The organism is Rummeliibacillus sp. GQ308, assembly GCF_059759115.1.
The window spans coordinates 57,672-114,689 of the sequence record NZ_JCAXDQ010000001.1 but is presented as its reverse complement, the minus strand read 5'-3'; the positions used below and the strand labels follow the sequence as shown (position 1 = coordinate 114,689).

The window sequence follows — 57,018 nt, the reverse complement described above, 5'->3', positions numbered from 1 at the left end:
TTAATGCAATGAGATAAACCCAAGCGCCTACATTTGAAATGCCTATCCCGCCTAGTAGTATGAAAGGATACTTCCATTTGAACATCGTCACCACTCCTATTTTATTTTTATAAAACAAAATAAAAAAACTCACCCCCAAGATATTTATCTTGGGGGCGAGTCATATCGCGGTGCCACCCCAGTTCATCTCTACATTGCTGCAGAGGCCTTGTCGAGTACGGCTTTGTGAATAACTCACCTGCGATACTCTATCTCTGTAACGTGAGAATACGTTGCATTATCATTATTCCAGCGAACAATTCCAATGCACAGCTCCAAGCCTTGTTTCAACGCCTTTCTTATCCCTCTTTTTCAGCTACCAGAGGTCTCTGTCGATAGTACATGCGTTTACTCTTCTTTTCATAGCCTTTATATGTAATTCTGTAAATCATATACTATTTAAAACAAGAATTCAATCCAAACAAAAATCATCTTCATAAGGGTTTGCATATAAATCTATATCAAATTCAGCACCAATACTTGATGCAAAATTAATCACGTCCGTATCTAAGTAAAGACTAGGGGTATCTCCTTCTTCCATAATGATGACGATATAGAATTTACATTCAACAGAATAAGTTTGTTTGATCTCCCGAATTATGGATACCTTATTTTGAAGCGGCATTATAATTTGTTGTAATTGTTCTTCTACATCAAAAGATTCTTGGTAGCCCGTATCTAAATGCCACGAAGTTTCTTTTCTCAACAGTTTACTTGAACGATTGGGAATTCTATCCCCTTTTCTATATGTATTAGAAGGTTCAATCCCTAATTTTTCAGTAATATCTGCTAAGGGAAATGAATCGCCAAATATACTTAAATAGACCCTCACCTGTGTTTTTGTCTTCTCCAACAGTTATTCCTCCAAAAAAATTATAGTTTGTTCGATGTTTTTGTTAGCTTAAGTTAACACTTCCTTTTTCTCAAATCTTCATTAAATTTTCATGTAATTCTTTTGGCTTTTCAATGTAAAACCAATCTATTGAATGGGCAGTTGTGAGCATCTTTTTCTTGCGGCGGATTCTAATCTTTTTATGATTAGTATAGTAGGGATAAATCTCGTTTTCTCCTTCGGACATATAACCAATGGTCATCCACTATATAGAAAAACCCTAAAATGTAGTATATATATTTTAGGGTTCAAGATTTCCTCTTACAAAGATTTTTTTCAATTTTATTCGTTGTATAACTTTTTCTGCTTCATTTTTGCCCACTCAAATGGGCCATCATGCAGTGTTAATTGCTGATTTTCTAGCCAAGCTGTTTTGGTGAACAGCTTTTGTAAAAAGTATCGATCATGACTAATCGCTACTATTGTACCGTCAAATTTTTCAATCGCCTCTTCAAGTGCTTCACGCGATTCAATGTCAAGGTGATTTGTAGGTTCATCCAACACAAGCACATTACATTGTTGAACCATCAACTGAGCTAATCTCAGTCGCATCTTTTCTCCACCACTCAATTGTTCTACCTTTTTAAACACATCATGACCATAAAATAAAAATTGTGCGAGCATATGGCGTGCCTCGTATTCCGTCATTGAAACATCACGACGAAAGGCTTCAATTAATCGCTCTTCTTTATTAAATTGTCCGAACTGCTGAGCCAGATAGCCAATTTTCAAATTGCTTCCTTGCTTCACTTCCCCATCTATTGGTATTAATTCTCCAAGTAATATTTTGAGTAGCGTTGATTTGCCGGTCCCATTGTTGCCAACAATCGCTAAACGATCCCGATAAAAGATTGGTAAATGTACATTCATAAATAAGAAATCTTCTTCAAAGCCATGTGAAACGTGATTGAGTAAAAAAACTTCTTTTCCTGAACGCTCATCAGCTTTTAACTGTAAGTTCATCTGCCGCTCAACTCTCGGCTTCTTCACCAGATCCATACGTTCGAGCATTTTTTCCATAACTTTTGCTTTTCGATATAAATCTGGATTTGGTGGGGATGCCTCATTTGCCCATTGTCGCAATCGGCGTATTGCTTCTTTGATTTTTTGAATCTTTTTTTGTTGCTCCTGATATTCAGCGAACTGCTGAGCAATTTTTGCTTCTTTATTTCTCACATATTGATCGTAGTTCCCTTTACTAACCCAAATTTCTCCATCCTCAATTTCTAATATTTTATTAACGACATTATTTAAAAAAGCCCGATCGTGAGATACGATCAATACTGTTCCTTTAAAATAGTTTAAATAATCTTCTAGCCATTCAATAGCTGCTAAATCAAGATGGTTTGTTGGCTCATCTAAAAGTAATATATTTGGTTGCTTCAGCAAAATTTGCGCGAGCATTACCTTCGTTTTCTCACCACCACTCAATGCTTCAAAAGGTTGCTCCAAAAGCTGCGTGATCTTCAGCCCATATGAGATGGAAGCAATCTTTGCCTCAATTTCATAACCACCAGCTAATTGATATTGCTCTAATAAATCCCCATATTGAGTTAAAACCTTTTCGCTCATGTTTATAGCCATCATTTGCTCCAGTTCCGTTAAACGAGCCTTCATTTCATGTAGCTGCTCGAATGCTTGGGACAATACGTTGTACACAGTAATATCCTTAAACATCGGAATTTGATGCAAGTAACCAATTGTTTGACCTTTCGTCTTTACTATACGCCCTTCATCTGGTTGCTCGATTCCCGCTATCATTTTAAATAAAGTCGTTTTACCGCACCCATTACGTCCAACAATAGCCACTCGTTCACCTAAATTTACTTCAACTGATAAATTGGTAAAAATGGTGTTTCCACCTAATATTTTTGTTATATTTTCTACTTTTAATTGCATACTCTAAAGCTCCCCTTTGGCAATAAAAAAAGACTGCTATAACTAAGCAGTCTTCCCTTAAAAATTGTGAAAAGAATGTTGTTAGTTAGCTAAAACACTATTAATTTTTCTAAAAAAGGGCACACTTGTCCCGTTAGTAGCAAAATCAAAAGCAATAACAGATGCAAAATACATAGCTGTATTTACTTTTACACCTGTTTCCATAGCTAACTTTTCCATTCTTCTCACCTCCGTTCACTAAAGTTATTTCAATATTAACACATTTCAATAAAAAAAGCGCCAAATGGAATAAAATAGATAAAAATTTCGAATTTAGATTTTCGACTCTCCATACTATGCATTTTGATTAAAGAGGAATAGAAGGGTATACGCCAGTTGAATAGCCCCCTTCCTTATATAATTTATTTTTATAAGTCCCGTTATTTAATATAATCTAACATAATATTTACTACTTTAAATTTCTTTCACCATATATACTTGCTGAGCTGTTGTTTGGAAACCTATCCTTCTTAAGGCATTATAGGTTTTTTTACTTTTATTCATTGGTAAATTAGGAACTGTTCGATTGATATTATCTGTAAAATCTCCAAAAACACAGCCGAGTAATTGATAGATAATCACTTCAGCGTCTACTCGTTCTGGTTTTGCCTCACACTGATACATGATGGTACCAGTATGGACACCTTGATCATTATAATTCTTTTTGTAGTAAGCGTAGCCGAGTACATCACCATTTTCTTCTTTTACGAGGAGACCCTCACCACTTTTCGCGCTTTGCCATCGGGTCTGCCATGGATTCGTCGATTTATAAAATGGTAGTTGACCAATTTGTTGTAGCGTTACTCGTTCAACCGTAAATTTTCTTTTTACCTCACCAATTAGATTTTGTTTTTGCTTTCCATTAAGATTTAAGAATTCTACAGTATCTTCCACAAGATAACCCTTCTTCTTATAGACGGAAATGGCGATCGTATTTTCACTTATCGCCTCAAGTGTTGCTATATTTACATTCTCCTTTTTTAGAATGGAGAGCGTTGATTCTATTAGTAATTTCCCGATCCCTTTACCTCTATAATCCTTACTAACTCCGGTGCCGCCATTCCAAGCAACCTTTTTGCCCTCATCCATTCTTACACCGTTCATCACAATCCCTATTGGTCGATTGTTTTCAAAGGCGATGATAGATAAAGCAGGTGAAAGATCTTCCATAACCATTCTTGTTAAAAACTTTTCCGGAGTAGTGGTTGCATCCACAAAGTATCCTTCAAACCCATCGTTCCAGGCTGTTACCGCATCTGCAATTGTACAATCTACTAACCTCTTAATCGTTATCATTTTATTTCCCCCTTAACAGCGATACGTCCTTACTAGGTATGCTCACCTCTCAGGAAGAATTCCATTATCATGGGAATCATTCGGAGAAGTTTCTACCATTGCATCAAGCTTAGCAACTTTTGGAGTGTATATAAAAAGCATTCAATTAGAAGGAGATTCACCTTTTGACTTCGCCAGGTAATAGCATCCCGCCGTAGAAGATATATCTTCTGTTATAAACTGAACGTTTTGGATTCGCTGGCGAAGAATTTCAGTGAATTTTTCTTGTACAAAAGGAATATTAACGAGAATACTGCCCTTTATAGCAATAGCCACTTTTTCCTCTTCTTTGTAATGTAATTTTTTATATACATTCCATGTCAGCTCGGCAAGCTCTTCTCCTGCCTCACTTAAAATTTGCAGCGCTTTTTCACCGCCTATTTCAGCTTCTTTTACAATAACGGGTACGAGGCGTGCAATTTCTGCCTTAGGAGAGGAATAAACAAAATCTTTTATGTCCTGAACAGAGGTTTGCCCCAATTCTTTTAATACTGTCCTTGTTAAAGATGAATAGGCTACTCCCCGATCTTCCTCTTTAATCATGGCTTTCAATGCTTGAATGACGATCCAATAGCCGCTCCCCTCATCTCCAAGCAAATGGCCAAAGCCTCCTGTCATCTTTTGAATACCGTCGTGCACACCAAAACAAACAGACCCCGTCCCAGCAATCGTCAGGATACCATCTTGCCCTTTAAGAGAAGCTGCATGAGCGATGATGCTGTCTTGTACTATATCTACCTTTGTTTTGTAATAGTTCTTGAAGTGTTGGTGAATGAGCTCTTGATTTAATGAGCTTTCATATCCCGCAATGCCCATATATAAATGCACACACTCTGTTTTTGAAAGCGCAGATTGGCAGGCATCGACTGCCTCCATTATATGATGAAGTGCTCTTTCTTCATGTATGAGCACATTGCCAAACCCCGAAATACTTGTATGCAATAGATTCCCGTCTAAATCAAAAGCAGCTGCTTCCGTCTTTGTGCCCCCTGCGTCGACTCCTATTATGATTTTCATTTGCTAAACTCCTTTCGTGTTCCTAAAATAAAACCTCCATATAGGTAGCTTATACCCTATGGAGGTTTTCAAATTGCTTAAAAGCTTTCATCATTTCTTGGTGCATAATGTTTGGCTTTTGGACTGCAATCCACAATATATCAAATGACTCTACTGCCGATTTTCTTTTTTCTAAACGTTGTTGAATCTCATCTCGGTATTCTGGCTTAGTCACAATCGTTGTTACCTTACCAATCCCCGGATATTTCTTCAAAACGATGGACTCGATTTCATGCCAATACAATTCATGATTGCTGAAATCTATTGAAACTCTTCTTTTAGTCCAGGCGATTCCTCTTTTTTTAATACGAGCAATTAAAAAGTAAAAACCCGTAAAGGCAAAAGTGAAATAGACTACAATACCGACAACAACCATCACAATTTCTCGCCAGCTCCAGCTTCCTGCCTGCGTTTCATGTGATACTTGGGTAAGCACGCCGAGCACTGTTACAAATCCGCCAAGAAGCAAAAAAAGAATGCAAACGTTTTTCGGTAAATATTTCTCCATAAAATGCTCCTTTTAAAGCAAAGGCACTGCTGTTTTTGTTCTTCTATTATAACGAATCTTACAGAAAAGAGCTTCTTTGAGTGTTTGCAAAAGCATTTTGACAACCCGGCTAAACAGGAGTAAAATAATGATTTGCTCTAAACACGTGGTTCGAGACCATCCCACGTAAAAAAACTAGGGGGAATACAATAATGAAAACAAAGTCTCTCGCAATCAGCGGTATTATTGCGGCTCTTTATGTTGCCGTTACATTGCTGATCGCGCCTTTTGGATTTACTGCGATACAATTCCGTCTCTCGGAAATGTTCAACCATCTTGTTGTTTTTAACAAGAAATATATGATTGGAATTGTAGTAGGTGTAATAATTGCTAATTTCTTTTCACCACTTGGCGTATATGATTTAGCTTTTGGTGTTGGGCAATCTGTGTTAGCACTTACGATTACGATTATTTCCATCCGTTTTATTAAAGGACAGTTAGCGAAGATGATATTTAATACAATCGTCTTTACAGTAACAATGTTCTTAATCGCCATTGAACTACATCTTCTTTATGATCTTCCTTTCCTTTACACATGGTTTACATGTGCTGTAGGTGAACTTGCCGTAATGGCTGTGGGGATTCCTGTAATGATGGGGCTTAATAAACGCATTAACTTTAATAAATTGATAGAAGATTAATTAGAAAAAGGACATGTGGAATACTAACGTGTTCGGTTTTAAAGTACAAAATTCGAATTAGCCTGCAAAAAAGCTCAGAGAATAGCTCTGAGCTTTTTTATATAGTAGTTTGTTATACATTAGCACTCTTTAGTACAATAGATTAACATTTGCAAACCATTAAAATATTCCCATCAAGGTCCTTGAAATTAAACCAGTGGTTATGCTCAATTTCTGTGGTTAATTCAACATTCTTCCCCTTCATATACTCATAGGCTTGTTCTATATTGTTCGTATTCAAATGAAAAAGAGGAGTTTTGAAAATATTGTCTTCTGAATAAATCTTACTATCTAATACAATTCCTGTACCGTTCATAGGTAATACATACAAATGACCAAATAATATTTCACCATCTATTGGCAAGCCTAATATATCACAATACCAATTACGAGCTTCTTCAATGTTGCTCACAGGAATAAACACAGTACCAATTTGATTTAAAATAGGGTTCATAAATAACCTCCAAATTTTCGTTTTATAGATTTAATTCGTGGTCACATAATTATTTCCTTCTTGTTGTACCATTTTTCCCCATAGTTTAATAAGTCTTCCTTCAATTTAATATAAATCACCAGTAACTTCTTCCCATTTTTAACAAGTAACAATTCGTATATTAATTTGCAAATAAACTATCACATTGACCATAAATTCTATCATTCTGCTAAAAGGGTACAATTTTAACTGCTATGTATAGTTAACCTCAATATACCAACAAAAAATGCAATCCAATTCAATGCTAATTGGATTGCTAATTTGTATATAAAATAAAGTTTTTGTACCTGTTATTTTCTCAACTCATGGATATCATCCCTAAGCTTAGCCTTTAAAAACTTGCCAACGGAAGTTTTCGGAATTTCATTGAGAAACACTACATCATCCGGCACCCACCACTTTGCGAATTGGCCTTCCAAGTAACTTAGCAACTCTTCTTTTGTCGCGGTGCTCGCTTCTTTTAAGACGACACATGCAAGCGGTCTTTCCTGCCATTTTTCATCAGGCATTGCAATCACTGCCGCCTCGAATACTTGCGGATGTGTCATTAAGGCATTTTCAAGATCCACAGACGATATCCACTCGCCGCCACTTTTGATTAAATCTTTCACACGGTCGGTGATTTTAATATAGCCCTCCGGCGTCATCACAGCGATATCACCTGTATACAGCCAACCGTCCTTGAATGCTTCTTTTGTTCTTTCATCTTTATAATATTCATCCGCAATCCACGGCCCTCTAACTGTTAATTCCCCCATCGTCTTGCCGTCCCATCGTACTTCCCCTTGTTCATTTACGACGCGCGTTTCAAGTAGTGAAACCGTTAGACCTTGCGTGGCACGAATATTGAGCTTGTCTTCTTTAGACCAATGCTGCATATCAGACGTATAGGTGGATAAACTAACGATTGGCGTTGTTTCTGTCATGCCGTAACCGACAATGAACGGGACATTATATTTTTCTTCAAAAGTCTGGATTAGCCCTTTTGGAGAAGCAGCTCCACCACAGACAATCACGCGCAAGGATGAAATATCTCTCTTATTTTGTTCCAATTCTTTTAAAACACCGAGCCAAATAGTGGGAACACCTGCTGTGATGGTAACTTTCTCTTTTTCAATTAAATCAAGCAGCAGAGATGGCGTGAACATTGGACCTGGCAGCACCTGAGTTGTCCCAAAGTTGACCGCAGCAAACGGCATACCCCATGCATTGACATGGAACATTGGCACCACTGGCATCGAAACATCGTTTTCACGCAATCCCAGTGAATCTGCCAAGCCGAGCGCTAAACTATGGAGCACCAAGCTGCGATGTGTGTAAACTACACCCTTTGGGAAACCTGTCGTCGCACTTGTATAGCACATCCCAGCCGGCATATTTTCATCCAGGTCCTCAGGAAACTCATACGTATCGCTCGCATCTTCAAGCAATTGTTCATACGAATAGACATTTTCCAAATCTGTTGGCAATAGCTCATGGTTGTCTTGCATTACGACAATATGCTTTACAGATGTTAATAATGGTATTGCCTTCTCTATTAATGGAAATAAATCGCCATCAACTAATAGGATTTCGTCCTCCGCATGATTGATAATGTAGACAATATGCTCAGGTGACAAACGAATATTGATCATATGCAATACGGCGCCTGCACAAGGTACTGCAAAATAAGCTTCTAAATGCCGATGATGATTCCATGCAAAAGAACCTACCTTCATTCCTTTTTTCATACCTAGCTTCGTGAGCGCCTCCGCCAATCTCCTTGTCCGTCTCCCGAACTCTCGATAGTTGATTCTGTGAATCATATTTTCAGCTGTTCGTGAAATAATTAGTTTCTCTGGAAAATAGCGCTCTGCTCTTTTTACAAAATCAGTTAATACTAATGGCGTTCCCATCATTGTTCTACCAGCTCCCTTTTGTCTACCTTCTTTCAAATCTATTAACTCTTTCTATATTTATGCTGGTTAAGAGCTTTTAATGAATGCTGGTTGACTAGATTAGTAAATTTAAAGTGGGCAGGTTTAATCTTTCTTTTTCAGGGAATACCATAAATATAATCAACAGAGGAGGAATTTTAAATGGTTACAAAAATTACAGTAGAAAACGCAGTACAAGCGAAAGAAGAAATCGAAAAATTAGAAGCTCAAGGCTACAGCCGTGATGATGTCTATGTATTCGCACACTATCAAGAACGCGAAGATGATATCGCTGATGCATTAGATACAGCTGAGGTGGGTATGAAAGAACAAGGTTTCTTCAAATCCATGAAAAACTTAGTGGCTAAACGCGGTGATGAATTACGCACCGAAATGCAAGCTGTAGGTCTAAGCGAAGCAGAAGCAGATGCCGGAGAAAAAGAATTAGACCAAGGCAAACTTGTATTAGTAGTTAACAAAAAATAATTCCCTTCCCTTCATGAATTGAGCATCCTAAAAAAAAACACGGCTAGGTTAATCAACCAAGCCAAAAAAGTTCCAGTCATCCTTTCGATGATTGGAACTTTTTTATGGTAACCTTTTATTTCTCTAAACTAGGAAAATTAATGAAATTGGAACATATAGTTTATCAGCCGTAACCTACAAAGAGATCTTTCCGTTTGTTTATATACAAATTGATTAAGTTTCAGAAGAATTAGCTGATAAAACAATCATAAGCAACTTCAAGGGATTAAAATATGTAATAACGGATGATGGTAAGTATTTAACCTTTGGAGGACGAATGAAACTTTCATTAAAATAAAGTACCTTCTCTATATGAGGAGGTTACTCTTTTAGTAATTTATTTAATAAAGAGGTATAGCTGGAATTATAGCATTTGAGTTTGGTATATAGTTAGGTGTATTATATTTCCCCTTGCTATAAGAAGATTCTTGTATATATTTTAATGATTCTTTGTACTGCTTGCGCAATTGGTTTTCGAATTGTTTAGGAGTTATTTCTTTGATATTATTCAAAAGTTTTTCTTTATTTTTTTCAGGCACGTACATACTTATTCCGTACTCATCACTAAGTTTAGTCAATACCTTGTTGTAAGGAATGAGTAAAAAGTCAATATCTGCATTATTCGGTTTACCATTTGCCGTACCAGTTGAACATACGGTTACTAAAAGGCATAGCAAAGATATCACTAAGATTTTTTTCATTGCTCCCCTCCTTATAGTCTACATAATAAGTATTATAATAATTATATGAAAACTCTTTCTGTAATATTGATTTATCTTTTCTTCAATCAGTAAAAACAAAAGTATACTATAATGTTATATTTAATTTATTATACTTAATTTTGGTAAATAGGCAAGAGAGCAAAACATCTGAGTTTTATTTCACAAAATCCAGATATTTAAAAGAGAAATATTGGAACTATAGTAATTTTTATTTACCAAAAGAAAGATTAGAAGAAAGAAGGTGTGTTTTATGTTGGATGGGACTAATCAAGAGTTAAGAAGAATTCGTATTACATTAATAGTAATTGCCATTCTTATTTTATTTGGAGCTGGAGGCAGAACCGTTACAGACGATTACGATCCAAACGACTGGGATCCAAATCTAATTAATTCGAATATGGTTCAATTAGGCGATGGATACTTTGGGGTGCTTACAAGCGATAATAACGATGTGTATCAAACCATGAAAGTATATTATTTCGATAAAGTAAAGAAAAAAGTTATCTTTATCAGTGAAAGAGACTTAAACGATATGGAATAGATACGCATGGCCCATTGTGGAATAACAGCTTCAACTAAACTGCCACTTTACTTGAAGAAAGAATGAAAAAGTCTACCTTGAATGTGTGATGGAAAAAAGTTATTTAATTTTAAAAGCTCAAGCAAGCATAACCCCGTTCGAATTTAGGACGGGGTTAAAAATATAGTTATTTTTTTAATTTAAGTAACTTCACTCCACTATACTAAAAAATATAACTATTAAGCCGTTTGAAAATCTTAGTTTTATACCACAATCGCGCCCGCTAAGATAGTGATTACTGCACCCTCAGTTAAAGTCTGAATAAAGATATGTTAAGACAGAGAAAAATACCTTCGAATAATTATTGAAATTTAGGTGAAAATTAAAAGGATTAGTTTCGAAGGATGTGACATTGTGGACTTTTTTTATGGACAAGAATCTCTCTCTACAATTCAATGGGCACTAAGGGCAATTGTCGCCTTTTTCTTCTTATTTCTTATAGTCAAAATAATGGGGTTACGTTCTATTTCCCAACTACGACTACTTGATTTTGCAATGGCCATATTAATTGGGAATGTCATTGCTCACCCATTATCAGATGAAGGGTTAGGATTAAAAGGTTCATTAGTTTCAATGTCTATTCTAGTCAGCCTTTATTTAATTTGTTTATATTTAATGAGTAAGTTTATCCCATTTAGAGAATTTGTTGCACCTCCGCCAGTCTCTCTTGTTAAGAATGGTGAAATTAATTTGAAGAATTTAAAAAAAGCAAGAATTTCAGTTGATGATGTTTTATCTGAAATGAGAAAACAAAGTATTGTAGATTTAAAAATGGTTGCCTTAGCTTTATGGGAACCAGATGGAGAGATTTCATTTTTTTTATCTCCAGAGCATCAGCCTGTAACGAAATCAGATATCAGTATTACACCTCAACCATTTTCATATCCACATGCAATTATTAAAGAGGGGAAGATTAATTATAAGATGTTAAATCATTCACCCTACAATGAAGAAACCCTTAAAAACAATATAAAGACAACTTATAACGTTGAAATTAATGAAGTCTTACTCGCAACACTCGACCAAAATAATCAATTGCAAATTTTCCTTAAATAGAGAATCCTTAGTTGGATTCTTTTTTATGTAACCAGCCTATTATATGGCCCGTTAATGAAAACGAGAGCTGATCCTTATTACAGAATCGCGCCCGATGGCTAAGTGGGTTTGTACCACCAGGTTATTAGTAATAGAACAAGAATAGTAATCAGAAAAAAAGAGCTATCTTCCTTGTGGAAAGTCGCCCTTTATTTAAAACACGACAATTGGCGTATTTTATCAAGAACCTACAGTTGTTTTCAATATTTCAAATTTCCCTTGTTCATCCACGGTAAACATGACACTATTATTACGACTATCCGTTCTTCCTAAGCTTTTTTTATGAGGGCTAGAATATATGGTTTCAACAGCTATCTTATAAATGCCCTCTTTTAGCACGTGGCTCTTCTCGAAATCATCCACAATACTTTGAGCATTGGGAACAGTTTTACTATTTTTGTACGTATTGTAATAGTATCTAAAATTAATGACTCCTGTATAATTAGCATGTTCTCTAGGTTTACTATCTTTTAACATTTTCATTATGTTGTCAGTGTTTATTTTTTGTTCGCGTTTGAATTTTACAATTAATTCCTTTTCTTGTTGTTCATCTATATCTACACTCAAATAGTAATAGAATTTTGGAGTCTTTTTATTAAAGGAGAATTCACTTAATAAGTTATACTTTTTTGTTATCTTATCGGATTGTTTCAAAACATCACGATGTTGTTCAATATAAGCTCCTTTGAATATTTCTAGAAAAACATCACGACTTGTTTTTTCATCAATTTCAAGTGAGTTTTCGTTTACATTTAAACTAGTAAAAGTTTGGTATGGTTTTCTTATTTCTACTTTGGTCTGTATATCAGAAATTCCAAACCCTTGACTAGTAGAAAGAATTTTAAAATCCTCATTCTTTATCCCGTAGTTTTTGGATAAATAATCTCCTATAGGTTTTTCTACTAGTTTTGAATTTTTAACGCAACCACTTAATAGGACGAGTGGTATGCTCAGTAATAAGGTGAAAACAGTTACTTTTAGTTTCCTCATTCACATTTCCCCTTTCCTATTATATACTTCATACAATCATCGTTGGGTTTTTGCCCATCCCCAAAAAACTTATGTTATCTTAATTAATTCTTTAATGGAAGGAAAGTTCCTTCTTCAACTAAACTGTCTCGTTAATTTAAGTGTAACACTTCACATTGTATCGCCAAACCTTCTTGATGTTTTACTAAAGCTACACGTTAGTTGTATAAAGCTACTCTAGCGTAAAATAAACCTCCATGTTCTAATTTGAAACTATAAAAAATGACTAAACCCTTTATAATCAAGGTTTAGTCATTTTTTGGATAAAAATCGATAATGGCCTGTATTTATCTATCCTCTTTGAAACTTATTTTGTCTTCAATTCTTAGATGCTTATTCCCCTACCATACCATCATTATCTCGGTCATCCATATATGGGTATAACCAATGATTCCTTGTTATGGGCATACTATAACCTGCTGCTTTTGCTTCTTTAATCGTCACCTGTCCATCACCGTTTATATCAACCCTAGAAATATCGTTCTTTTTGTTTGAACGAGTTGTAGTTGAATTGGGCGTCTTATTGCCAGTTAGACCGAGCGATTTGTTTACTTTATCAGGGTTTACATTATTAAATTTATCAACGATTTTCTCACCCTTTATCGTATAGGTATACTGATAACTTGAGGGGATTTGTGTTTTCGTATTAGGATAGGTGATAATTGCTTCAAAGTTAGTAGCCCCGCCAGCTTTACGAATGGCATCTTCCATATATGCTTGATCACCATGTCGGTTGAGTGTACTTTCTTGTGGAGTAATATTGTAAGCATTTGATACCCCTCCGAGAGAATCCGCAATGATATGTCCTTCATCTAAATCTGCTCTTTCAACACCTGGAACTTTTGCTTCGTCAGGGTAGTATCTACCAGACGATGTTACTGGTTCGGTACGGTCATCTTGTAGAACAATTTTGTCGGCAATAACACGAACCAGTTGCCCATGCTCATTCGTAAATCCCCAATATTCACGATTTCCAAAACCAATGTCAACGACGACGTTTGATTTTCGATACCCGGAAAGATCACCACCATCAACTTTAATAAGTTTATATCCTGAGAACAGTTTTTTATTTGGTTTAGTTGGTGTTTTCTTTGCTACTGTTTCACCAATAACCGAAGTGATAGTTTCATCTTTTTCACTATTTTTATTTGTATCAACTGTGTTTACTTCTTGTGAATTTGTTTCTTTATCTTTAATGGATGCACCTTCAGTACAACCAACTATAAAGACGGTCGTTAAAAGTAATATTATGTAATTCATTTTCCTTTTCATGTTAGGACTCTCCTGTAATAGCTTTATAGTATTTGTTTCAAGATATACTTTATCATAAATATATCCATTTACCTTATTGGTTTTAATTTATTAATAAATATATTTCTTTAAGAATTAAAATCTGAATAAGTAAAAAGAGGCCTGAAAAGTGATTTGCCACTTTTTCGAGCCTCTTTTTCATATAGGATTAGCATTTTAAAATGCTGCTCCTTGCCTAGTCTATTTTAATTTTTCTTTTAATACATTTAACATATCGATTGTCATTGCGTCTAAATCAAATTTTGCTTTAAAGCCCCATTCTTCTTTTGCCGCTGTTGGATCAATCGAATTCGGCCAGCTGTCTGCAATTGCTTGGCGTACAGGGTCCACTTTATAATCCATTGTAAATTCTGGCATTACTTTGCGGATGGAAGCTGCAATTTCTTCTGGTTCAAAGCTCATCGCTGTTACATTGAATGCATTACGGTGAATGAGTTTTTCTGGATTTGCTTCCATTAAGTCAACGATTGCTTGCAATGCATCAGGCATATACATCATGTCCATATATGAACCTTGTGCGATATAAGAAGTATATTTTCCTTCTTGTACAGCTTTATAATAAATATCCACCGCATAGTCTGTTGTACCGCCGCCTGGAGGAGTCACATTGGAGATCAATCCAGGGAAACGAACGCCGCGCGTATCTAAGCCGAAACGTGTGAAATAATAATCGCAAAGAAGTTCACCCGCTACTTTATTTACGCCGTACATAGTAGTCGGACGTTGTAATGTGTCTTGAGGCGTATTATTTTTCGGTGTTGATGGGCCAAACGCGCCGATAGAACTTGGTGTAAAGAATTGCATATTTAATTCGCGTGCTACTTCAAGAGCATTCACAAGGCCGCCCATGTTTAAATTCCAAGCGAACAATGGTCTTTCTTCAGCTGTTGCTGACAACAACGCTGCCATATGCATGATTGTATCTGCTTCAAAATTCTTCGCTAATTCATGCATGCGCTTTGCATCAGTTACGTCTAATTTTTCAAATGGTCCTGCTTGGTTGGCACTCTCTTTTATATCTGTAGCTAGTACATTTTCGGTACCATATTCTTTTCTTAGCTTCGCCACTAATTCTGAACCGATTTGGCCAGACGCGCCTGTTATCATTATTTTTTTCATTGTATAATCCTCCCTCTATTACATACAATTGTTTTTACTGACAGTACATTTTCTCTTCCTGAAAACATTTGTACTCTCACAGTGTACAAATAAATCCCTTAATACCTATTATTTAAAGTGTTTTTCCGGATTTATTATATACTGTATTTCTAGAAAGCACAACCAGTGCTCATCTACTGATTTCGCCTGGGACTTTTTCTGAATTTTCATTTATACTAAACGAAAAAAGGAGTGAACGAATGGAATTAGTAAAATTAACGCTCATTTATTTATTTGCCATCCTAGCATGCTCTTTTCTGCTTTTAATGGATATCCCTACATGGCTAATCGTTATTTTGCTTATCTTATATGTATTTATGTTTACACTTTATCCCCACTTCAATGCACTATGGTGGACAAACAATCTTAAAAAAATCGACCGCTTCCTTAAAAGAAATAAGCAAAAAGCATTGTTTGCCTATCCATACGCAATCGCCCATGAATCTTTAGCAGAACAAAAAGACGCGCTTCAACGAATAATTTCCACCCACCAACAGCCTTATATCAAACATAATTACGCATGCTTGCTTGCCCTACTAGAAGAACATTACGATCAAGCGCTGACTGAAGCAAAACAAATTCAGAAAGAGCCTTATCAAAGCTATATGATTGCCCACAGCGAAGTCTTGCTTGGAAATATTGAGAGCGCACGTGAAATGATGCCGCAGTTAACTGAAAAGTGGATGGTGCCGTCGATTGAAAGTTTGATTTCTTATAAAGAAGCTAATCAGGAGGAATTTGGCCAGCATTCTTCGCTAGCTATAAAAAAAGCAAGAGGCGTGCAAAAGTATTTGCTGTATTACAGCTTTTCACACATGGAAAAAAAGAATAATTGATTTGGGTCACTCACGGCTAGATTCGGGTCACTCGACTGGTTATTTAAGTCACTCAGAGATCCATTCGGGTCACTCATTCCATTTTAGGTCGCTCACTCTTGAATTCAGCTCACTCGACTGGTTATTTGAGTCACTCAGTACTACATTTGGGTCACTCGGGTTCGATTCGGGGCACTCACGCCAATATCTCCAAATGAATAATACAGTCCACATCCACCCAATGATTTTTAGAGAATGCATGTTGATCTTGTATTAACAGTTTTTTCTTTTCACTGTTAAGGTCGGCAATGATGCCTGTAAAGCTACGGCTCGTTTTATCATGCCATACTTCTACGATTACTTCTTTTTTGCTGTAGTATGCTTGTAGTACTTCCTCTTCTAACGCCTGCAGTGTCCATTCGTCATATGCAGGTTTTTTGATTTGCTTTAATTCACTTTGCCAGTTTTTCAAACGTTGGACGTGTTCTGGCAGCATCATAGCCGTCCACTTGATATTCCCTCGGTCGCGTAGCACTAACACACATCTCCTTTTATCCCGTCTCGCATTAATAAGCTGTAAAATCCCCTTAGACTTTAGCGCTTGTGCCCTCCAAGCAATCCGTCGCGTCCAATCGCAGTACCTGCCTCTGTATACGAAACGGCGCGAAGTATAGCTGTCGAACCGTAATGTGCACGAAGGTGATCCATCGCGGCGCCGAGCTTGCGGCGTTTCCAGCGTTTTGTATCAAAGAGGCTAAGCTGCAGTGACTGTTCTGATTCTAATTTTGATATGCTAATGCTGATTTGTCGCACAGGACGTTCGTTGTAATGCTCTTCAAAAAGCTGCAGGCATACACGATAAATCGCCATTGTATCATTGGTCGCTTCATCAATCGTTTTTGCGCGTTGGAAGCCTCCGCCAAAAGCATCGCGGCTATACGATATGCCCAATGTAATGGTGCGGCCCACTTTATAAGCTTCCCTTGCCCGCCTTGCTACATCCTCGCACATTTCAAGCAGCACGATGAAGATTTCCTTTTTCGTATGGTAATCGCGTTTTAATATCTGGCTTTTGCCGAAACTGATTTGGCCTTCGACAATTGGTGCTTCTCCTACGGTAGATAAATCAATCCCCCATGCATGGTGGTAAAGCTGGTTGCCCATAATGCCGAACTTCTCTTCGAGTGCAGATAAATCGGCATTTGCTAAATCGCCCACTGAAAAAATACCCATGTGGTTTAGCGTTCGTTCGGTGCGGCGTCCAATTCCCCACATTTCAGACAGCGGCATAACAGGCCATAGCTTTTTCTCAACGTCCTCAAAGTCCCACTTTGCAAAACCTGTTTTTTTCGCTTCTAAATCGAGTGCAAGCTTTGCTAGAAGCATGTTAGGTCCCATACCGACAGTACTTGGAATCTCAAATTGCTTGTAAAGCTCATCCTGAATGGCACGCGCTGTTTGTTCTGGATCCCCCCATAGCTTCTCCGTGCCTGTTAAATCAATAAAGCTTTCATCAATACTGTAAACATGAATCACTTCGCTCGGTACATAGCTCGTAAATAACTTAGTGATTTCAACAGACATACGCACAAAGTACTCCATCTTTGCTTCAAATACATGGATATCGGGGTGCTTCGGAATTTCAAATAACCGAGTGCCCGTTTTTATTTGGAAACGTTTTTTCGCAATGGGAGATGCAGAAAGCACGATGCTGCTTTGCTGCTCCAAATTACCAACAACGGCAACCGCTTCATTCAGCACATTCAAACCAGCGAGTGTCGCCATGCAGCTCGCATAAAAACATCGCATATCTATACACATAATCGATTTATTTGGCATATTTTCATACAGCACAGCGAACTCCCTCCATTCAATAAAGAACATTTGTTCTAATTCTAAAATGAGACAAGTGAGATGACAAGTCATAAAGAGCATTTACCAAAATGTAACGTTTTATTTTCTAGATAAAAATAACGAGAGAGGAATGTAGAAAGGGTTTGTGGATATATTATATTCACTGAAAGGATGGATATACGTTTATATCCAAAGAGGCAGGTTTTAACAATAAGTAAAAAAGCGAGAGAAATAGCTTCTCTCGCTTTAATCACAATAGAATATCCTTGTATAAATCAGGCCGCCGGTCATCATAGACAGGGATTTGATCTCGCACTTCATCGACATTAGAGAAGTCCACGTCAATAACAGCAAGCTCTTCATCCTCGTTCCCCGTCCACAATACTTCACCCCAAGGCCCAATAATCATGGACTGTCCATTGAAATTTTCTTTCTTATTGCTAATACGGTTAACAGCTATAACAAAGCATTGATTTTCAATGGCTCTTGCTTGGAGTAACAATTTCCAATGATCGATTCTTGGCGTCGGCCATTGGGCTACAACGAACAACGCTTTTGTTCCATTTAATGTATGAAGGCGCAGCCATTCTGGAAAACGGATATCATAGCAAATAACGCCCGCCGCCTGCAAGTTGCCTAGAGCAAAGTTGTTCTTTTCGCTTCCTGCGGATAAATGCAAATGTTCATCCATGAGGCTGAAAAGATGGACTTTATCATATTCTCCTACTAGTTTGCCCTCTTTATCGACAACATACATCGTATTGTAGAAATGATTATCTCTCTTTGTTGCTACAGAGCCACCGACAATATCGATGCGAAGTTCTGCAGCTAAGTCCTGCAAGAATTTCTTAGTTCTTTCCCCATGATCATCCGCTAATTCATTTAACTTTTTCAGCGCATAACCTGTATTCCACATTTCCGGCAAGACAACAAGCTCGGCTCCTTTACTAGTACTTTCGCCAATGAGCTGTTCAGCTCTTTTAAAGTTCTTTTCCACATCACCAAATGCTATATTTAACTGAATGCATCCTATCTTCATGTTTGTACACCTCCATTTGAACTTTTCGCTCCCATAATAAACTTTCAATTCTGAAAAATATACATATTATTCTATCTTTTCTGAACCAAAAAGTATATAAAAACGAGATTTAAGAAGAGCCCTTTAACATAAAAAAATCCCGCCAAAATGGCGAGATTTTAGGATATTAAGAAATAACACCAAGCTCTTTACCGACTTTTTCGTAAATCGCTAGCGCTTTATCAAGCATTTCTTTTGTGTGGGCAGCTGTTGGCATATTGCGTACACGGCCAGTGCCTTTTGGAACGGTTGGGAACACAATCGATTTCGCATAGACGCCTTCTTCAAGAAGACGAGCTGAGAATGTTTGTGTTAATTTTTCATCGCCGATAATGCATGGCGTAATTGGTGTTTCTGAATGACCGATATTAAAGCCTAATTTTTTCAGGCCGGCTTTTAAGTAATCGCCATTTTCCCAAAGCTTGTCATGAAGCTCTGTAGAGTCCATCAGCATTTGAACTGCACGTGTGATAGCAGCTACGTCACCTGGTGGTAATGCTGTAGAGAATAAGAATGGACGTGAACGGACTTTTAACCAGTCGATTAGGTTCTTCTTACCAGCTACATAACCGCCGACAACACCGATTGCTTTAGATAATGTACCGATTTGGAAATCAATCTCATTTTGAAGTCCGAAATGTTTAACTGTCCCTTTCCCTTTGCCCATTACACCTGAGCCATGTGCATCATCCACATATGTAATCAGATCAAATTCTTTTGCGATTTCTACGATTTCAGGCAATTTTGCCACATCGCCGTCCATTGAGAAAACGCCATCTGTGATGACCATAATTTTATTATATAGGCCTGATTCTTTCGCTTCTTTCGCTTTTTGGCGAAGATCTTCCATATCAGAATGGTTGAATGCAATAATTTTCGCTTTTGATAGGCGGCAGCCATCAATAATAGACGCATGGTTTAGTTGGTCTGAAAGAATGGCATCATTTTTGTCCATAACAGCTGAAATAGCAGCCATATTACAATTAAAGCCTGATTGATAGGAAATAGCCGCTTCTGTTCCTTTAAACTCAGCCAATTTTTCTTCTAACTTCACATGCAAATCAAGCGTACCGTTAATTGTACGCACAGCGCCTGCACCTACGCCGTATTTATCAATTGCCTTTTTGGCAACTTCTTTTAATTCAGGATTTGTCGCTAATCCAAGATAGTTATTGGAAGACAAGTTAACTAATTCTTTTCCTTTAACTTGGATTACTGGACCATTCGCGCCTTCAACGGCATCGATTTCGTTGTATAATCCTTGGTCGCGAAGCTGTTGTAAATTTTCGTTTAAGAATGTATTAAGTACGTGTGACAAAGTCCTCATCCCTTTCCTGCATATCTATAACGTATTGTAGCATATCTATTTTTAGTTTTGCATTTCTATGCCAGTCACTACTGCTCTATGATTTCTTTTTCTACTTGCTTATTTTTACCGTCATCTATTTTCATACATTTTTTCAAAGCCTTCTCGCTATACCGAAGTGCTACCTGGATGATGGGCCCTAGTGCGAAGACCATTACAACGGTACCAATGCCAACAGGTCCACCAAGGAAGTAGCCGACGACCGCTACAGTGAATTCCATGAAGGTACGTGCCGAAGTAATGCTCCAGTCGAGTTTTTCAACAAGCAACAGCATCACGGTATCTCGTGGCCCTGCCCCAAAATGGGCCGGTATATACAGGCCACAACCGATAGCGATGAGAATGGTACCGAGAATAAAATCCATTAATTGAAAAGCGAAGTGATGCGGATCTGGCAAAAGCCAGTTGAAGAAATCAAGGAAGAGTCCGACCACAATCATATTAAGGAATGTGCCAATATGCGGCCATCGCCTAATACCAATCGAGGATAGTGTCACAATGAGAATGCCGATTATTTCCGACCATGTACCAATTGATAAACCAAACTGTTGATACAGGCCAATATGCAGCACATCCCATGAACCGACGCCAAAACGCTGGCCTTTTACTGTCAGTGCAATCCCCAGCCCAATAACCATCAAGCCAGCGAAAAAGAACAGCAAACGCCACGTATTTACTTTCTTCACTTCATCCCTTCTTTCACCATTAGAAAAAGAAAGCCATGCATGAACATGCCTTTCTTCATTCATTACTTCTATTTTAAACTAGAGATGTGAATTTTGCATGTGCCGCTTTTGCTAGACTTTCCGGCGACAAGCAAATTTGCATACCAATCTTTCCAGCTGAAACAAATATTTCATCTAGTTTTTCTGCTGCATCATCAATCCATGTAGGATACTGCTTTTTCATACCAATCGGCGAACAGCCCCCTCTGATATAGCCTGTATTCGGCAAAAGCTCTTTCACAGGTAGCATTTCTATTTTCTTTTCGCCAACCGCTTTTGCTGCCTTCTTTAGATTCAGCTCAGAAGCTACAGGGATGACAAAAACATAGAGATTGCCTTTGCCGCTTGTTGCGATAAGCGTTTTATATACACTCTCTTCTGCCTGCCCGATCTTATGCGCTACTGCTACGCCGTCAATCTTCCCGTCTTCCACTTCATATTCCGTCAACGTATAAGGGATTTTTTGACCATCCAACAAACGGACGGCATTTGTTTTTTGTATCTTATGTTTTGCCATAGCAATCTCCCCTCCTAAATGAACATGTAGATGGTTGGTTCAGCAAATTGAAAGCCTTGTCTGGCCATGCTGGTTTGAAAAGTATAACGCGAAATTGCTCTTTCCCTTATGTGCTGCTTTGATGGTACTTGCTCAAATGTAGACTCCTTGAGAGATGTATTCGTTATTTGAGTAACAGGATCATTATGTATGCGCCAGATGCTATTCTTTCCTATGTCTTTGCCCTTTTGGTTGCGGGCAGAAGCAGTATACTCTTCATTGTGCTCCTGATCTGTCTTTCCCGTCAACAAATTCAGCAACGTTTCAATAGATGATCTCGGCTTATGATATTGAGCGTTTCTCCGGTAAGTCTCATCCGCTGTTTTATGACGAAGCGCCCTCTTGCGGTTTTCTATATCCGTATACTGTTTTTCCATAAGTGACGAAACATGCATGGCAACACCCTCCCCCTTTTTATCATGCCTATATAGTCGAATACACTTACAAATAAGAGCTTTTTTATCTTCATCTATTAATATATCAGAAAAGTGGAAATAGCCGAATGGGATCCAGAATATTTTCCACTATTTAAAATTAAACTTGCAACCTCGATAGAAAACCGATAGTCTCAGTAATTGAAACTAGATTCTGGAGGAATAAAGTGTAACAACTAAAACCACAACAGCAACAAAGTTTTTGTATGTTCACCTAAAACGACCAATGTGTAACAATATTATTGGTCTCGTGCCATCCTAAGTAGTCTCCTACCCACGGACAAAATCACAAGGCTGGTTATCCATAATATCAACATAGAACCCAAGCCAACCAATGTCCACCATGTGTTAATCTGATGCGGTCCAAGACTGGACTTCAAAGGCACAAAGAGTAGTGTCACAATCGCGAGCAGACAAAGAAGCGTTCCTGTAACATAATAAGCCTTGACTTGGAAAAGGTAAGCAAGAGGAAAGAAGTGCACCCCAACAATTATAGCCATAATCGGAAAAAACCAATCGAAATGTCCAACAGTATTGCAAATGATAGCAGCAATAATAATCAACAAAAATTCTGTAGCAAAAACAATATTAAACCACTTGTTGACATTGACATTCTTAGAACCATGGGTATTTGTACTATCCAATTTTCGGGAACTCCTAATCAATGCAATCCCCGAGAAAAATAAAGTAGCACCGATAAATATTGCAAGAATTAGTAACCAAATAGAACCCAAGCCCTGCAAACCTCCAATACCAACGTCCGCCCAGACTGTCCCGAAAAAGGCCATAAACATAACCCCGGAAGCAGTCCCACGAATGTCCGCTCTAGAAATAACGCTTTCCGACACACGAATCTCCCTCTCCATTAAATTTCCACCTCCACAACATGTTTCTTTAAATTGCCCTTAAATGAATTAAGTGCTTATCCTTATTCAAGGATTGTGCCCCACAAGGGAAAATCTTATTGAAGATAAGCACAAGTTAGATTAAAGCTTTAGCTCCGCTCACAGTACTTTTCTAAATAAAGAAAAAACAAACTCTTCTCACATTATATTTTATAGCCAATTATATAATTCTACATCTCCATCTATTTCACCTGTATACTTCCGTCAATATAAAGAAGCCCTTAATCTCGGAGATTAAGGGCAAACTATATACTGATTAATATTTTTTGGATTTGTAATATTTCTTGTACTTCCATCTTTGGACTAAAAGGAATCCTATTAAAACTCCTATTGGCCCTGAGTAAGTCGCTGGCTCTCCAATAAAGATAACTGAGCTTACATAACCAGTAAGAATAAACAAAGATAAAAATAATGATATCCCATTTTTCGTGTAGTAAATATTCTTTCATTATGCTCCATTCCTTCTTGAAAACCATAAAAGTGTCTAAATTATCTTTTGTTCTAGATTCATTTTTCTCTTCATGAAGTAGACGTATCACTTTATGACATCTTCCAGATTTTTCGCGTCTGATATTTTAAAAATCGTATTTTTATCCTTATCATTCATTATGGTGGCAGAGCCATTCTCATTGAACCACAAGTAGTATCTGTCTTGATCAGTATCCATTCTATATTGTGGGTCTGTTATATCGACAATTCCCTTTTGTTTTTTTGCTTGGCGGATAGCATTCACAATAACTTTCACTTTCGGAGAATCAGAAATTACTTTTAAGGTGTTTTGTTTTTCCTTTGAAAAGCTAACCATTTCTTGTACTTTGACTTCCTTTGTTTCCTTTACTTCATTTGAAGAACAAGCAAATAATGTGAGCAAAAGCATAACACTCGTTAGCTGCAGGAAAAAGTTCTTTTTCATCATTCTCCTCCCCTATGAATAATATCCACTCATGACCTTCTCATTTAAAACTTTGGTGGTACGCGCCTCTTTGTCTGTTGTTCGTAGGAATAGGCTAATTCGATTAGCTTTGGTTCACTATATGCCAAGCCTGAGAACGTCAAACCTACAGGAAGCCCGTTTTTTGTGTAACCCGCAGGAACTGTGATAGAAGGATAACCCGCTTTGGCAGGTAATTCATCGCCAGAGTCACTTAAAAATAACAGAGCATCTAAACCATTCTCTTCCATTACCTTATCAATGCCAAGTTCTCCTGATAATTTCACATCGTCTGAGCGTTGCTTCAGATAAACTGGATTTTCTAGGCTCTCGCTTCTTTCCTCTGACTCAACCAATAAATCTTGGCCATACTTCATCCTGTTATCAGGATCTTCTTCATTAAAGGCAATAATGTCTTTTAGCGTTTTCACTGGTACAGAATCTGAGGTTGTTTTTAAATACTGATTCACTTGATGCTTGAATTCGTAGGACAGGACATCGGAACGGAGATCATGTTCAGGGACCTCCACTTCCTTTATAACAGCGCCTAGGTTTTGCAATTCATCCATTGCTATATTCAACATTTCTTTTAGCTCTGTCGTTTCTTCATCGTGCCTATCCAAAAAGCGAGGATCAACACCAATTGTAGCTCCTTTTAAACCGTCCATCTTGAGATGCTTTGTATAATCCTGAAGTGCCTTACCTTCACTTGTTGCTGTGATAGGATCAGCTGGATCAACACCCGTTAACACACCTAATGTAATAGCTGCATCTCTTACCGTCCTTGCCATAGGACCAGCCGTATCTTGGCTAAGGGCGAGTGGAATAATCCCGCTTCGGCTAATTAGTCCGACTGTTGGTTTAATGCCCACAATGGAGTTCAAACTCGATGGATTCAGAATGGAACCACATGTCTCCGTTCCAATACTAACCACCGCAAAATTAGAGGCGATACTTGCGCCAGAACCAGAGCTTGAGCCACCTACAAATCCAGCCTCGAAATTCTCCGGCCCATAAGGATTTTTAACTTGTCCACCCACTCCACTGTAGCCGCTAGGTGCCTTAGTAGACATAAAGTATGCCCACTCGCTCATATTGGTTTTCCCTAATATGATTGCACCTGCTTCTCGAAGTTTTTTCGCTACCCATGAGTCCTTCTTCGCATAGTTATCCTTTAATGCAATGGCACCTGCTGTAGTGGGCATCGGATCCTTTGTTTCAATATTGTCTTTCAGAAGAATAGGAACTCCAAAAAGAGGACCTTGTTCCCCCGATCCCATCGCCTTATCCATATCAGCAGCTATGTTTAATGCATCCGGATTTATGTTGAGGACTGAATTAATTGCAGGGCCGCTGCTATCAAACTGTTTAATCCGTTCTATATACCGTTCCACTAACTCTACAACCGTCAATTCCCCATTTTGCAAAGCTTCTTGAATTTGTTTGATCGACCATTCTTCCATTTTATATTGTTCTCTTTTTGTTGATGTGCTCATCTCGTCCCTCCCGGCAACTTTTCTACCAATCATTATAGCAATACTCTTTATTTTCTGATATGTTTAGAGCTATCAATATTAAAGAAGGTGGGAAGTAATGCGCAAATACATAGGAGAACTCGCTCTGACGATTACAGCGATCATCTGGGGAAGCGGCTTTGTGGCGAGTGCCATCGCCTTGGAACATTTTACGCCGTATCAGATATTGGCGATTCGCTTTTTCATAGGAGCAGTCATATTAAGCATTGTTTTTTATAAAAAATTAAAAGGAATAAACAAAGGAACAATTTTCAAAGGAGCAATATTGGGGACTTTCTTGTACTTGGCTTTCGCGCTTCAGACAGTCGGGCTACAATTTACCACCCCCTCCAAAAATGCTTTTTTAACAGCAGTCAATGTCGTCATCGTACCGTTTATCGGCTTACTTTTGTATAAAAGAAAGATGGATTACTTCGAACTCATTGGGGCGTTCCTTGCCATTATCGGTATCGGCGTCCTCTCGCTGAAATTGTCCTCTTCTATTAATATCGGGGATTTATTAACACTAGCTTGTGCAGTTGGTTTTGCCTTCCATATTTTTTATACAGCCAAATTTGTGAAGGATGCCGATCCAATCCTTTTGACATTAGTCCAAATGACGACTGCTGCCCTTATTGGTTTTGCTGTTGTCTTTTTCAAAGGGGAAAGTTTCCACACGGTTGAAATGGGCGGAACACTCTCTATTTTATATTTGGGGATTTTTTCTACAAGCGCTGCCTTTTTGCTTCAAACAGTTGCCCAGAAGTTCACCACAGATACAAAAGCCGCCATCATACTTTCAACAGAATCTTTTTGGGGCATGGTCTTTTCCGTACTCATTTTGCATGAAGTCTTGACCATTAAAATGGCGTTTGGCGCGATTCTTATTTTAGGGGCGATTATTATATCTGAAACGAAGGTGCCGTTTTTAACGAAAATAAGAATAAAGGATTTAAAGTTTGGCCGACGTGGACAACGAGACTCTTGATATCATGGCCAAAATAAACATGATGTAGAAAGTGGGTAGATTCATGATTCCGTTAGTATATGACCAACTTAGTGGCTGTGGGAAAGACAATGAATTCTTCTTGGCCCTGTTGAAAAAATTAAACGTGAAATACATCGCAAATCTGGGTTGTGGAACGGGCAGATTAACAACCCATTTTTCAGAGTCAGGCTATCATATTACAGCGATTGATCCGAATGAAGAAGCAATCGACTATGCAAAAGCGAAAGAGTATCCAGAGGAAGTGACCTGGATTGTTGGGGATAGCTCCAATTTACAAACAAATGCTATTGATGCTGTCATCATGACGGCCAATGTGGCGCAAGTATTTCTTACAGATGAAAGTTGGCAGAATGTCATTTCTGATGCATATCGAGCATTAAAACCTGGCGGACATTTTATTTTTGATACACGAAATCCCTTAGCCAAAGAATGGGAACAGTGGCAGGAAGATATGACACCTGATCTTGCAACGAATCCGTTGAACAATGAACCACTAGAAATTTGGACGGAATACGATGGATTTGTAGGTGATATATTTACTTTTTATGAGACCGTCAAAGTTGCAAGTACAAATGAAGTAGTCATTAAGAAAAAAATGCAATTAATATTCCGAACTCAAGAAGAAATACAAGAATCATTACAACAAGTTGGATTTTCACAAATCCATGTTTATGGAGATTGGACATTTACCGAAGCCACATCAGACACCAAATCTTTTATCTTTCATGCTGTAAAAGAATAATAGCTAACCAAACAGTTTATTAATGAAAATAAATTAGGCCTTGCTACAATCCATACGTAGCAAGGCTCTTTAGATCACTATTAGAATTCACAAGATTACCCTTTTATCTTATACCTTTCATCCAACTTTTCCTGATGCACTTTAAAGATATCTTCTAGCTTTATATCATATTTATTTGCGATAACAGTAATATTTCCCAATACATCACCTAATTCACTTACAAGCTCCTGCTTCTTTTCAATATATGTATTTTCAGTTTCATCTGGTCGATCGCGTCCAATTTCAAGAGCTCTGATTGCTCGGGCAACCTCTCCCGTTTCCTCCGCTAAGAATCCAATACGAATGAATATATCTAATTGTGACCATCCTCGCTCTTCATAATAATCGTTAATCCATTGCTGAAATTCATTCACATCCATACTCTAATCCCCCTTGGTTCAATCTCAAATATTCCCTATAATAACAATTGTATAATAAAAACTTGTAGAATTGAGGGAACTTATGAAAAGTGTAGCAGTATTTTGCGGTTCTAGTATGGGGGCTTTACCTACTTACAAAGAAGGAGCCATCGCTTTAGGAAAAGAATTAGCTGATCAAAATATTACACTCGTATACGGCGGTGCTAGTGTAGGTATTATGGGTACAGTGGCAGATACGGTATTAGAAGCAGGCGGCCAAGTAATTGGTGTTATTCCCAAAATGCTAGAAGAAAGAGAGATTTCTCATAAACATTTAACAGAATTGATTATTGTTGATTCTATGCATGAAAGAAAAACAAAAATGTCAGATTTGGCTGATGGGTTCATTGCATTACCTGGAGGTCCAGGAACGATGGAAGAGTTTTTTGAGGTATTTACATGGGGACAGTTAGGTCTACACCAAAAACCTTGCGGGATATTAAATATAGATCATTATTATGATCAATTAATTAATTTCTTTAACCACATGAATGAACAACAATTTCTTCAAGAAAAATACTTATCAATGCTTTTGAATGAAACATCTCCAGCAAAACTAATTGAAAAGTTTCATTCATATACCCCTCCAGCAATAAAAACCTATATTAAAGAGAATCAAGCTTAAAAAGATTATTTTCAAACTGAAACAGGCTCGGTAACTATGAAGTATATTGGTCAGATACGAAAGAATAATAGCGAAAGAGGTAACAACCATGAGCATAGTAAACATCGGTGACGTTGTATCTACGTTGATTATTATTCTGCTAATAATCCTATTTTTTGTATCAATTACACTCTTCTTTAGAAAAATGTCTGTTACTCAAAGAAAAAGAGCAGAAAACAATATAAAAGTGGAGCAAAAACTAGATAGAATAATTGAACTATTAGAGCAAGATAAAAGGAATAAATAAGACTGTTAGCTTTCCGGAGCGGGGTCGATTCCTCCGCGTATACATAAGGATCGGAAAAATACCATTGTAAACAAGTGGATATTCGAATGAGGAGGATGGATATAATGAAACAAATCGCAATTTGGGAAAATAAAAAATCTGCTGGTTCTGAATTCTTAGAGGTAAAATCATCAGAAGATACTTCCATAGCAAAAAGTTCAATTATATCAATTGAAAATAATACTCCCTTAAAAATAGAATATAAAATTGAATTAACTAATTGGTTTACAAAAAATGTGAAGATCAATTTATTAAACCTTGGTAAATCTCTTTATCTTGAAAGTAATCAGAATCATCAATGGTTTGACGAACATGGGAACGAAATCCCTGAACTCTCTGGAGCAATTGATATTGATATATCTTGTACACCGTTTACTAATTCATTACCAATAAATAGAGTAGATTGGCGTTTAAATAAACCTCAGAGTTTCCTAATGGTTTATATCAAGATTCCTGAATTGGCTCTTAAAAAAGTTGAACAAGTATATACTCTAATCAAGGAAGAAAAGGACTATCAAATGTTTGATTATAGAAGCTCTTCATTTCAATCTACTATTCAGGTTGATAAAGATGGGTTGGTAATTGAATATCCAAAACTATTCAAAAGAAAATACTAAAGACTAGCAAAAAAATATCAAAAAGCATGCATTCGAAATCTCAATGCATGCTTCCTAAATTATTCTACACCACTTTCCAAAATAGTGAAGGTTCCTTTATCGCAATTTATCTCTGCCAATGCACCATATGGCAAAATAAACTTCGGTTCCGTATGACCAAAATTTAAATTATAGAGAATCGGCAAATCTTCTATGTTAAATTCCTTCATAGCTAATTGAATAACCTCTTTATATTCATCGTAATATTTTTCATCTTGAGGTTTCCCAAAGATAATTCCTTTACTCTTTTGTAAAATGCCTTGGGCAGCATAGTTGCGCAACCAATATTTAATAAGATCCGGCGCTGTCTTTTCTTCAGAGGTTTCAAAGAAAAGGATGCTATTCTCCCAATACTTTTCTTCTGGCCAGAGTTCTGTCCCTTTTACGAATTCAAGTACCTCAATGCATCCTCCTATCAAACGTCCTTGCGCTATTCCAGAACCTTGAAGAACTTCAACCCCTGTATTTTTCTGCATGGTTCGCCGGCGTGTTTTATTTCCTTCTGCCCACTCTACATATTCACTCGTCCATTCATTCGCCGGAAGTATTTCACCAATCACTTCATTTGAAAAAAGCGTTCGATTCACCGATTCAATTGTATATGGATCCATCTCCACATTTTCTGCAAAATCGGTTAGAATGGCTGGACCATAAAAAGAGGAAACCCCAGCCTTAAGGCAAAATAAATGTGAAATGGTTACATCGGAGTAACCCATAAATATTTTCGGATTCTGACGAATAACGTCGAAATCGATATAGGGTAACAAGCGGATACTATCATCACCGCCAATATTTGCAATGATCCCTTTGATATCCTTATCCTTGAATGCCGTCATCAAGTCTTCCGCACGAGCTTGCGGATTATTATAAAGATAGTCTTCGCCTTTTAAACTATTAGGCATTGGCACAACTTCCAAACCAAAGATGTCTTCTAATCTTTTTACCCCTTGTTCATATCGCCATCTAAGGGCAGGCTCACCTGCTCCACCCCAAGAAGGGCTTACTGTTGCTATTCGATCTCCCGGTTGCAGTTTTTTTGGTTTAATTAACATGATATCGCCATCCTTTCATAATGACTTTGTTTAATGGATTGCCCTTTTTTCAAACAAACCTACAAAAAACAGGATAAGACCAACTAGAAATATAATGGGAAAAATATAAAGCATCACTAATGCTGACCATCCGCTTTTAGTGATCACTGCAAAACTTAAGCCCATTGCAAAAGAGATGGATGGTGAAATGAGTAGCATTAGAATAATTCCCCAAACTATATATTTTCTCTTTTTAGACTTACCTGTACTAAGCAAAAAAGCTACATAAGCACCTACGATTGCAATTAATATCCCTACAAAGATTGCCATTAGCTCTTCTCCCTTCACTAAAGAAAATTACAATTTTATATTCTCTTACCTTCAATGGAAGTGTCTTAAAATTTCAGCATTACTTTTTAAGGTTATTAACTTATTTTTATAAGGGATAAGCAAAGCAAGTATTTCTGGCTTACTTTTATAGTCAAAGACAGTATTGTAGTTATATAAATCCTTTAATACTTTTAAAGATGGTTTATAATTTGATTTTTCAATGCCTATTTTTTGTTTAAAGTACCTTTTGATTATTCTATATCTTCTTATTGGGAGGCTAATGTCTAGAAATAAAATTAGATCAGCATTTTGAAAGCAGGAAGATACCCATTTATGATGGGCCCCTTCAATAATCCAATTGTCAGTAGCAATTATTTTACTTAAATATTCGTCTCTCTCTTGTTTGCTTCGTTTAATATCTCCAGTGTCAAACCTTTTCCAAACAACATTATCCAATTAAAATAGGGAATGCTTAATTGATCAGATAGCTTCTTGGCCAAGGTAGTTTTGCCACTTCCGATGGAACCAATGATATGTATTCGTTTAGGTATTGGCACAGGATTTTGTTTGTCCATAGAACCACTCTTTTAATTTGCTAACAATTATTTCGGGTGCATCTCGATATATCTCGTGACTCGTATTATGAATAGCCTGAACTTCTGCATGGGGAATTTCATTCAACAAATATTCAATTGCCTCATGTCGTTCTTCTTCTATTTCCTTGGGCATCGTACTATGCAGTAATAGTACTGGTGACTGGACCTTTGGAAAAATAACTGCTGTTGGTTCTAAATGCATTCCTTTCATCACTGCTTTGGCTGTAAACGGAGATGTGGATAGCCTAATTTCACCGTCAACTTCAGCAGCTTGTGCAAGACACCCCTCCTCAAGCTCCTTCGACCAACGTGAAGAGTTAGCCCTTTCAGAGTCAAGAAATTCATTCCAGGAAGCGAAGCAAACACTATCAATAAAAGCACCTACATCTGTAAGCTGCTGATTAAGAGAAACGCCAGCCGGGCCCTGTTGGAAGTAACCGCCATCCAATAACACCAGTCCTTTGATTTTCTCCGAATACAATCCAGCCATATAAAGTGCAAGGTGGGCTCCCCATGAGTGGCCAACAAGATAGACATCGGTTAACCACAATGAATCGATAAAATTACTTAGACGTTCAGCCATCCTTGCTGGAAAATACTCTTTCTCATTATCCAAGGAAACTTCTCCACCATGTCCTGGTAAATCAAAAGCGATAACGTAAAAATCATTCTGTAAAAGTTTCGCTAGCTCCCCAAAACTTAGACCAGAAGAGCCCATTCCATGCAAGAAAACAAGTGCAAAGTATGAATAAAACTAACTAAAAACTCTAATCAACAAGCTAATTGCAAATAGAATATATGCAATCTGTATCAATATGTATAGGGTCCTTTCAAAGGTTGTAAGTCCTCTTTGCTTTCGGATTTTTTCGAGATATCGTAAATAAAAAGCTGCACTTAAAAAGATTAATAGTGTTGCTATTACCATTAAAATATCTGCAAATATAAGCATCATTCTCCCCCTATCTTATTTAAGTCACAGTAAGCTGAGGAAATCCCGCTCGGCTCCATAACCATAAAGGCGTATGTACATCAATAGGGGCTAATCCACTTCCAACAAGGGCTTTAACCCAAACATTCGCCACAGCTATTCGGTCATCTCCACTTCCATTCAACACTTCTTCCGTACATAATCCTAATTTCACAGTGGCTTTTAGAATATGAGTATCTGGTGCAATAGTGATTATTTCCCGTGATTTCCAGGATACATTTGCATAACATTCTAAAACATATAACCAATAATTAAATATTTTCGGTCCAGAAAGGTATGGGAATTCTGATTTCCTGGAGCCTTGCATGATCTCTTTTAATAATGAATTGTCGAATTCTACTGACTCAATCAGCCCTTGGACGTTTCCTTGTTCCGATGAATGAACTATACCTTTTGCAACACGTTGCCAAATATCAGGATGGCGGTTTGGCTGTAAGCCCACACGATGTAGTAGCAATGCTTCACGAAGCTCATGGATATCTTTGGTGGCGACAACAATCGGATTAAATATCCAGCTCGTTTTAGGATCTTGATACGCTTTAACAACAGATTCCCATAACGAGTAAGAGTTTCTCTGATAATTTAAGGCCATTGCCAGCGTTAAAACATCTAGTAATTCATCTTCTTTCACTACATTAATCAACACATCCTCAGGCATCACTTCCCCGCCTAAAAGTCCATCTTCATGCATTTGTTTTAAGGTATAAATATTATTCAAAATGTTGTTACTCAAAAATAAGTTCCTTCTTTCAATGTTCTAGTTTACTTAACCACTGTCTTCAGTATTCCTGACGATCTATACTATATTTCCAATTTTTATCCTATCTATCTATTTCTATATTATTCGTCAGACTCCTTCTTGCATTGTTATTATCTTTAGTTTCGCATTGCATATTTATATTCTCCGACTGCCGCGCCTAGAGTTTGGTTTTAGGAAATAGGGCGAGGGCGAGATCTTGTCGCATAAGATAATGTGAATAACTTCAAGAAACCATTTAGATGTATGGTAAAATTAATTAAAAATTGAAAATAATACGGAGGAGGCGTTTGAAGATGGAGCATGATGAAATTTATTTACGGGCTAAAAAGCGGGTTGAAAACTTAAAATCGTTTTACATTCATTTAACGGTCTATATTCTAGTTAATCTTATGCTTTTCTTTATAAACATCATCACTGATTCAAGTCATTTATGGTTTTTATATCCGTTAGGTGGTTGGGGTATTGGGGTTGCTATACACGGCATAACAACTTTCTCATCAGGGAGATTTGGAGCTGAATGGGAAGAACGCAAAATTAAAGAGTATATGGAGAAAGATAAGTAAAATTAATTTATAATAATTGCATCACCTTAAGTCCATAGGTACTTAACATAAGCTATAATTTGAAGAAGCCCTCAAAGAAGAGGGCCTTTTCTATTTAACACCATATAATTAAGCTCTACCTTTTAATTTTTTCACCCTCTGGATGAAAACTAACGATACCACTATCAATTGTCTTAAAGATTCTGGAATAGACATTCTTGATTTCCATTTCTTTATTTGCTCCTTCTGTCATAGCATATCTCCAGGTTTCATCTGAATATTCTTTAGGAGATCCTGTAAATAAATAACCTGTAGCATAGTCATTTGGCCCACCTATTGTACTTGTAGGAGCGCTATCATAAGTGACATCTTTGTTTACAAACGGCACATGGGCTTTTGTAGACTGGATGAAAAAAGTTGGAATCGTTAAACGTTTATAGGATTCTACGTATTGATCATTTGCAGCATCTGATAAAAATTTAGGCATGATAAAAATGGCATCAAATTTTTTTGATAAAGAGTTTGTTCGGTTTTTTAAAGCTTTAAGTGAAATCGTTTCAAACTCTATATTTTTTTCAAAAACTTCTGGTATATCACCGATTACACCTATATGTAACTCTTTCCCACTATACATGTCAGTTTTACTGTTTTCTATGTTACACCCTCCAAGTAAAACAACCATCAAAGAATAAAATAATATCTTATACATGCATTCATCCCCCTTCCTTTTAAGAACAATTTAAGGAACTCCAGTTACCAATAGTCCTCATCCATATTTCAAATCCTGGAACTATGTTATAGTAACCATACACAAGTTTAAAGGAGAAGAATAGTATGGCAAAAAGCTTAGTATTAGCAGAAAAGCCTTCTGTCGCAAGAGATATTGCGAATGTATTGAAGTGCAATAAAAAAGGAAATGGCTTTTTGGAAGGCGACCGATATATTGTCACATGGGCATTAGGGCATCTTGTGACATTAGCCGATCCAGAAACTTACGATAAAAAATATAAAACGTGGAATTTAGAAGATTTACCAATGCTGCCCGACCGACTAAAATTGACTGTCATCAAACAATCCGGTAAGCAATTCAACACGGTCAAAACACAATTAAACCGCAATGATGTTAATGAAATTATCATCGCAACAGATGCCGGACGCGAAGGCGAATTGGTCGCACGTTGGATTATTGAAAAAGCACATGTGCGTAAACCGATCAAACGATTATGGATTTCTTCTGTTACAGATAAAGCAATCAAAGATGGCTTCCAAAATTTAAAACCGGGTAAAGCCTACGAACATTTATATCATGCAGCAGTTGCCCGATCTGAGGCCGATTGGTATATTGGCCTGAACGCAAGCCGTGCCTTGACGACCCGATTTAATGCACAGCTTAATTGCGGTCGTGTACAAACACCAGTAGTCGCCATGGTTGCAGCTCGTGAAGATGAAATCAAAAACTTCAAGCCGCAAACGTACTTCGGTATTGAAGCACGCACAGCCAATAACTTAAAGCTGACTTGGCAAGACGAAAAAGGCAATTCACGCAGCTTTAATAAAGAAAAAGTAGATGCCATTGTGAATAAACTGGGCAGCCAAAGTGCAACGGTTGTAGAGGTAGAGAAAAAAGCGAAAAAGACATTCTCCCCTGGGTTATACGATTTAACAGAGCTTCAACGTGATGCCAATAAAATGTTTGGCTATTCCGCAAAAGAAACATTAAATATCATGCAAAAACTATACGAACAGCACAAAGTGTTAACATATCCTCGTACAGATTCACGCTATATTTCAACAGACATTGTTGCTACTTTGCCTGAACGTCTAAAGGCTTGTGGCATTGGTGAGTATCGTACAATTGCCAATAGGATTTTAACCAAACCAATTAAGGCAACGAAAGCATTTGTTGATAATCAAAAAGTGTCGGACCACCATGCAATCATTCCGACTGAAGCTTACGTTAATCGTTCTGCGATGAATGACAAAGAACGCAAAATCTATGATTTGGTCATCAAACGATTCCTAGCAGTTCTATCTCCAGCCCATGAATATGAACAGCTAACATTGCGCGCGAAAATTAAGGACGAAAACTTTATTGCCAAAGGGAAAACTATACTTTCAAGTGGTTGGAAAGAAGTATACGAAAACCGTTTTGATGAAGATGAGACTCATGAGGATATTAAAGAGCAACTCCTGCCACGCATTGAAAAAGGCGAAACGCTGCAAGTGAAATTGATCTCACAAACGTCTGGCCAAACAAAACCACCCGCACGTTTTACTGAGGCGACATTACTTTCAGCTATGGAAAATCCAACGAAATATCTAAACACACATGACAAAAAGCTCGCAGATACGCTTAAAACAACTGGCGGACTTGGTACAGTAGCTACACGTGCAGATATTATCGATAAATTATTCAATTCTTTCTTAATCGAAAAACGCGGAAAAGATATCCACATCACAGGTAAAGGCCGCCAGCTTCTTGATTTAGTACCAGAAGAATTGAAATCACCTGAAACAACTGCAGAATGGGAGCAAAAACTAGAGCTCATTGCAAAAGGCAAACTGAAAAAAGATGTATTTATCAATGAAATGAAGCAACATACAAAAGAAATCGTTTCCGAAATTAAAGGCAGCAACAAAAAATTCAAGCATGATAATATATCCACAAAGTCTTGTCCAGACTGTGGAAAGCCAATGCTTGAAGTGAACGGTAAAAAAGGTAAAATGCTCGTATGCCAAGACCGCGAATGTGGACATCGTAAAAATGTAGCGCGCGTAACTAACGCACGTTGTCCACAATGTCATAAGAAGTTAGAATTACGTGGTGAAGGTGAAGGGCAGATATTCACATGTAAATGTGGATATCGTGAGAAACTATCCACTTTTAAACAAAGACGTGAAAAAGAATCAAAAGGAAAAGTGGATAAACGAACAGTCCAAAAGTATTTGAAAAACCAAAAAGAGGATGAACCTGTGAATAATGCATTAGCAGAAGCATTAAAAGGGTTAAAACTCGATTAAAATAAAAATCCTTGGTCCTAGTGGCCAAGGATTTTTTTATTAGTGCTGGTCAATTGTTTCTTTCGGTAAATCTTTGCTTAGCTCGCAATATTTGACGAAAACACGCGCCATTTCGCGAAGACGTTCGTGTACATTCTCATCGATAATTTTGTTATCTGAGTCAAAATGATCTCCGTGTGTATAAACGTAATTCGGTGTCACTAACGCACGGAAATAATCAAGAATAGGCTTTAGTTGGTTTTCCACAACTAAGTGGTGTTGATAAGTCCCACCGTTCGCCACGATAGAAACTGGTTTATAGCGCAATGCTTTTGGATGTAAGAAATCAAATGTATTCTTTAAAACACCTGGGATAGACCCTTGGAAAATAGGCGTAGCCAGAATGTAGCCATCTGCTTCCTCAATGGTTTTTACGAGTTTTTTCATATCATCATTATATTGATCAAATGGACGTCCATCCACAAATTGATGTTCAAAGTCTGCCAGATGTAGCTGAGATACTTCTAGCCCTTCATCCAATTCTTTGATATATTGTTCCACTTGCTCTAAAATGGCACCTGTTTTGCGGCCAAGAAGCGTGCCGTCGACAAGCAAAATCTTCATTTGTTGTTACCTCCAATTCAAAATTCCTATAGGTATTGTAACAAATACGACAGCCTAGTATAAGGTAGTATGCCTATAAAGCGAACAATTCAGTCTTTTGGCTGAATAAGTCGCTCTTTGTAATTTTTTATTTAGAAGTGGATATGACCAACATTTAAACAAATAAATTCGTAAGCTAGCACTCTTCAAAAAGTTCATCAATTACTAGAAATCTATACATATTACCTCTCCCTGTCCCATAAGTTGAATAGAGCGCTGAAAGGATGGGGATATAATGAACTACCAAAATAATGAAGAATCAATGAAAAAGACTGTTTTTGTTGGAGCTGTAACTTCGTGTATGAACCTATACCCAATTGAACGAATTGCAACGCTTGCTGCAATGTTTGATAAATCAAATACCAACTTGCTGATCAAACACGATCAACAAGCAATTGAATATTTAATCAATAGAGGCTTTAAACCCATTAGCTATCAAACTGAGAAAGAGTTAGTAGCAGAGCTAAAAAAACTCTCTCCTCAATTAGTGATATATGATGGTGGAAATACAGAGGTTCCATTTGTAGAAGAATTGAAAGCATTCATACCAACTATCATTCATTTCGATGATTTTGGAGAGGGTGGTACTGCCGCAGATTGCGTCTTCCAAACACTTTACCAGGAAAAGCGTGAAAAGCTTCTCCCCCATTATTTAGTTGGACCTTCTTCTTATGTAGTGCCGAAATCGTTGCAGGCCGTTCAGAAAAAAGCAAAAGAACCAGCGGACAAGCCGCATATAGTTGTCTCTATTGAAGGAAAAGATCCAGACAATACAAGCTATCGTGTGCTACGGCATTTGCTCCAACTACAAATCCCGATTAGAATATCGGTCGTTGTCCAATCCAACTACAGCCATGCTGTGGATGAATTAAAACTAATGGCCTTAAGTCGTAAAAACATAAAAGTTATCCACAAGGATCATGCACTATACGAATTATTAGGTGAGGCGGACATTGTGATTTGTGGAGCAAAGTACACGCCATATAAAGTAGCGACAGTGGGCATCCCCTGCATTGTGGTATGCTATGACGAGCTAGAGATGCAGCATATTTTCCCGACAGAAGCCAATGGATTTATTAACTTGGGGCTTGGAAAGAAAATTAAGCAATCCCTCCTGCAAAATGCAGTAATGGAGTTTCTTTTACATGAAGGCAGACGTGAACATGCTATCCGCAAACAATTGAGCCATGATGTAGGCCGCAACAACCAATATATCCAGTCCTTTATTAAAAGCTTTGGAAACGATCCATCAAATTCCCCTGGCTTTTTATCAGAAGAACAAGCCAAAAAAACAAGCGATATGATACAATAAAAAGAAGAACTACTTTATGCAAAAGGGGCTTTCATATGGCGACAAAAGAAGAACTATTATATACAATAGCCGAACTGAAAAGCGACTATATCCGCCAACAAGGTGACATTGAAAAGCTTGAAGCTACAGGATATCCACAAATGGTTGAAAAAGCTGAACAACGTCTCGCAGATATGGAGCAGCAGCTTGCAGAACTAAACAAAAAATTGGAATCTTATGAAGCATAAAGCGCCTGCATTGGGCGTTTTTTGCTGTGCTGATTCCACATTTCAATAGATATACAACATAAACGGAGGAAATTATAAACCATGATCTTAACAGTAGATAAACTAGGACATACATTTGGCGACCGCACCCTTTTCAAGGATGTTTCTTTCCGCCTTGTAGAAGGTGAACACGTAGGCCTTGTCGGTGCAAATGGTGTCGGCAAATCCACATTAATGAGCATACTAACAGGTGAGCTAATTCACGATACAGGACGTGTCGAATGGCTGCCAAACACACATTACGGATATTTAGACCAACACGCAGTATTAACACCAGGCAAAACAATGCGTGACACATTACGCGATGCATTCCTTCCACTATACAAAAAGGAAGAAGAAATGAATGAGATTGCCGCTAAAATGGCTGAAGCAACACCAGAAGAGCTAGAAGAACTTTTAGAACAAATGGCTACTATTCAAGATGCATTGGATGCAGGCGATTTTTATACATTAGATATGAAGATTGAAGAAGTAGCTCGCGGTCTTGGTCTTGATGCAATTGGCTTAGAACGTGACGTTACTGCCCTTTCAGGTGGTCAACGTACTAAATTATTGCTTGCAAAGCTGTTGCTTGAAAAACCAAAGGTATTGCTTCTAGATGAGCCTACCAACTATTTGGATGAAGAACATATTACGTGGCTAAGCAATTACCTGAAAAACTATCCACATGCATTCTTATTAATTTCGCATGATACAGAATTTATGAACGGCATTGTGGATGTCATCTTCCATTTGGAGTTCTCGAAACTGACACGCTATACTGCCACTTATGAAAAATTCCTAGAGCTTGCAGAAATCAATAAACGCCAACATATTGATGCATATGAAAAACAACAGGAATTCATTAAAAAACAAGAAACATTTATCGCAAAAAACAAAGCGCGTTTTTCTACAACCGGCCGTGCGAAATCACGCCAAAAGCAATTGGATCGCATGGAGAGAATCGATCGTCCTGAAACTGCGTCAAAACCTGAGTTCTTCTTCAAGGAATCACGCAGCTCTAGCCGCTATGTAGTAGAAGCTGAAAACTTATTGATCGGTTATGATAAGGACAAGCCCCTACTTCCACCTCTTACTTTCCAGGTAGAGCGTGGCGAAAAAATTGCGTTAGTAGGTATGAATGGTATCGGTAAGTCTACATTATTAAAAACCATGCTAGGCAAAATACCAGCACTTGGCGGTAAAGTGGAACTTGGCGATTTCATCTTCCCTTCTTATTTCGAACAAGAAGTAAAAGCTGGGTCTCTTACACCGATTGATGATGTTTGGAATACTTACCCTTCATTAGAACAAGCAACAGTACGTGCATTGCTTGCAAAAACAGGACTAAAAAGCGAGCACATCTCTCGTCCGCTCAACCAACTAAGCGGTGGAGAACAAGCGAAAGTCCGTTTATGTAAACTCATGATGGAAGAAAGTAACTGGATGCTGTTTGACGAACCAACAAACCACTTAGACGTAGTTGCAAAAGAAGAATTGAAACGTGCTATGAAAGAATACAAAGGTACTATCGTTCTTGTCAGCCATGAACCTGAATTCTATGAGGGCTTAGTAACAAAAGTGTGGAACGTAGCCGAGTGGTTTGCGCAAGGACATCAATAATAGTTGGACATTTTAAATTGAATAAATAAGAAAAAGACCACCTCTTAATATAGGGGGGTCTTTTTGTTTTAGTTCGCTTAGTTTCCATCCTCATTGGTTGTTCTTAATTATATAACTGTGCGGTAATATATATGTGTTATACTTCTTTTAATCTTAAATATCATTAATGTTATACTGATATCTGTTTAATATTAATAATGTTATACTATTTTAGGACGAAAAATTTGCAAATGGGGATGATCATATGGAAAGAAGTGAACTATGGAATAAGGTAGATGAATACTTTGGCAATAAATTACTGCCATTAGATTCCACTCTTGAACAAGTGTTATTAAAAAATAAAGAAGCAGATATTCCAGAAATTGATGTGTCACCTGCACAGGGGAAATTTCTATATTTATTAACTAAAATAAAAGCGGTTAAAAATGTATTAGAGATTGGTACACTCGGTGGTTATAGCAGTATCTGTTTCGCACGCGCGCTTCCTGAGCACGGTAAAGTGTATACCCTTGAAATTAGTCCTAACTTTGCAAAAGTAGCAAAAGAAAATATTCGCAATGCACAATGTGAACAAAAAGTAGAAGTGTTGGTAGGAGAAGCTCTCGATACATTACCAAAATTAAAAGCAGATGGCCTTTCGTTTGATTTATTTTTTATTGATGCCGATAAACAAAACAATCCACAATATTTGAAGTGGGCTTTGGAATTAGCAAATCCAGGGGCGCTTATTATTGCAGATAATGTCGTACGCGATGGCTTAGTTGTTGATGGAGAAAGCTGTGATGAACGGGTCCAAGGAGTACGAGAATTCGTTGATTTGTTGGAAAATAATCCTCGCTTAGAGTCTACTGCTATACAAACGGTTGGTAGTAAAGGTTATGACGGTTTTATTATGAGTGTTGTCAAATAAGTCACTTACAAAATATATACATAACCCCGTTCATTTAGAACGGGGTTTTAATGTTAATTTTTGTTATAATTACATGATAACAGCAATACAGGAGTCTTTATAAAATGTCTAAAAAAACAAAAAAGGAAAATAAATTACTGACAGGGATAGTAGTCATTATTTGTATGATAATAATAATTGCATTTGCACTTACAATCCCACTTTTAATTCTAGTAAGCTTTTATTATATCTTGTTATATACTCCCGGTGTTACCATTCTGAAAGATAACATATATTCTAATATATTATTGGTAGTGAAATTCATTTTATTAGCCTTAATTGTACTTGGAATAGCTCAAATAATCTCTGAAAAATTTTTAATGAAAGCTAATATATATAACAAAATCACCAAAAATATCGTAGTTTTTATATTGGATTTATTATACGTGGCAGTTTTCACAACTGTTTCGGATAATATACAAGTTAACTTATTGGGGATAATATTAATAACAATATTTATAACCTTAAGTGATATTTTATTTACTTATGTACTTTATATTGTTAAAAAGATAAAGGCTATTCAAAGGAAGAGGAGAAAAGAGAAGAGACGGCGCAACAAATAATATATAAAGGTGCGGTGTAAGGTTTTAATATACGTGAAACCTCATGGAACTTTTAACGACTTTGAAAAAGGATTTCCGCTTAAAGGAAAATTCCTTTATTTTGTCTTTGATATGATTCTCAATTCCATAGCGACTATCTGTATATCCATCGTCATGGACAAACCAATTTCCTCCAGTAATCAAACTAAAATTCCCTGCTACTCTTGCCTTTTTAATTGGTTGAGCCTGATTTAAAGCACCTTCTCAACAAACTAAAGAGGTGCTTTAATAGTTAACTTCAATATCTTTCTAAAAACCCTTTTCGAGCCTGTGTGTTGATTTTACCTTCACATTCGTCGCACCAAAATTTTTTATCACGATCTTTCTTACGTTCTTTATATTTCTTTGTACCTTCGATTAACTCAAAATCCTGTTTGCAAATAATACATGTGGTTGTATATGAAATCATGATTTTTTGTCTCCTCCAAAGAAATTTGTTAGAATTATCATACATTATTTGTTTCGAAAATAATATACAAATATATCCTATTTTGTTTCTGAAAGACCCATTAGTTATATTGAATAAATCAGAAACCCTCCAGTACTCATCTTGCTTATCCTTCTCTAACTCCCCTTTCATTGGTTACCTATACAATTTATGAACACTTTATGAATTTGCTCATTTTTTCGCAATTTTTCCTATTCTTTTGCCAAATCTCATTGACTTATATATATCTTACTGATAAGATATATATATAATAAAAAATGAGAAAGCGGGAAATGCTATGACTGTGACAATTTATACGCAAACTAGCTGTACATCATCGAAAAAGGCACTCAAATGGTTGAAGGAAAATGAAATTCCTTATACTGAAAAACGTATCACATCTGAGACACTAACACTTCCTGAGTTCAAACGGATTTTAAGCATGACAGAAGATGGAACTGATGAAATCATCTCAAAAAATTCAAAGGATTTTAAAAATCTGCGATGCGATGTAGAACAATTGTCGATTCAAGAGCTATATGATATTGTAAAAGACCATCCCAAAATGTTGCGCAGCCCTATACTGATAGATGAAAAAAGACTTCAAGTCGGCTATAACGAAATGGACATCCGTCGCTTTATCCCACGTAAAGTGCGTGCATACGAGCTATATGAAATGCAACGCTTATCATATGAAATTTAATGCTATATGTCGGAGATGAAAATAATGAATGAAAAAAGAAGAGAGAGCATTACTTCCCTTTTTGAAATTGTATCTTCTTTAGAAAGAAAATGGGCGAATGAATGGAATAGCCAAAATTCAATAGGCTTGTCTAAGAGCCATATTTTTATATTAGACTTGCTGGACGCAGAGGGTCCTCTGCGTCCATCTACCCTTGCTGAAAAACTTCACGTTACTTCAGGCGGTGTGACTGTTCTCACTACAAAGCTGATCAAAGCAGGCTATATTATTAAAACGCAAAATACTACGGATCGCCGTGCGTCTCAGCTTGAGATTACTGAAACAGGACACCAGCTGTTAGAAACAGCCCATAATCATATTACTGCGATTGTTGATCGCATGTTTGGTATGCTCACAGAAGAAGAAATTCATTCTTTACGTAAAATCTTCGCCAAATGCTTATTAGGATAATAAAACACCCGATCAACTTTTGTTTGATCGGGTGTTTTTTAAGCTTTATGCTGGCAAGATGGCTTCAGCTGATGATTCATCTGACATTAAGATTTCTTTTAGACGTTGTTTAGCACGGAAAAGACGTGATTTCACTGTACCAATGGATACTTTCATTAATCCTGCGATTTCAACCAATGAGTACTGGTTAACATAAAAATATAAAAGTGTGTTGCGGTAAATCGTATCCAATTGATCAATCTTTTCTTGGACAATTTGAGAGATAACACCTTGCTCCACAACTTTTTCAGTAGAAGGCTCATTATTGGGAACCAAATCTAAAACAGGTACGTCTAATGTTTCAGGTTGACTCATCATATATTTGCTACGACGTACATTCTTGCGATAGCGGTCGCGGAATGTATTCATGGCGATGGTTGTAAGCCAAGCTTTTACATGTTCCACTTCAGCCATATATGATTCATAACGTACTACTTTCACCCAAACTTCTTGCATTAAGTCTTCTGCTTCTGCTTTATTGCGAGTTAGTTTTAAACATAAGTGATATATATAACGATTATATTCTTCATAGACATTTTCTAAAGTGTTCATTTTTATTTCCTCCGTTGGTGTTGCTTTGTTATTTATATTTTCGCAAATACAAAGCTTTCACTCTATCGGATTAACTTTCACTTACATTACAAACGTGTAAGGTTTGGGCAAATTTTTTGTAATACAGGATCTAGTGTGCAATTGAGACTCCTTTTTACTATTCCTCCTGCTTTTTCGTAATCGTGAGTTTTGTAATCCGATTATCCTCCACTTCATTGACCACAATATGCAGGTCCTGATAGTTAAACGCTTCGCCTGGTCCTGGAATATGCAAGCTTAATTCCAAAACAAACCCACCTACTGTCTCATGGTCCTGCGGGATATCCACATCAAAAAGGAGATTAGCTTCTTCAATTTCCAACCGACCATTACATATGAGAACATCTTCGGTCATTTTATAAACGAGAGATTCTTCTTCCTGGTCAGATTCATCCTCTATTTCTAATCCAATCATTTCTTCTATTAAATCCTCATTCGTAATAATTCCTAATGTGCCTCCATATTCATCCAATACAATTGCCATATGTTTCTTTTTAGTAAGCATGAGCGTAAAAACCTTCTCAATACTTACGGTTGACACTACATATAATGGATCAGAGTCGATAAAATCCATGAGTTTTCGCTTAGGGTCTAAAGACCACTCCACAAATTTCTGAGCATAAAACAACCCGACAATCTGATCCATGCTATCTTCATAAACGGGATAGCGCGTAAAGGAATACTCTAATAAGATGTCCCTTACTTCTTCAAACTTCGCTTCAACTGGCAAGCCGATAACATCAGTCCGATGTGTACCTAATACATCTGATACCGCTTTATCTGGAAAATCCAGTACTTCTTTTAAACGCACTGATTCAATCTCGTCAAATGCGCCTTCAGTAGAGGCAAAATCGACCATTCCACGGAATTCTTCCTTCGTCAATGTAGCCTCTGTTACAGCACCATTAGAGAGAATACGTATGAACATATTGGTAAAGCCTTGCACAATCCAAGTGATCGGTCTAAGGATTTTCACACACAGCGCAATAAAAGGCGCTACCACATATGCTAGGCGATCCGCAAAAGTGACTGCAATCGTTTTCGGCAAGACCTCGCCGAAAATGATAATGATGATAGTTAGGACAGTCGTCGCAACAGATATTTGCCATCCATGCCTTAGAGCAATGATTGTTAGCAAAGTCGGCATTAAAATATTTACTGTATTATTAATAATTAAAATGGTCGTAATCATTCGATCAGGTTGTGAAATTAAAAGGTTTAATTTTTGTGACATGCGATCCCCTTGATTCGCACGCAACTGGACTTTTATTTTATTGATCGCTGTTAAAGCCGTTTCACTTCCTGAAAAGAAAAAGGAAATAAGCAAACAAATAATTAAGCCTAAAAAATCCAATACAATTCCTCCCATTATATATCCTCGTACATTTATATTACCCAATATACCATTATTTAGTTGCAATCATTTTCTGATTCATTAGCGAAAAGCAGTTATATGCTATAATTGCCATGGTATTGAATATTCAGAAAAGGGTGATCCATGTGAAAAAAGAAAATGTGCTAGATAGTTATTTTGCAGAGCTTCGTGAACAACACCTTGAGGAGTTAAAGCAATTTTTGTCAATCCCTAGCATTAGTTCTCTATCAGAACACAAAAATGATATGAAAGATTGTGCTAGTTATCTAGGAAACTTAATGAAAGAAGCTGGGCTAGAGCATATTACTATTAATGAAACAGCCGGCCACCCTGTTGTAACTGGTGATTGGCTACATGCGGAAGGAAAACCAACGATTCTTGTTTATGGCCATTATGATGTACAGCCAGTTGATCCTTTAGAATTATGGGAAAGCGATCCATTCAAAGCTGAAGTCCGCGAGAATAAACTATATGCCCGCGGTTCAAGCGATGACAAAGGCCAAGTATTCATGCATGTAAAAGTGATCGAAGCCTTTATAAAGGAACAAGGCGAGCTTCCTGTAAATGTGAAATTCCTAATAGAAGGAGAAGAAGAAATCGGAAGCGTTCATCTCCCAGACTTTGTAGAATCGAATAAAGAGAAGCTGGCCGCTGATTTAGTCTTAATTTCAGATACTGCCCTTTATGCGCCTGGCCGTCCAGCGGTTTGTTATGCACTTCGTGGGTTGACAGGTGTCCAAATTGATGTGCGCTCAGCAAGTGGTGACCTGCATTCCGGCATCTACGGTGGTGGCATACAAAATTCCATTCATGCATTGGTGGAACTTCTTGCATCATTCCATGACAAACATGGGACTATTCAAGTCGATGGATTTTATGATAAGGTGCGTCCGATTACAGATGATGAAAAAGCCGCTTACGCTGCATTAGACTTTGATGCAGAAGGCGCGAAGAAGGAAGCTGGCGTGAAAGAATTGTTTGGTGAAACGGACTTCACTTACCTAGAACGGACATGGGCACGCCCAACATTAGAAATAAACGGTGTATATGGTGGATTCTCTGGCGAAGGTATTAAAACAGTCATCCCTGCAACAGCAGGTGCGAAGATTACATGCCGTTTAGTACCAGACCAAGATCCATATGAAATAGTTAAACAGCTACGAGCACATATTGAAAAACACAAGCCTGCTGGTGTTGACATCACTATTACAGAATTTGATAAAGGTAAACCATTTATTACACCGCTCGAACATCCATATATTCAAGCAGCTGGTCGTTCATATGAAACACAGTATGATGCCAAAACTGCGTATATACGTGCAGGTGGTTCGATTCCGATTGTTGCGGCATTCGACGAAATATTAAATACACCCGTCATTATGATGGGATTCGGCTTGTCTACGGAAAACTTCCATGCACCAAATGAACATTTCCATTTGGATAACTTTGATAAAGGACTTCGTGTAGTAAGTGACTATTTTAAAGAGATAGCGAATATAGAAAAGTAATTCAAAATAAAAACCAACATCTCTCTAAGGAGACGTTGGTTTTTTCTATTTAAAAAATGTGACAATTTCTTCAGCCGATTTGCGCGGCTTTTCTTTTGGAATATCATCAAAATAACCAAATTGGAGCATGCTGATAATCCGTTCTTCCGGTTTAACACCTAATGCTTCTCGGAATTTTGGATTGTCTAACCAATTAGGCGTCTTCCAACAAGCGCCGATACCTAAATCCCAAGCAAGCAATTGCATATTTTGAATAAAGCCGCTTGCTGCTGCAAAATCTTCATAGCGTTCTTTCTGGCGTACATCTTGTGGAACAATCACAAAAGCATATGCACCTGGAGTTGTAAACTTAAGCATCTTTTTATTGATTTCTTCCTCCGTCAGTTCCTTCCAATTCGGCACTGCAAAGTCACGAATCACGCTCATCAAGGAATCCATAGCTGTACCAATTGAAACTACCAAACGCCATGGTTGGCGATTGCCGTGGTTAGGCGCCCAAACGGCTGTATCAATAATATTCATTAAATCTTCTTGATCTACCGGCTGGCCATTGAATAGTTTTATGGAACGACGATTGCGGATTGCTTCCTTAACCGATAAAGACTGTTCTGTCATCATAATCACTCCTCTATTGCAATTAAGTATATTGTTCTAATTTAATATACTTGTATGTATATTATTCCTTTTTAACTTACCACAAACTAGCATATATTGAAACGGCTCATCTACTAGATTATTCGACTGAAATTTGATAAAAATAGTATTTAATGTTTGGTGTGTATGCACTGGAGTCCTCGTAAGTCCAGAGTCTATGATAGCTGTCCGAAGAATGAGCATTTACATAAGGCACGCCATTAACAATACTTGTTACAATCAATGAGTGGTTGATAACACCATCGCCTTCAAAATCGATGAAAATGAGATCCCCTAGCTTCAAATCACTGGCACTATCTACCCTCTTGCCTCGAAGCCCCTTTTTTGAGGAAGCCACATAAGAACGAAGCGCATTGGCCGTACTCCAACTATAGCTCCAATTGCCTTTCTTTACCCACCAGCCCTTTGCTCGATTAGGAGCACCTGTCATAGGGGCTCCTCCTGCAAACAAACATTGAGAAATAAAATTGGAACAATCATCATTAAATTGTGGGAATGCAGGATTCCGACGATTCCACCAAGTATTTGCATAATCAACAGCTGCTTGCCTGTTATACATATAATATACCTCCTATTTAACTTTATGAATCAAAACTCTCTATGATTTCTTGAGAGGCGACGATACTCACACTTTTTTGGTATACTGGAAACAACTTGTTTTTATTGTCCTTTACTACTTGAGAACTCTCGTAAGCTTTCTATTACTCTTGATTTTACGTTTGAAAGGATGTTTGAATTGACTCAGCATGCAGAAAAAGAAATTGTGGATGCAACACTCCTATGCGATCAAAAAGGCAACCTCAACCCTGCGGCGATTGGTTATGCCAAAAAACCTATTATTCTAGGCAATCTGAAGGGTCATTTTATGCGTAAGAAGAAGTGGAATAATTGGTACATATTTGGTGATGACATCTTATTCGCTACCTCCATTATTCACTTAGATTACGCTGTGATTTGTTCTGTTCGTTTTTTAGAATATGAAACACAGCGTTTTTGCGAAAAGATTGTGACCATTCCGCTTGGAAAAAAACTAAAAATGCCTGAGCGCGTGCTAGAAACAGTACATTTGAATAATGAAGAATTAAAACTTCAATTATTGTTTTCGAATGGCGAAACGCATATGACGGTAACGATTCCCAATTTTGAAGGTGACCTTTTGCATGCAGATTTAGTTATAAAACATCAGGTAGAGGATGAATCATTAAACGTCGTAGTGCCATGGAATCGCCAAACATTCCATCTAACAGCTAAACACCTCTCACTTCCTGTCAATGGCTATGTAAAGTTAGACAGCAAGAGTTATACGTTTAATGAAGAAGATTGTTTCGCTGTCTTAGATTTCGGGCGTGGGGTATGGCCTCGAAATACAGCATGGAACCGTGCAATGGCCTCCCAAAAATGCAGAGGACATCGTATCGGATTAAATCTCGGCGGCTTGTGGACAGATGGCACAGGTATGACGGAAAACGCATTTTTCCTTGATGGCAAATTGCATAAAATACATGAGGATGTCATCTTCCATTACAATAAATCGGATTACATGGAGCCATGGCAAATTCATACGCGTTTTACTGATGATGTACAGCTTTCATTTACACCTTTTTTTGAAAGAGAAGATAGCAAGGACTTGAAGTTAGTGACATCTTCACTCCACCACATGGTCGGTTATTATAACGGTCAAATTCGGCTTGAAAATGGTCGTTGCATGAAGATCCAGCAGATGCTTGGAACAGTAGAAGAACATATTGCCAAATGGTAATCGGAAAGAGTGGGCTCTTACTCGTAAGAACTCTCTTTTTTCGTTTGGTATTTTTTTTCGTAGGCATGGCGATACATTTTCTTAGGCTCATCAGTAAAAATAGCATCAACACCTAGATCCTCTAATAAATCATAATCAGCTGTTCGGTTGACTGTATAAACTCTAACGCGATTGCCTAGTTCAATCGCCTTTTTCACTGCATTGCGTTTGGCTGCTATCAAAGAAACATGTAGAGTACTACTCCCTGCCATCTGTCCATATTCACTTAAGTTGATTAAAACCTTTGAAAATAGAAGGCCTACCTCATTAGGTATTGCTTTTTCAAGCAATCTTTCAAGAATTTCATGATCAAATGATGAATAAATGATTCTCTCCGCCATGTCGTGTTCTAACACGGTTTGAAGGACATCTTCTTCTAAACCGGGGTAGCTATAAACATCTGTTTTCAACTCAATATTTATCATATGATGAGTTACACGAAAAATGTCTAATACTTCATGGAGAGTGGGTATTTGTTGGCCTGCGAACTGTTCCCCTTTCCATGAACCAAAGTCATAGCTACGAAGCTCTGCAAAATCCATTTCATGAATAAATCCCTTCCCATTGGAAGTTCGATTAATCTTTTCATCGTGATGTACGACTAGCACGCCATCTTTTGTCCGATGAACATCTAATTCAACACCATATATTGGGATCTTCGCTGCTTCTTTAAAAGCTAGAAGGGTATTTTCCGGGAAATAGCGCGAAGCGCCACGATGCGCAAAAATATCCAATTGTTTTACCTCCGTATATCATTATTTTTCTCGCAAAGTTATTTTCTTATATAATAATCAGTACCTATTTAAGCAAAAGGGGGTCCTTATTTTGGCAAAACATCCGGATTTCAACGAAGAAGAACAACATCTTTCTTATACGAAATATTATATGCAGAAGCTACTAAATGAATCAGAAAGTGAGCTTGAAGCTGCCCAAGCAAATCTTCGCTCTGCAATGTCCGATTTGGAATATCTCGATTCCAGTCTTAGCTACCAAAATATATTAACCAACACGAGGTTCTTTGATATGGCAAAGAACCAAAAAGAAGGACTCGAAGCGATAAAACAAAAACCCTATTTTGCGCGAATTCATTTTCAAAAGGAAAATGAGCCGGCAGAGAAGCTATATATAGGTAAGACCTCTCTCTTTGACCGAGATTCACAAGAACCGATTATTGTAGATTGGAGATCACCTGTTGCCAATGTTTATTATGATGGACGTTTAGGTGACCTTACCTATATGGTAAATGATGAAGAATTGAAGGGCCATCTCTTTTCAAAGCGCCAGTACAAAATTGAAAATGGCAAGCTGCTGGATGTCCGCGATATTGATCTGACAACAAACGATGAACTGTTACAGGATGCGCTTGCTGGAAAAGCAGATGTACGCTTAACAGAAATCGTGTCGACCATCCAAGCGGAGCAGAATGAAATCATTCGGGCACATTTAAAGCAGCCTATTCTTGTCCAAGGCGCAGCGGGTAGTGGAAAAACTACGATAGCCCTTCACCGTATTTCTTATTTCTTATATACAATGGGCGAACATTTTAAACCACAGAATTTAATGATTTTGGCGCCAAACCGTCTATTTATAGACTATATAGCGGATGTACTGCCAGAGCTTGGTGTAGGACAAATTTGTCAAACGACCTTTGCAGAGTATGTTCAAAAGGCCACAAACATCAAGGTTAAAATTCAAAACGCTAATGAACAGTTGGAGAATGCCATCCATAGTGTAGAGGAATACAGCTGGATTACAAGAATGAAAGGCACGATGCAATATCTTGAAATAATGAATCGTTATATTAAGAAACTTGAATGGCAAATAGCAGACCAATTTGAGGATATTTATATTGAAAAATTCCGCATGATGAAAGCATCACACCTACGCAGACTTTTTTTAGAAGACTATCAATATATGCCCATAGAAAAAAGACTCGCAAAAATTCGTTCTGTTTTACAAAACCATATTCGACAAAAGAAAAAACAGCTGATTTACACATTAAAAAAACGCTACGATGATATATTAGATCGCTCCATCTTTGGCATCCGGGATGATGCGAAACGAAAAGAAGTTGTCACCAAATGGATCGATGAGCGTGATGAGCGACTACCGCAAGTCGAGAAAGAAGCAAAGACTGTTGTTTCCCGTTATATGAAACGCTTTGATAAATACAAGATTAAAGTGCTTTACCGTACATTTTTAACAGACCCAGTACTTCTGCAGGAATTAGCTCCAAGCTTTACGAAGGAAATGCAGGAGCAGTTCTTAAAAGCACATGAAAAGGAAACTTGGACATTGGAAGACCTTGCTGCGCTGTACTATTTACACGCCCGTATTAAAGGCGTTAAAGATGAATGGAAAATGAAAGTTGTCTTCATTGACGAAGTACAGGATTATAGCTTGTTCCAGCTAGCTGCTTTAAAAGAAGGCTTAGAGACTGACATGTTTACAATGGTCGGTGATCTTGCACAAGGAATTCACAGTTACCGATCTCTCACTGAATGGGACCCTGTACGTGAACTTTTTCCCCGCGCAAGCTATAAGACATTGCAAAAGAGTTATCGAACAACTATTGAAATTATGAATGTTGCCAACGAAGTGCTTCAGCAAATGGACGAGGACCTTCCCCTCGTTGAACCTGTTGTGCGGCATGGAGAAGAGCCCGCTTTCCATCCAATGGAGAAATGGGAGCCTAAACAACTAGCGGAACTGTATGAAGAAATCAGAGGTAATGGTCATCGCTCCATTGCATTGATTTGCAAAACGGCGGAGGATGCCAAGAAAGCAGCGAAGGTACTTTCAAAAGAAGGCCTACATATTCAGACACTAGAGGAGTCATCAGCCATCGATCCAGATGCGCTACTTATTGTCCCAAGTTATTTATCAAAGGGACTAGAGTTCGATGCCGTTATCATTGCTGCGATTGACGAAGCCTTTTATGATACAGCACTTGATCGTAAGCTTTTATATGTGGCACTTACACGCGCCATGCATGAGTTACATTTGGTTGCTCCTAAAAAGAAAGATCTACTATTAGAAGACTAATCTATAGATTACTTTTAATAAGTTGCCTAATTTAGTTAAATGAGCGTTCCTTAGGTTAAAAATAAGGCTACATCTGAGTATACAGATGTAGCCTTAATTCATTCACAAGCTTTCTTTTTGCAGGTTTACTTTCGATTAGGAATAGGATAATAGCTCTTTTTTAAGCGAGTTTTAACTGGTCTAAAATGCAATACTTTGCCAAGTACATGGCTTAATAAATTTTTGTGTCCGCCTTCCGCTTTACGCAATGCAGGTAGCCTCATACCAAAAACCCCCTAAAAGCATGTGATAGTCCATCTTATGAAGACTCTTACCCAAAGTATATCCCATTTAACCCTTTTTAGTGTTAATTTTAACCTAAAATTTACAGAACATTTATAATATATTTTATCTTACTTATTGTTTTTCACAAAATAATCAATCTGTTGGATGATAGTAAAATCATTGTTCTGATAAATGCGAAGTGCGTTTTGATTTTCTACTTCTACATCTAAAAGGACAGATTCCATCCCTTTTTCAGAAGCTTTATGTCTTACCCATTGCAAGACTTCAGAGCCTATCCCTCTTTTTTGATGTTCTTCTCCGACTACAAATGCAGTAATCCAAAGACTTTCTCTTTCTTCTGCCAGCGTCACAGTCGCAACGCTCTCATCCAACTCATCTACCATGTATAGCATTCGGCCTTCTGTATTTGTATTATAATAGATCAGCTCTTCCGTCTCTTCAGGTAAATCTGAAAAGCCCTCTTGCATAAGTGCTATGACCTTATTCTTGTCATCTTCTTTATATGGTCGGATGGTTCTATTCCAATTTTCTGGATGAAGTTGGGGCAATGCCTGTAGCGTTGCTTCTGCCGAACTAAAGTCATAACCCAGTTTTTCTAAAAATAAAGCACTCGCTTCTTCATGATAAGCAACTGCCATATCGCCCATCGCACCTCTTTCAAGAAGGGCATTAGCGAATGCTTGGAAAATGGCTGTTCCAATTCCGATTCGTCGGAATTGCGGATGAACTGCTATTGACCATTCATATGTGTTGAAGCCAAACATATCGCTTGCGCATAAGACGCCGAGCAATTGGTCCTGTTCATTATATGCCAGTATCATAAACCCTTTGCATTCAGCATTCTTCCAAAGATCCTCTTTCATTAATAGCGACAGATCTTTATTTAATTCCTGAGATGCTTCTAGTAAATCTTTGACCTCTTGAATTGTCTCATCATCTACGGGATAAGTTGCCCTCATTACGTATATATCCATAAGTTTCCTTGTCCCCTATTCATTATTGTTTTGCAGCATCTGATAGAATATGCCTTTTTTCTGAATTAATTCTTGCCTGCTGCCTGATTCTACTAATTGTCCTTGCTCCATTACAAATATAACATCGGCTTTCTTCACCGTATTTAATCGATGGGCAATGACGAAACTTGTGCGTCCTTCCATCAACCGTTCGAGCGCTTCTTGTATTTCTAATTCTGTAACCGTATCAATGCTGCTTGTTGCCTCATCTAGCAATAGTATAGAAGGTCCTGCTACAAGGGCTCTAGCAATTGAAAGCAATTGTTTTTGACCTTGGCTGATTTCGCCGCCATCCATTGCTAATTCTGTGTTATATCCATCTGGTAAAGACATGATAAAATGATGGGCATTTGCTCTTTTGGCCGCTTCTATTACCTCTTCATCTGTTGCATCCAAATTTCCATACCGAATGTTTTCCATAATGGTTGCTTGGAATAAGAATGGCTCCTGCAGGACAAATGCCATCTGGCTTCGTATCGTTTCTCTTGCATATGAAGAGATAGGGGCTCCATCTATCAGAATGCTGCCTTCTTGAGCGTCATAAAAGCGGGCAAGAAGCTGCATAATCGTTGTCTTCCCTGCCCCGGTAGCACCAACAAGCGCCGCTGTCTGACCCTCTTTCACATGAAAATTGATATGCGATAATGTGTACGCTTCTTCTTCTGCATTATATTTAAAAGAGACATCTTTAAAGCGAACATCTCCCTGAATCTTTTTATATGGTTGATGCTTTGCTTCATCTTGCTCATCTTCTTCATCCAAAATGACGAAAACTCGCTCTGCTCCGGCAATCGCAGATAAAATATTGTTAAATTGGTTGGCTAAATCATTTAAAGGCCTTGTAAATTGGCGTGCATATTCCGCAAAAACGACAATTGTACCAATCGAAACATATCCATTATAAGCAAGAATACCACCGGCGCCAGCCACGATCGCAAAGCTTGCGTTATTCAGGAAATTCATCACTTTTGGAATCGCTCCAGAATACACATTTGCCCAGTAGCCAATACGCCGCAATTCACTGGATTTTTCTGCAAAGTCTTCAATCACACGCTCCTCCTGAGAGAAGGCTTTTACAATACGTTGACCTGAAATCGTTTCTTCGATCATTCCATTCAGCATACCGAGCGCCTCTTGCTGCCTTTTAAAGAGTCTTCCCGTCCGCCGTGTAATGAAGCGGGTGGAAACAAACATGATGGGAATAATCACCATCGTAAGGAGCGTTAGGAGGGGGCTCATCGAAACCATGACAACCACAGTACCTATCAATATCAATGTACTCGAGAATACTTGAATAAAGGTGCTGTTAAGCGTAGAACTAATATTATCTATGTCATTGGTCATCCGGCTCATTAAATCTCCATGCTGCCGTTGGTCGAAAAACGAAATAGGCAGTCTTTGGAGTTTTGAAAAAAGACTTGTACGCATGCGATACACTGTTTGTTGAGCGATGCCAATCATCCAATAATTTTGTAAAAACAGAGACAGAGACAAGCCAACGTATACAGCGACAAGAATGCCAATGATAGATTTGAGTCCGCCGTATCTCTTTTCTACAAGATAATCATCTATGATTTTTCCAATCAAGTAGGGGCCGAGCAAGGATAGAATCGAGCTAACGATGACCATGAGTAGCACGAAGATCAGCAACCCGCGCTGTTCATCCACTAGCTTCCAAATGCCGCCTAGTGTCCTACGCCAATTGGCCGCTTTTGAACCTTTTTTCTTTTTGGAGGATTGAATTTCTTCTTTTGTTAAAACAGGCTCATACATATAGGACCGAAACCAATTTTTAATCATTATATTTCTCCCCCTCTGCTTGAGACCTGACGATTTTGCTATAGAGCGTTGAGCTGCCCAGCAATTCTTGATGTGTACCGAAGGCAGCTACCGCCCCATTGTCTAGCAGTAGAATACGATTCGCACCTTTCGCTGTTTGGATTTTTTGAGTAATGACAAGCATCGTAGCAGATATGGTGTCGAGTTCTTCCCATAATGCTGCTTCCGTCTTTACATCGAGAGCACTTGTACTATCATCGAATAAAAGAATAGGAGACTTCCGTAAAATGGCTCTAGCGATGGATAAACGCTGTTTCTGTCCACCCGAAAGATTGACGCCTTTTTGTCCCACTCTTGTTTGATATTTGTTTGGGAAACGTGTGACGGACGTATGGATTTGGGCTTGAACAGCAGCTTTCTCTATATCTTCCTGCGTAGCCGTTGTTGCGCCCCACCTCATATTTTCAGCAATTGTTCCTGTGAACAACAAAGATTGCTGTGGTACGTATCCTAGGTATTGACGTAGCTCTTCTGCCTTCCAATCAGTAATATTACGACCATTCACAAAGATTTCACCTTCTGAACAATCATAGAATTTTAGAAGCAATTGAAAAATAGTCGATTTTCCAGAACCTGTTGCACCCATGATGGCAATTTTTTCGCCCTTTCTGCATGTGAAAGAAATATTTTGTAAGGCATATGTTGTTGTGCCTGGGTAATGGAAAGATACATTTTTGAATTCAATAACGTCGTCCTTATCTTCTTTTAATACATCGTTATATGGTATTTTTTCTTTTGGCATGTCTTCAGCCAAGAGGATTTCTTCCATGCGATCAGCAGATGCCTTTGCTCTTGAAAAGAGCATAATAATAAACGAAAACATCGAAAAGGAACCTGTTAGGCGCATGGTATAATTGACAATTGCCGCCAAGTCACCAATCTTTGCATGTCCAGTACTCACTTTCCCTGCTCCAAACCATAAAACCGCCAGTAATGCGATATTCATAACGATTAATAAAATGGGTTGGATATACTCCATCAAACGCAAAGCCTTTGATGTATCATGTTTTAAAAGGAATGCTGCTTTTTCAAAACGTGACCCTTCATATTTCCCTCTAAAATAGGCTTTAATTAAACGAATCGCCTGAAGGTTTTCTTGAATCATTGTATTAATCCTGTCTACACGCTTTTGTACCGCTGAGAATTGCTTGATGCTTTTTTTCACCATAAGATACATGAATATCAGCAAAAAAGGTACACCTACAACAAGATACAGAGCAAGCGATGGATTGATATAAAAAGCCATAATTAAACTACCAATAACGACCAAAGGAGTCCGCAACATAACACGTAAGCTCATAAAAAATACTTGCTGTACTTGTGTGACATCATTCGTCATCC

64 protein-coding genes, 1 riboswitch and 1 other annotated feature (2 of these 66 running past the window's edge) are annotated in these 57,018 nt (G+C 37.7%); of the genes, 22 read left to right on the top strand and 42 right to left on the bottom strand.

Features of this window, described 5'->3' with window-relative positions; genetic code table 11:
* The 7 genes from AC6CHJ_RS00625 to AC6CHJ_RS00595 form a co-directional block, all read right to left on the bottom strand.
* Positions 1-85 carry the 5' portion of an MFS transporter gene (locus AC6CHJ_RS00625; protein WP_498286987.1) on the bottom strand. 1,115 nt of this gene lie to the left of the window's left edge, so the window shows 85 of its 1,200 coding nt (coding positions 1-85); the start codon lies at positions 83-85; its stop codon lies off the left edge, out of view.
* Between the two features lie 63 nt (positions 86-148).
* Positions 149-412: a binding site (T-box leader), on the bottom strand.
* Between the two features lie 39 nt (positions 413-451).
* Positions 452-892, bottom strand: coding sequence for a DUF4279 domain-containing protein (locus AC6CHJ_RS00620; RefSeq protein ID WP_498286986.1), 441 nt, complete (start codon positions 890-892; stop codon positions 452-454).
* Between the two features lie 321 nt (positions 893-1,213).
* Entirely contained in the window at positions 1,214-2,830 is a 1,617-nt protein-coding gene (abc-f, locus tag AC6CHJ_RS00615) for a ribosomal protection-like ABC-F family protein (protein ID WP_498286985.1), read from the bottom strand.
* 81 nt (positions 2,831-2,911) lie between these two features.
* Entirely contained in the window at positions 2,912-3,049 is a 138-nt protein-coding gene (locus tag AC6CHJ_RS00610) for an RAxF-45 family protein (protein WP_173668500.1), read from the bottom strand.
* A 234-nt stretch (positions 3,050-3,283) separates the two neighbouring features.
* On the bottom strand, positions 3,284-4,165 hold the full coding sequence (locus AC6CHJ_RS00605; RefSeq protein ID WP_498286984.1) for a GNAT family N-acetyltransferase: 882 nt from the start codon (positions 4,163-4,165) through the stop codon (positions 3,284-3,286).
* Positions 4,166-4,306: 141 nt separating this feature from the next.
* Positions 4,307-5,221 (bottom strand): N-acetylglucosamine kinase, encoded by a 915-nt coding sequence (locus AC6CHJ_RS00600; protein WP_498286983.1) that lies wholly within the window; start codon positions 5,219-5,221, stop codon positions 4,307-4,309.
* A 49-nt stretch (positions 5,222-5,270) separates the two neighbouring features.
* Positions 5,271-5,768: a hypothetical protein gene (locus AC6CHJ_RS00595; RefSeq protein WP_498286982.1), complete on the bottom strand. Its 498-nt coding sequence runs from the start codon at positions 5,766-5,768 to the stop codon at positions 5,271-5,273.
* Positions 5,769-5,907: 139 nt separating this feature from the next.
* Positions 5,908-5,952: riboswitch (PreQ1 riboswitch) on the top strand.
* 7 nt (positions 5,953-5,959) lie between these two features.
* Between AC6CHJ_RS00595 and AC6CHJ_RS00590 the strand changes: the two genes are divergently transcribed.
* The gene (locus tag AC6CHJ_RS00590) at positions 5,960-6,448 is read left to right on the top strand and encodes a QueT transporter family protein (RefSeq protein ID WP_498286981.1); all 489 of its coding nucleotides are present in this window, start codon (positions 5,960-5,962) and stop codon (positions 6,446-6,448) included.
* Positions 6,449-6,590: 142 nt separating this feature from the next.
* On the opposite strand, the gene AC6CHJ_RS00585 is transcribed toward AC6CHJ_RS00590, so the two are convergent.
* Entirely contained in the window at positions 6,591-6,941 is a 351-nt protein-coding gene (locus AC6CHJ_RS00585; RefSeq protein ID WP_147195520.1) for a VOC family protein, read from the bottom strand.
* Between the two features lie 329 nt (positions 6,942-7,270).
* Positions 7,271-8,878, bottom strand: a complete 1,608-nt coding sequence (locus AC6CHJ_RS00580) for a long-chain fatty acid--CoA ligase (RefSeq protein ID WP_498288496.1) — start codon at positions 8,876-8,878, stop codon at positions 7,271-7,273.
* Positions 8,879-9,058: 180 nt separating this feature from the next.
* On the opposite strand from AC6CHJ_RS00580, the gene AC6CHJ_RS00575 reads away from it, so the two are divergent.
* Complete coding sequence (locus AC6CHJ_RS00575; RefSeq protein ID WP_066791620.1) at positions 9,059-9,382, top strand: YflT domain-containing protein; 324 nt, start codon at positions 9,059-9,061, stop codon at positions 9,380-9,382.
* Between the two features lie 380 nt (positions 9,383-9,762).
* Here the strand turns inward: AC6CHJ_RS00575 and AC6CHJ_RS00570 are convergent, their stop codons facing one another.
* A complete protein-coding gene (locus AC6CHJ_RS00570; protein ID WP_249775238.1) occupies positions 9,763-10,122 on the bottom strand; it encodes a hypothetical protein in 360 nt (119 codons plus the stop codon).
* Between the two features lie 271 nt (positions 10,123-10,393).
* On the opposite strand from AC6CHJ_RS00570, the gene AC6CHJ_RS00565 reads away from it, so the two are divergent.
* Together AC6CHJ_RS00565 and AC6CHJ_RS00560 are read left to right on the top strand one after the other, a co-directional pair.
* Complete coding sequence (locus tag AC6CHJ_RS00565) at positions 10,394-10,684, top strand: hypothetical protein (RefSeq protein ID WP_498286980.1); 291 nt, start codon at positions 10,394-10,396, stop codon at positions 10,682-10,684.
* A 393-nt stretch (positions 10,685-11,077) separates the two neighbouring features.
* On the top strand, positions 11,078-11,779 hold the full coding sequence (locus tag AC6CHJ_RS00560; protein ID WP_498286979.1) for a DUF421 domain-containing protein: 702 nt from the start codon (positions 11,078-11,080) through the stop codon (positions 11,777-11,779).
* Between the two features lie 219 nt (positions 11,780-11,998).
* On the opposite strand, the gene AC6CHJ_RS00555 is transcribed toward AC6CHJ_RS00560, so the two are convergent.
* The 3 genes from AC6CHJ_RS00555 to AC6CHJ_RS00545 all read right to left on the bottom strand — a co-directional run bounded on the left by AC6CHJ_RS00555 (position 11,999) and on the right by AC6CHJ_RS00545 (position 15,277).
* On the bottom strand, positions 11,999-12,808 hold the full coding sequence (locus tag AC6CHJ_RS00555) for a hypothetical protein (RefSeq protein ID WP_498286978.1): 810 nt from the start codon (positions 12,806-12,808) through the stop codon (positions 11,999-12,001).
* Positions 12,809-13,180: 372 nt separating this feature from the next.
* Entirely contained in the window at positions 13,181-14,119 is a 939-nt protein-coding gene (locus AC6CHJ_RS00550) for a DNA/RNA non-specific endonuclease (RefSeq protein ID WP_498286977.1), read from the bottom strand.
* 219 nt (positions 14,120-14,338) lie between these two features.
* Positions 14,339-15,277 carry an L-threonine 3-dehydrogenase gene (locus AC6CHJ_RS00545; protein WP_147195530.1) on the bottom strand — a complete coding sequence of 313 codons (939 nt, stop codon included), beginning with the start codon at positions 15,275-15,277 and terminating at the stop codon, positions 14,339-14,341.
* Between the two features lie 239 nt (positions 15,278-15,516).
* Here AC6CHJ_RS00545 and AC6CHJ_RS00540 point away from each other — a divergent pair, with 239 nt between their 5' ends.
* Entirely contained in the window at positions 15,517-16,152 is a 636-nt protein-coding gene (locus AC6CHJ_RS00540; protein WP_392995483.1) for a hypothetical protein, read from the top strand.
* A 175-nt stretch (positions 16,153-16,327) separates the two neighbouring features.
* Here the strand turns inward: AC6CHJ_RS00540 and AC6CHJ_RS00535 are convergent, their stop codons facing one another.
* The 10 genes from AC6CHJ_RS00535 to AC6CHJ_RS00490 all read right to left on the bottom strand — a co-directional run bounded on the left by AC6CHJ_RS00535 (position 16,328) and on the right by AC6CHJ_RS00490 (position 25,476).
* Complete coding sequence (locus AC6CHJ_RS00535) at positions 16,328-16,666, bottom strand: YolD-like family protein (RefSeq protein WP_184117530.1); 339 nt, start codon at positions 16,664-16,666, stop codon at positions 16,328-16,330.
* Between the two features lie 59 nt (positions 16,667-16,725).
* Entirely contained in the window at positions 16,726-17,982 is a 1,257-nt protein-coding gene (locus tag AC6CHJ_RS00530) for a Y-family DNA polymerase (protein WP_498288495.1), read from the bottom strand.
* Positions 17,983-18,235: 253 nt separating this feature from the next.
* On the bottom strand, positions 18,236-19,024 hold the full coding sequence (locus AC6CHJ_RS00525; protein ID WP_498286976.1) for a carbon-nitrogen family hydrolase: 789 nt from the start codon (positions 19,022-19,024) through the stop codon (positions 18,236-18,238).
* Positions 19,025-19,190: 166 nt separating this feature from the next.
* Positions 19,191-20,390: a glycine C-acetyltransferase gene (locus AC6CHJ_RS00520; RefSeq protein WP_184117531.1), complete on the bottom strand. Its 1,200-nt coding sequence runs from the start codon at positions 20,388-20,390 to the stop codon at positions 19,191-19,193.
* A 68-nt stretch (positions 20,391-20,458) separates the two neighbouring features.
* A complete protein-coding gene (locus tag AC6CHJ_RS00515; protein ID WP_147195540.1) occupies positions 20,459-21,178 on the bottom strand; it encodes a YczE/YyaS/YitT family protein in 720 nt (239 codons plus the stop codon).
* A 10-nt stretch (positions 21,179-21,188) separates the two neighbouring features.
* Positions 21,189-21,671, bottom strand: coding sequence for a Cys-tRNA(Pro) deacylase (gene ybaK, locus AC6CHJ_RS00510; protein ID WP_498286975.1), 483 nt, complete (start codon positions 21,669-21,671; stop codon positions 21,189-21,191).
* A gap of 14 nt (positions 21,672-21,685) precedes the next feature.
* Complete coding sequence (locus AC6CHJ_RS00505; protein WP_392995488.1) at positions 21,686-22,105, bottom strand: hypothetical protein; 420 nt, start codon at positions 22,103-22,105, stop codon at positions 21,686-21,688.
* A gap of 278 nt (positions 22,106-22,383) precedes the next feature.
* Positions 22,384-23,010, bottom strand: a complete 627-nt coding sequence (locus AC6CHJ_RS00500) for a DUF7010 family protein (protein ID WP_147195544.1) — start codon at positions 23,008-23,010, stop codon at positions 22,384-22,386.
* A 574-nt stretch (positions 23,011-23,584) separates the two neighbouring features.
* Positions 23,585-23,962 carry a YhfM domain-containing protein gene (locus AC6CHJ_RS00495; RefSeq protein WP_498286974.1) on the bottom strand — a complete coding sequence of 126 codons (378 nt, stop codon included), beginning with the start codon at positions 23,960-23,962 and terminating at the stop codon, positions 23,585-23,587.
* 44 nt (positions 23,963-24,006) lie between these two features.
* Positions 24,007-25,476 (bottom strand): amidase family protein, encoded by a 1,470-nt coding sequence (locus AC6CHJ_RS00490; RefSeq protein ID WP_498286973.1) that lies wholly within the window; start codon positions 25,474-25,476, stop codon positions 24,007-24,009.
* Between the two features lie 97 nt (positions 25,477-25,573).
* Between AC6CHJ_RS00490 and AC6CHJ_RS00485 the strand changes: the two genes are divergently transcribed.
* On the top strand, positions 25,574-26,482 hold the full coding sequence (locus AC6CHJ_RS00485; protein WP_498286972.1) for a DMT family transporter: 909 nt from the start codon (positions 25,574-25,576) through the stop codon (positions 26,480-26,482).
* A 43-nt stretch (positions 26,483-26,525) separates the two neighbouring features.
* Positions 26,526-27,245 carry a class I SAM-dependent methyltransferase gene (locus AC6CHJ_RS00480; RefSeq protein ID WP_498286971.1) on the top strand — a complete coding sequence of 240 codons (720 nt, stop codon included), beginning with the start codon at positions 26,526-26,528 and terminating at the stop codon, positions 27,243-27,245.
* Positions 27,246-27,340: 95 nt separating this feature from the next.
* Here AC6CHJ_RS00480 and AC6CHJ_RS00475 read toward each other — a convergent pair whose 3' ends face one another.
* A complete protein-coding gene (locus tag AC6CHJ_RS00475; protein ID WP_498286970.1) occupies positions 27,341-27,664 on the bottom strand; it encodes a MazG nucleotide pyrophosphohydrolase domain-containing protein in 324 nt (107 codons plus the stop codon).
* 82 nt (positions 27,665-27,746) lie between these two features.
* Between AC6CHJ_RS00475 and AC6CHJ_RS00470 the strand changes: the two genes are divergently transcribed.
* The 3 genes from AC6CHJ_RS00470 to AC6CHJ_RS00460 all read left to right on the top strand — a co-directional run bounded on the left by AC6CHJ_RS00470 (position 27,747) and on the right by AC6CHJ_RS00460 (position 29,270).
* Positions 27,747-28,328 (top strand): LOG family protein, encoded by a 582-nt coding sequence (locus AC6CHJ_RS00470; protein WP_147195556.1) that lies wholly within the window; start codon positions 27,747-27,749, stop codon positions 28,326-28,328.
* Between the two features lie 88 nt (positions 28,329-28,416).
* Positions 28,417-28,614 carry a DUF4083 family protein gene (locus AC6CHJ_RS00465; RefSeq protein ID WP_147195558.1) on the top strand — a complete coding sequence of 66 codons (198 nt, stop codon included), beginning with the start codon at positions 28,417-28,419 and terminating at the stop codon, positions 28,612-28,614.
* Between the two features lie 104 nt (positions 28,615-28,718).
* Complete coding sequence (locus tag AC6CHJ_RS00460; protein ID WP_498286969.1) at positions 28,719-29,270, top strand: putative glycolipid-binding domain-containing protein; 552 nt, start codon at positions 28,719-28,721, stop codon at positions 29,268-29,270.
* A 59-nt stretch (positions 29,271-29,329) separates the two neighbouring features.
* On the opposite strand, the gene AC6CHJ_RS00455 is transcribed toward AC6CHJ_RS00460, so the two are convergent.
* The 6 genes from AC6CHJ_RS00455 to AC6CHJ_RS00430 form a co-directional block, all read right to left on the bottom strand.
* Positions 29,330-30,361 carry a S66 family peptidase gene (locus AC6CHJ_RS00455; protein ID WP_498286968.1) on the bottom strand — a complete coding sequence of 344 codons (1,032 nt, stop codon included), beginning with the start codon at positions 30,359-30,361 and terminating at the stop codon, positions 29,330-29,332.
* Positions 30,362-30,391: 30 nt separating this feature from the next.
* Positions 30,392-30,670 (bottom strand): hypothetical protein, encoded by a 279-nt coding sequence (locus AC6CHJ_RS00450; protein WP_392995506.1) that lies wholly within the window; start codon positions 30,668-30,670, stop codon positions 30,392-30,394.
* A gap of 51 nt (positions 30,671-30,721) precedes the next feature.
* The gene (locus AC6CHJ_RS00445) at positions 30,722-31,126 is read right to left on the bottom strand and encodes a P-loop NTPase family protein (RefSeq protein ID WP_249776041.1); all 405 of its coding nucleotides are present in this window, start codon (positions 31,124-31,126) and stop codon (positions 30,722-30,724) included.
* Positions 31,051-31,245 carry a EutP/PduV family microcompartment system protein gene (locus tag AC6CHJ_RS00440; RefSeq protein ID WP_249775217.1) on the bottom strand — a complete coding sequence of 65 codons (195 nt, stop codon included), beginning with the start codon at positions 31,243-31,245 and terminating at the stop codon, positions 31,051-31,053. The genes AC6CHJ_RS00445 and AC6CHJ_RS00440 overlap by 76 nt, the downstream gene beginning before the upstream one ends.
* On the bottom strand, positions 31,214-31,993 hold the full coding sequence (locus AC6CHJ_RS00435) for an alpha/beta fold hydrolase (RefSeq protein WP_256467897.1): 780 nt from the start codon (positions 31,991-31,993) through the stop codon (positions 31,214-31,216). Before AC6CHJ_RS00435 ends, AC6CHJ_RS00440 begins: the two co-directional genes overlap by 32 nt.
* 241 nt (positions 31,994-32,234) lie before the next feature.
* Complete coding sequence (locus AC6CHJ_RS00430) at positions 32,235-32,987, bottom strand: hypothetical protein (protein ID WP_498286967.1); 753 nt, start codon at positions 32,985-32,987, stop codon at positions 32,235-32,237.
* Positions 32,988-33,307: 320 nt separating this feature from the next.
* On the opposite strand from AC6CHJ_RS00430, the gene AC6CHJ_RS00425 reads away from it, so the two are divergent.
* Positions 33,308-33,577, top strand: coding sequence for a 2TM domain-containing protein (locus tag AC6CHJ_RS00425; protein ID WP_066791575.1), 270 nt, complete (start codon positions 33,308-33,310; stop codon positions 33,575-33,577).
* A 115-nt stretch (positions 33,578-33,692) separates the two neighbouring features.
* Here the strand turns inward: AC6CHJ_RS00425 and AC6CHJ_RS00420 are convergent, their stop codons facing one another.
* Positions 33,693-34,265: a metallophosphoesterase family protein gene (locus tag AC6CHJ_RS00420; protein ID WP_498286966.1), complete on the bottom strand. Its 573-nt coding sequence runs from the start codon at positions 34,263-34,265 to the stop codon at positions 33,693-33,695.
* Positions 34,266-34,390: 125 nt separating this feature from the next.
* Between AC6CHJ_RS00420 and AC6CHJ_RS00415 the strand changes: the two genes are divergently transcribed.
* A complete protein-coding gene (locus AC6CHJ_RS00415; protein ID WP_498286965.1) occupies positions 34,391-36,577 on the top strand; it encodes a DNA topoisomerase III in 2,187 nt (728 codons plus the stop codon).
* 39 nt (positions 36,578-36,616) lie between these two features.
* Here AC6CHJ_RS00415 and AC6CHJ_RS00410 read toward each other — a convergent pair whose 3' ends face one another.
* Entirely contained in the window at positions 36,617-37,180 is a 564-nt protein-coding gene (locus AC6CHJ_RS00410; RefSeq protein WP_147195579.1) for an NADPH-dependent FMN reductase, read from the bottom strand.
* Between the two features lie 274 nt (positions 37,181-37,454).
* Between AC6CHJ_RS00410 and AC6CHJ_RS00405 the strand changes: the two genes are divergently transcribed.
* From AC6CHJ_RS00405 to AC6CHJ_RS00385, 5 genes are all read left to right on the top strand, one after another.
* Positions 37,455-38,531: a PseG/SpsG family protein gene (locus AC6CHJ_RS00405; protein WP_066791569.1), complete on the top strand. Its 1,077-nt coding sequence runs from the start codon at positions 37,455-37,457 to the stop codon at positions 38,529-38,531.
* A 35-nt stretch (positions 38,532-38,566) separates the two neighbouring features.
* Complete coding sequence (locus AC6CHJ_RS00400; RefSeq protein WP_066791567.1) at positions 38,567-38,758, top strand: SE1832 family protein; 192 nt, start codon at positions 38,567-38,569, stop codon at positions 38,756-38,758.
* A gap of 81 nt (positions 38,759-38,839) precedes the next feature.
* Positions 38,840-40,399, top strand: a complete 1,560-nt coding sequence (gene abc-f / locus AC6CHJ_RS00395; protein ID WP_150283383.1) for a ribosomal protection-like ABC-F family protein — start codon at positions 38,840-38,842, stop codon at positions 40,397-40,399.
* Positions 40,400-40,643: 244 nt separating this feature from the next.
* A complete protein-coding gene (locus tag AC6CHJ_RS00390; protein ID WP_392995523.1) occupies positions 40,644-41,309 on the top strand; it encodes an O-methyltransferase in 666 nt (221 codons plus the stop codon).
* A 104-nt stretch (positions 41,310-41,413) separates the two neighbouring features.
* Positions 41,414-41,911 carry a hypothetical protein gene (locus AC6CHJ_RS00385; RefSeq protein ID WP_392995525.1) on the top strand — a complete coding sequence of 166 codons (498 nt, stop codon included), beginning with the start codon at positions 41,414-41,416 and terminating at the stop codon, positions 41,909-41,911.
* 277 nt (positions 41,912-42,188) lie between these two features.
* On the opposite strand, the gene AC6CHJ_RS00380 is transcribed toward AC6CHJ_RS00385, so the two are convergent.
* Positions 42,189-42,359, bottom strand: coding sequence for a hypothetical protein (locus AC6CHJ_RS00380; RefSeq protein ID WP_184117534.1), 171 nt, complete (start codon positions 42,357-42,359; stop codon positions 42,189-42,191).
* A 316-nt stretch (positions 42,360-42,675) separates the two neighbouring features.
* On the opposite strand from AC6CHJ_RS00380, the gene spx reads away from it, so the two are divergent.
* Positions 42,676-43,080 carry a transcriptional regulator Spx gene (spx, locus tag AC6CHJ_RS00375; RefSeq protein WP_066791561.1) on the top strand — a complete coding sequence of 135 codons (405 nt, stop codon included), beginning with the start codon at positions 42,676-42,678 and terminating at the stop codon, positions 43,078-43,080.
* Positions 43,081-43,104: 24 nt separating this feature from the next.
* Complete coding sequence (locus AC6CHJ_RS00370) at positions 43,105-43,530, top strand: MarR family winged helix-turn-helix transcriptional regulator (protein WP_066791559.1); 426 nt, start codon at positions 43,105-43,107, stop codon at positions 43,528-43,530.
* A gap of 45 nt (positions 43,531-43,575) precedes the next feature.
* Here the strand turns inward: AC6CHJ_RS00370 and AC6CHJ_RS00365 are convergent, their stop codons facing one another.
* A complete protein-coding gene (locus AC6CHJ_RS00365) occupies positions 43,576-44,121 on the bottom strand; it encodes an RNA polymerase sigma factor (RefSeq protein WP_066791557.1) in 546 nt (181 codons plus the stop codon).
* A gap of 157 nt (positions 44,122-44,278) precedes the next feature.
* Positions 44,279-45,514, bottom strand: coding sequence for a hemolysin family protein (locus AC6CHJ_RS00360; RefSeq protein WP_147195589.1), 1,236 nt, complete (start codon positions 45,512-45,514; stop codon positions 44,279-44,281).
* 146 nt (positions 45,515-45,660) lie between these two features.
* On the opposite strand from AC6CHJ_RS00360, the gene AC6CHJ_RS00355 reads away from it, so the two are divergent.
* A complete protein-coding gene (locus AC6CHJ_RS00355; protein WP_498286964.1) occupies positions 45,661-47,043 on the top strand; it encodes a dipeptidase in 1,383 nt (460 codons plus the stop codon).
* Between the two features lie 45 nt (positions 47,044-47,088).
* Here the strand turns inward: AC6CHJ_RS00355 and AC6CHJ_RS00350 are convergent, their stop codons facing one another.
* Both AC6CHJ_RS00350 and AC6CHJ_RS00345 read right to left on the bottom strand, forming a co-directional pair.
* Positions 47,089-47,658, bottom strand: a complete 570-nt coding sequence (locus tag AC6CHJ_RS00350; protein ID WP_066791550.1) for a nitroreductase family protein — start codon at positions 47,656-47,658, stop codon at positions 47,089-47,091.
* Between the two features lie 118 nt (positions 47,659-47,776).
* Positions 47,777-48,256 carry an amidase domain-containing protein gene (locus AC6CHJ_RS00345; protein WP_066791548.1) on the bottom strand — a complete coding sequence of 160 codons (480 nt, stop codon included), beginning with the start codon at positions 48,254-48,256 and terminating at the stop codon, positions 47,777-47,779.
* 177 nt (positions 48,257-48,433) lie between these two features.
* On the opposite strand from AC6CHJ_RS00345, the gene AC6CHJ_RS00340 reads away from it, so the two are divergent.
* Entirely contained in the window at positions 48,434-49,456 is a 1,023-nt protein-coding gene (locus tag AC6CHJ_RS00340) for a DUF2804 domain-containing protein (RefSeq protein ID WP_066791546.1), read from the top strand.
* Positions 49,457-49,473: 17 nt separating this feature from the next.
* Here AC6CHJ_RS00340 and AC6CHJ_RS00335 read toward each other — a convergent pair whose 3' ends face one another.
* Entirely contained in the window at positions 49,474-50,229 is a 756-nt protein-coding gene (locus tag AC6CHJ_RS00335; RefSeq protein ID WP_498286963.1) for a glycerophosphodiester phosphodiesterase family protein, read from the bottom strand.
* An 88-nt stretch (positions 50,230-50,317) separates the two neighbouring features.
* Here AC6CHJ_RS00335 and helD point away from each other — a divergent pair, with 88 nt between their 5' ends.
* A complete protein-coding gene (helD, locus tag AC6CHJ_RS00330; protein ID WP_498288493.1) occupies positions 50,318-52,540 on the top strand; it encodes an RNA polymerase recycling motor HelD in 2,223 nt (740 codons plus the stop codon).
* 125 nt (positions 52,541-52,665) lie between these two features.
* Here the strand turns inward: helD and AC6CHJ_RS00325 are convergent, their stop codons facing one another.
* The 4 genes from AC6CHJ_RS00325 to AC6CHJ_RS00310 form a co-directional block, all read right to left on the bottom strand.
* Entirely contained in the window at positions 52,666-52,803 is a 138-nt protein-coding gene (locus AC6CHJ_RS00325) for a hypothetical protein (protein ID WP_158512613.1), read from the bottom strand.
* A 129-nt stretch (positions 52,804-52,932) separates the two neighbouring features.
* Positions 52,933-53,799 carry a GNAT family N-acetyltransferase gene (locus AC6CHJ_RS00320; protein ID WP_498286962.1) on the bottom strand — a complete coding sequence of 289 codons (867 nt, stop codon included), beginning with the start codon at positions 53,797-53,799 and terminating at the stop codon, positions 52,933-52,935.
* 15 nt (positions 53,800-53,814) lie between these two features.
* Positions 53,815-55,638: an ABC transporter ATP-binding protein gene (locus tag AC6CHJ_RS00315; protein ID WP_498286961.1), complete on the bottom strand. Its 1,824-nt coding sequence runs from the start codon at positions 55,636-55,638 to the stop codon at positions 53,815-53,817.
* Positions 55,631-57,018, bottom strand: partial view of an ABC transporter ATP-binding protein gene (locus AC6CHJ_RS00310; protein WP_498286960.1) — the 3' portion only. It continues 343 nt past the right edge of the window; the window shows 1,388 of its 1,731 coding nt (coding positions 344-1,731); its start codon lies off the right edge, out of view; it ends in the stop codon at positions 55,631-55,633. Before AC6CHJ_RS00310 ends, AC6CHJ_RS00315 begins: the two co-directional genes overlap by 8 nt.

Coding starts and splice junctions, on each gene's coding strand:
- AC6CHJ_RS00370 (WP_066791559.1), top strand. CDS start 43,105: ATGAATGAAAAAAGAAGAGAGAGCATTACTTCCCTTTTTGAAATTGTA.
- AC6CHJ_RS00495 (WP_498286974.1), bottom strand. CDS start 23,962: ATGAAAAAGAACTTTTTCCTGCAGCTAACGAGTGTTATGCTTTTGCTC.
- AC6CHJ_RS00350 (WP_066791550.1), bottom strand. CDS start 47,658: ATGACAGAACAGTCTTTATCGGTTAAGGAAGCAATCCGCAATCGTCGT.
- ybaK (WP_498286975.1), bottom strand. CDS start 21,671: ATGGCAAAACATAAGATACAAAAAACAAATGCCGTCCGTTTGTTGGAT.
- AC6CHJ_RS00490 (WP_498286973.1), bottom strand. CDS start 25,476: ATGAGCACATCAACAAAAAGAGAACAATATAAAATGGAAGAATGGTCG.
- AC6CHJ_RS00400 (WP_066791567.1), top strand. CDS start 38,567: ATGGCGACAAAAGAAGAACTATTATATACAATAGCCGAACTGAAAAGC.
- AC6CHJ_RS00515 (WP_147195540.1), bottom strand. CDS start 21,178: ATGAATGAAGAAAGGCATGTTCATGCATGGCTTTCTTTTTCTAATGGT.
- AC6CHJ_RS00460 (WP_498286969.1), top strand. CDS start 28,719: ATGAAACAAATCGCAATTTGGGAAAATAAAAAATCTGCTGGTTCTGAA.
- AC6CHJ_RS00390 (WP_392995523.1), top strand. CDS start 40,644: ATGGAAAGAAGTGAACTATGGAATAAGGTAGATGAATACTTTGGCAAT.
- AC6CHJ_RS00555 (WP_498286978.1), bottom strand. CDS start 12,808: ATGAGGAAACTAAAAGTAACTGTTTTCACCTTATTACTGAGCATACCA.
- AC6CHJ_RS00385 (WP_392995525.1), top strand. CDS start 41,414: ATGTCTAAAAAAACAAAAAAGGAAAATAAATTACTGACAGGGATAGTA.
- AC6CHJ_RS00480 (WP_498286971.1), top strand. CDS start 26,526: ATGATTCCGTTAGTATATGACCAACTTAGTGGCTGTGGGAAAGACAAT.
- AC6CHJ_RS00405 (WP_066791569.1), top strand. CDS start 37,455: ATGAACTACCAAAATAATGAAGAATCAATGAAAAAGACTGTTTTTGTT.
- AC6CHJ_RS00565 (WP_498286980.1), top strand. CDS start 10,394: ATGTTGGATGGGACTAATCAAGAGTTAAGAAGAATTCGTATTACATTA.
- abc-f (WP_150283383.1), top strand. CDS start 38,840: ATGATCTTAACAGTAGATAAACTAGGACATACATTTGGCGACCGCACC.
- AC6CHJ_RS00540 (WP_392995483.1), top strand. CDS start 15,517: ATGGAATTAGTAAAATTAACGCTCATTTATTTATTTGCCATCCTAGCA.
- AC6CHJ_RS00475 (WP_498286970.1), bottom strand. CDS start 27,664: ATGGATGTGAATGAATTTCAGCAATGGATTAACGATTATTATGAAGAG.
- AC6CHJ_RS00505 (WP_392995488.1), bottom strand. CDS start 22,105: ATGCATGTTTCGTCACTTATGGAAAAACAGTATACGGATATAGAAAAC.
- AC6CHJ_RS00470 (WP_147195556.1), top strand. CDS start 27,747: ATGAAAAGTGTAGCAGTATTTTGCGGTTCTAGTATGGGGGCTTTACCT.
- AC6CHJ_RS00580 (WP_498288496.1), bottom strand. CDS start 8,878: ATGATGGGAACGCCATTAGTATTAACTGATTTTGTAAAAAGAGCAGAG.
- AC6CHJ_RS00425 (WP_066791575.1), top strand. CDS start 33,308: ATGGAGCATGATGAAATTTATTTACGGGCTAAAAAGCGGGTTGAAAAC.
- AC6CHJ_RS00465 (WP_147195558.1), top strand. CDS start 28,417: ATGAGCATAGTAAACATCGGTGACGTTGTATCTACGTTGATTATTATT.
- AC6CHJ_RS00485 (WP_498286972.1), top strand. CDS start 25,574: ATGCGCAAATACATAGGAGAACTCGCTCTGACGATTACAGCGATCATC.
- AC6CHJ_RS00365 (WP_066791557.1), bottom strand. CDS start 44,121: ATGAACACTTTAGAAAATGTCTATGAAGAATATAATCGTTATATATAT.
- AC6CHJ_RS00455 (WP_498286968.1), bottom strand. CDS start 30,361: ATGTTAATTAAACCAAAAAAACTGCAACCGGGAGATCGAATAGCAACA.
- AC6CHJ_RS00610 (WP_173668500.1), bottom strand. CDS start 3,049: ATGGAAAAGTTAGCTATGGAAACAGGTGTAAAAGTAAATACAGCTATG.
- AC6CHJ_RS00600 (WP_498286983.1), bottom strand. CDS start 5,221: ATGAAAATCATAATAGGAGTCGACGCAGGGGGCACAAAGACGGAAGCA.
- AC6CHJ_RS00595 (WP_498286982.1), bottom strand. CDS start 5,768: ATGGAGAAATATTTACCGAAAAACGTTTGCATTCTTTTTTTGCTTCTT.
- AC6CHJ_RS00320 (WP_498286962.1), bottom strand. CDS start 53,799: ATGGATATATACGTAATGAGGGCAACTTATCCCGTAGATGATGAGACA.
- AC6CHJ_RS00415 (WP_498286965.1), top strand. CDS start 34,391: ATGGCAAAAAGCTTAGTATTAGCAGAAAAGCCTTCTGTCGCAAGAGAT.
- abc-f (WP_498286985.1), bottom strand. CDS start 2,830: ATGCAATTAAAAGTAGAAAATATAACAAAAATATTAGGTGGAAACACC.
- AC6CHJ_RS00345 (WP_066791548.1), bottom strand. CDS start 48,256: ATGTATAACAGGCAAGCAGCTGTTGATTATGCAAATACTTGGTGGAAT.
- AC6CHJ_RS00450 (WP_392995506.1), bottom strand. CDS start 30,670: ATGGCAATCTTTGTAGGGATATTAATTGCAATCGTAGGTGCTTATGTA.
- AC6CHJ_RS00315 (WP_498286961.1), bottom strand. CDS start 55,638: ATGATTAAAAATTGGTTTCGGTCCTATATGTATGAGCCTGTTTTAACA.
- AC6CHJ_RS00545 (WP_147195530.1), bottom strand. CDS start 15,277: ATGAAAAAAATAATGATAACAGGCGCGTCTGGCCAAATCGGTTCAGAA.
- AC6CHJ_RS00440 (WP_249775217.1), bottom strand. CDS start 31,245: ATGGACAAACAAAATCCTGTGCCAATACCTAAACGAATACATATCATT.
- AC6CHJ_RS00410 (WP_147195579.1), bottom strand. CDS start 37,180: ATGAAGATTTTGCTTGTCGACGGCACGCTTCTTGGCCGCAAAACAGGT.
- AC6CHJ_RS00585 (WP_147195520.1), bottom strand. CDS start 6,941: ATGAACCCTATTTTAAATCAAATTGGTACTGTGTTTATTCCTGTGAGC.
- AC6CHJ_RS00570 (WP_249775238.1), bottom strand. CDS start 10,122: ATGAAAAAAATCTTAGTGATATCTTTGCTATGCCTTTTAGTAACCGTA.
- spx (WP_066791561.1), top strand. CDS start 42,676: ATGACTGTGACAATTTATACGCAAACTAGCTGTACATCATCGAAAAAG.
- AC6CHJ_RS00325 (WP_158512613.1), bottom strand. CDS start 52,803: ATGAGGCTACCTGCATTGCGTAAAGCGGAAGGCGGACACAAAAATTTA.
- AC6CHJ_RS00605 (WP_498286984.1), bottom strand. CDS start 4,165: ATGATAACGATTAAGAGGTTAGTAGATTGTACAATTGCAGATGCGGTA.
- AC6CHJ_RS00420 (WP_498286966.1), bottom strand. CDS start 34,265: ATGTATAAGATATTATTTTATTCTTTGATGGTTGTTTTACTTGGAGGG.
- AC6CHJ_RS00380 (WP_184117534.1), bottom strand. CDS start 42,359: ATGATTTCATATACAACCACATGTATTATTTGCAAACAGGATTTTGAG.
- AC6CHJ_RS00575 (WP_066791620.1), top strand. CDS start 9,059: ATGGTTACAAAAATTACAGTAGAAAACGCAGTACAAGCGAAAGAAGAA.
- AC6CHJ_RS00500 (WP_147195544.1), bottom strand. CDS start 23,010: ATGGAGAGGGAGATTCGTGTGTCGGAAAGCGTTATTTCTAGAGCGGAC.
- AC6CHJ_RS00590 (WP_498286981.1), top strand. CDS start 5,960: ATGAAAACAAAGTCTCTCGCAATCAGCGGTATTATTGCGGCTCTTTAT.
- AC6CHJ_RS00550 (WP_498286977.1), bottom strand. CDS start 14,119: ATGAAAAGGAAAATGAATTACATAATATTACTTTTAACGACCGTCTTT.
- AC6CHJ_RS00520 (WP_184117531.1), bottom strand. CDS start 20,390: ATGAGGACTTTGTCACACGTACTTAATACATTCTTAAACGAAAATTTA.
- AC6CHJ_RS00525 (WP_498286976.1), bottom strand. CDS start 19,024: ATGAAGATAGGATGCATTCAGTTAAATATAGCATTTGGTGATGTGGAA.